At 56.3% G+C, this 55,575-nt stretch carries 58 protein-coding genes, 3 tRNA genes and 1 pseudogene (2 of these 62 running past the window's edge); 29 read left to right on the top strand and 33 right to left on the bottom strand.

What is annotated here, in order from left to right; genetic code table 11:
• Positions 1-69 carry the final stretch of a type I glyceraldehyde-3-phosphate dehydrogenase gene (gap, locus tag AC2FNC_RS01630; protein ID WP_480516901.1) on the top strand. 936 nt of this gene lie to the left of the window's left edge, so only the last 69 of its 1,005 coding nucleotides appear in the window; the start codon falls outside the window, past its left edge; the stop codon is at positions 67-69.
• On the opposite strand, the gene coaD is transcribed toward gap, so the two are convergent.
• The 3 genes from coaD to AC2FNC_RS01615 form a co-directional block, all read right to left on the bottom strand.
• Entirely contained in the window at positions 61-552 is a 492-nt protein-coding gene (gene coaD, locus AC2FNC_RS01625) for a pantetheine-phosphate adenylyltransferase (protein ID WP_209596116.1), read from the bottom strand. The genes gap and coaD overlap by 9 nt on opposite strands.
• 85 nt (positions 553-637) lie before the next feature.
• Positions 638-1,075 (bottom strand): CBS domain-containing protein, encoded by a 438-nt coding sequence (locus AC2FNC_RS01620; protein ID WP_480472559.1) that lies wholly within the window; start codon positions 1,073-1,075, stop codon positions 638-640.
• Between the two features lie 60 nt (positions 1,076-1,135).
• Positions 1,136-2,017 (bottom strand): LysR family transcriptional regulator, encoded by an 882-nt coding sequence (locus tag AC2FNC_RS01615; protein WP_496714516.1) that lies wholly within the window; start codon positions 2,015-2,017, stop codon positions 1,136-1,138.
• Between the two features lie 125 nt (positions 2,018-2,142).
• On the opposite strand from AC2FNC_RS01615, the gene AC2FNC_RS01610 reads away from it, so the two are divergent.
• Together AC2FNC_RS01610 and AC2FNC_RS01605 are read left to right on the top strand one after the other, a co-directional pair.
• Positions 2,143-3,642, top strand: coding sequence for a CoA-acylating methylmalonate-semialdehyde dehydrogenase (locus tag AC2FNC_RS01610; RefSeq protein WP_209596112.1), 1,500 nt, complete (start codon positions 2,143-2,145; stop codon positions 3,640-3,642).
• A gap of 239 nt (positions 3,643-3,881) precedes the next feature.
• Complete coding sequence (locus AC2FNC_RS01605) at positions 3,882-4,427, top strand: L,D-transpeptidase (protein ID WP_480517736.1); 546 nt, start codon at positions 3,882-3,884, stop codon at positions 4,425-4,427.
• Between the two features lie 68 nt (positions 4,428-4,495).
• On the opposite strand, the gene AC2FNC_RS01600 is transcribed toward AC2FNC_RS01605, so the two are convergent.
• Both AC2FNC_RS01600 and AC2FNC_RS01595 read right to left on the bottom strand, forming a co-directional pair.
• Positions 4,496-4,972, bottom strand: coding sequence for a fasciclin domain-containing protein (locus tag AC2FNC_RS01600; protein WP_480516897.1), 477 nt, complete (start codon positions 4,970-4,972; stop codon positions 4,496-4,498).
• Between the two features lie 71 nt (positions 4,973-5,043).
• The gene (locus tag AC2FNC_RS01595) at positions 5,044-5,895 is read right to left on the bottom strand and encodes a class I SAM-dependent methyltransferase (RefSeq protein ID WP_496714467.1); all 852 of its coding nucleotides are present in this window, start codon (positions 5,893-5,895) and stop codon (positions 5,044-5,046) included.
• Between the two features lie 137 nt (positions 5,896-6,032).
• On the opposite strand from AC2FNC_RS01595, the gene AC2FNC_RS01590 reads away from it, so the two are divergent.
• The 5 genes from AC2FNC_RS01590 (at position 6,033) to AC2FNC_RS01570 (ending at position 10,757) form a co-directional block, all read left to right on the top strand.
• Entirely contained in the window at positions 6,033-7,148 is a 1,116-nt protein-coding gene (locus AC2FNC_RS01590) for a carboxylate-amine ligase (RefSeq protein ID WP_496714465.1), read from the top strand.
• A gap of 110 nt (positions 7,149-7,258) precedes the next feature.
• Positions 7,259-8,401, top strand: a complete 1,143-nt coding sequence (locus tag AC2FNC_RS01585; RefSeq protein ID WP_480564935.1) for an acyl-CoA dehydrogenase family protein — start codon at positions 7,259-7,261, stop codon at positions 8,399-8,401.
• 7 nt (positions 8,402-8,408) lie between these two features.
• On the top strand, positions 8,409-9,449 hold the full coding sequence (locus AC2FNC_RS01580) for a 3-hydroxyisobutyryl-CoA hydrolase (protein WP_496714463.1): 1,041 nt from the start codon (positions 8,409-8,411) through the stop codon (positions 9,447-9,449).
• Positions 9,450-9,452: 3 nt separating this feature from the next.
• Complete coding sequence (mmsB, locus tag AC2FNC_RS01575) at positions 9,453-10,325, top strand: 3-hydroxyisobutyrate dehydrogenase (RefSeq protein ID WP_496714461.1); 873 nt, start codon at positions 9,453-9,455, stop codon at positions 10,323-10,325.
• 108 nt (positions 10,326-10,433) lie between these two features.
• Positions 10,434-10,757, top strand: coding sequence for a hypothetical protein (locus tag AC2FNC_RS01570; RefSeq protein WP_209504052.1), 324 nt, complete (start codon positions 10,434-10,436; stop codon positions 10,755-10,757).
• Positions 10,758-10,773: 16 nt separating this feature from the next.
• Here the strand turns inward: AC2FNC_RS01570 and uvrA are convergent, their stop codons facing one another.
• The 3 genes from uvrA to AC2FNC_RS01555 all read right to left on the bottom strand — a co-directional run bounded on the left by uvrA (position 10,774) and on the right by AC2FNC_RS01555 (position 14,008).
• Complete coding sequence (uvrA, locus tag AC2FNC_RS01565; protein ID WP_480516887.1) at positions 10,774-13,632, bottom strand: excinuclease ABC subunit UvrA; 2,859 nt, start codon at positions 13,630-13,632, stop codon at positions 10,774-10,776.
• 177 nt (positions 13,633-13,809) lie between these two features.
• Positions 13,810-13,886, bottom strand: a tRNA-Asp gene (locus AC2FNC_RS01560).
• Positions 13,887-13,931: 45 nt separating this feature from the next.
• A tRNA-Asp gene (locus AC2FNC_RS01555) sits at positions 13,932-14,008 on the bottom strand.
• Between the two features lie 181 nt (positions 14,009-14,189).
• Here AC2FNC_RS01555 and AC2FNC_RS01550 point away from each other — a divergent pair.
• Positions 14,190-14,264, top strand: a tRNA-Val gene (locus AC2FNC_RS01550).
• Positions 14,265-14,402: 138 nt separating this feature from the next.
• Here the strand turns inward: AC2FNC_RS01550 and lon are convergent.
• The 3 genes from lon to AC2FNC_RS01535 form a co-directional block, all read right to left on the bottom strand.
• Complete coding sequence (gene lon / locus AC2FNC_RS01545) at positions 14,403-16,811, bottom strand: endopeptidase La (RefSeq protein WP_480472539.1); 2,409 nt, start codon at positions 16,809-16,811, stop codon at positions 14,403-14,405.
• A 279-nt stretch (positions 16,812-17,090) separates the two neighbouring features.
• The gene (gene tgt / locus AC2FNC_RS01540; RefSeq protein WP_496714458.1) at positions 17,091-18,221 is read right to left on the bottom strand and encodes a tRNA guanosine(34) transglycosylase Tgt; all 1,131 of its coding nucleotides are present in this window, start codon (positions 18,219-18,221) and stop codon (positions 17,091-17,093) included.
• Between the two features lie 62 nt (positions 18,222-18,283).
• On the bottom strand, positions 18,284-19,195 hold the full coding sequence (locus AC2FNC_RS01535; protein ID WP_496714457.1) for a nucleoside hydrolase: 912 nt from the start codon (positions 19,193-19,195) through the stop codon (positions 18,284-18,286).
• A gap of 175 nt (positions 19,196-19,370) precedes the next feature.
• Between AC2FNC_RS01535 and AC2FNC_RS01530 the strand changes: the two genes are divergently transcribed.
• The 3 genes from AC2FNC_RS01530 (at position 19,371) to AC2FNC_RS01520 (ending at position 20,996) form a co-directional block, all read left to right on the top strand.
• Positions 19,371-20,261 (top strand): SPFH domain-containing protein, encoded by an 891-nt coding sequence (locus AC2FNC_RS01530; RefSeq protein ID WP_480472533.1) that lies wholly within the window; start codon positions 19,371-19,373, stop codon positions 20,259-20,261.
• Entirely contained in the window at positions 20,261-20,539 is a 279-nt protein-coding gene (locus AC2FNC_RS01525) for an NfeD family protein (protein WP_480516877.1), read from the top strand. Before AC2FNC_RS01530 ends, AC2FNC_RS01525 begins: the two co-directional genes overlap by 1 nt.
• Before the next feature lie 94 nt (positions 20,540-20,633).
• Positions 20,634-20,996 (top strand): SUF system Fe-S cluster assembly protein, encoded by a 363-nt coding sequence (locus tag AC2FNC_RS01520; protein WP_209504059.1) that lies wholly within the window; start codon positions 20,634-20,636, stop codon positions 20,994-20,996.
• A 230-nt stretch (positions 20,997-21,226) separates the two neighbouring features.
• Here the strand turns inward: AC2FNC_RS01520 and AC2FNC_RS01515 are convergent, their stop codons facing one another.
• A complete protein-coding gene (locus tag AC2FNC_RS01515; protein WP_480624963.1) occupies positions 21,227-21,643 on the bottom strand; it encodes a hypothetical protein in 417 nt (138 codons plus the stop codon).
• Positions 21,644-21,785: 142 nt separating this feature from the next.
• On the opposite strand from AC2FNC_RS01515, the gene AC2FNC_RS01510 reads away from it, so the two are divergent.
• Both AC2FNC_RS01510 and tpiA read left to right on the top strand, forming a co-directional pair.
• Positions 21,786-22,151 (top strand): HesB/IscA family protein, encoded by a 366-nt coding sequence (locus tag AC2FNC_RS01510; protein WP_480476725.1) that lies wholly within the window; start codon positions 21,786-21,788, stop codon positions 22,149-22,151.
• A 148-nt stretch (positions 22,152-22,299) separates the two neighbouring features.
• On the top strand, positions 22,300-23,049 hold the full coding sequence (tpiA, locus tag AC2FNC_RS01505) for a triose-phosphate isomerase (protein WP_480624964.1): 750 nt from the start codon (positions 22,300-22,302) through the stop codon (positions 23,047-23,049).
• A 9-nt stretch (positions 23,050-23,058) separates the two neighbouring features.
• On the opposite strand, the gene AC2FNC_RS01500 is transcribed toward tpiA, so the two are convergent.
• The 7 genes from AC2FNC_RS01500 to AC2FNC_RS01470 form a co-directional block, all read right to left on the bottom strand.
• A complete protein-coding gene (locus tag AC2FNC_RS01500; RefSeq protein WP_480623095.1) occupies positions 23,059-23,505 on the bottom strand; it encodes a nucleoside deaminase in 447 nt (148 codons plus the stop codon).
• A gap of 65 nt (positions 23,506-23,570) precedes the next feature.
• On the bottom strand, positions 23,571-23,882 hold the full coding sequence (locus AC2FNC_RS01495; protein WP_480516870.1) for a DMT family transporter: 312 nt from the start codon (positions 23,880-23,882) through the stop codon (positions 23,571-23,573).
• A 153-nt stretch (positions 23,883-24,035) separates the two neighbouring features.
• Positions 24,036-25,412, bottom strand: coding sequence for a TRAP transporter large permease (locus tag AC2FNC_RS01490; protein WP_480516868.1), 1,377 nt, complete (start codon positions 25,410-25,412; stop codon positions 24,036-24,038).
• A complete protein-coding gene (locus AC2FNC_RS01485; protein WP_209504065.1) occupies positions 25,412-26,089 on the bottom strand; it encodes a TRAP transporter small permease in 678 nt (225 codons plus the stop codon). Before AC2FNC_RS01485 ends, AC2FNC_RS01490 begins: the two co-directional genes overlap by 1 nt.
• 116 nt (positions 26,090-26,205) lie before the next feature.
• Positions 26,206-27,207 carry a DctP family TRAP transporter solute-binding subunit gene (locus tag AC2FNC_RS01480; protein ID WP_209504066.1) on the bottom strand — a complete coding sequence of 334 codons (1,002 nt, stop codon included), beginning with the start codon at positions 27,205-27,207 and terminating at the stop codon, positions 26,206-26,208.
• A 287-nt stretch (positions 27,208-27,494) separates the two neighbouring features.
• Positions 27,495-28,724: a sigma-54-dependent transcriptional regulator gene (locus AC2FNC_RS01475; protein ID WP_480553379.1), complete on the bottom strand. Its 1,230-nt coding sequence runs from the start codon at positions 28,722-28,724 to the stop codon at positions 27,495-27,497.
• Positions 28,721-30,454: a sensor histidine kinase gene (locus AC2FNC_RS01470; protein WP_496714451.1), complete on the bottom strand. Its 1,734-nt coding sequence runs from the start codon at positions 30,452-30,454 to the stop codon at positions 28,721-28,723. Before AC2FNC_RS01470 ends, AC2FNC_RS01475 begins: the two co-directional genes overlap by 4 nt.
• Before the next feature lie 46 nt (positions 30,455-30,500).
• Here AC2FNC_RS01470 and AC2FNC_RS01465 point away from each other — a divergent pair, with 46 nt between their 5' ends.
• A complete protein-coding gene (locus AC2FNC_RS01465; protein ID WP_496714449.1) occupies positions 30,501-31,682 on the top strand; it encodes a cytochrome P450 in 1,182 nt (393 codons plus the stop codon).
• A gap of 45 nt (positions 31,683-31,727) precedes the next feature.
• Here the strand turns inward: AC2FNC_RS01465 and AC2FNC_RS01460 are convergent, their stop codons facing one another.
• A complete protein-coding gene (locus AC2FNC_RS01460) occupies positions 31,728-32,210 on the bottom strand; it encodes an Lrp/AsnC family transcriptional regulator (RefSeq protein WP_480472511.1) in 483 nt (160 codons plus the stop codon).
• Between the two features lie 174 nt (positions 32,211-32,384).
• Here AC2FNC_RS01460 and cobA point away from each other — a divergent pair.
• The 7 genes and pseudogenes from cobA to infC all read left to right on the top strand — a co-directional run.
• A pseudogene (gene cobA / locus AC2FNC_RS01455) lies at positions 32,385-33,131 on the top strand (uroporphyrinogen-III C-methyltransferase); the annotation flags it as partial.
• The gene (locus AC2FNC_RS01450) at positions 33,131-33,445 is read left to right on the top strand and encodes a DUF2849 domain-containing protein (protein ID WP_480472509.1); all 315 of its coding nucleotides are present in this window, start codon (positions 33,131-33,133) and stop codon (positions 33,443-33,445) included. The pseudogene cobA and the gene AC2FNC_RS01450, both read left to right, overlap by 1 nt.
• A 65-nt stretch (positions 33,446-33,510) precedes the next feature.
• The gene (locus AC2FNC_RS01445) at positions 33,511-35,175 is read left to right on the top strand and encodes a nitrite/sulfite reductase (RefSeq protein ID WP_496714447.1); all 1,665 of its coding nucleotides are present in this window, start codon (positions 33,511-33,513) and stop codon (positions 35,173-35,175) included.
• On the top strand, positions 35,165-35,926 hold the full coding sequence (locus AC2FNC_RS01440; protein ID WP_480909271.1) for a phosphoadenylyl-sulfate reductase: 762 nt from the start codon (positions 35,165-35,167) through the stop codon (positions 35,924-35,926). The genes AC2FNC_RS01445 and AC2FNC_RS01440 overlap by 11 nt, the downstream gene beginning before the upstream one ends.
• The gene (locus AC2FNC_RS01435) at positions 35,923-36,330 is read left to right on the top strand and encodes a DUF934 domain-containing protein (protein WP_496714445.1); all 408 of its coding nucleotides are present in this window, start codon (positions 35,923-35,925) and stop codon (positions 36,328-36,330) included. Before AC2FNC_RS01440 ends, AC2FNC_RS01435 begins: the two co-directional genes overlap by 4 nt.
• Before the next feature lie 107 nt (positions 36,331-36,437).
• Positions 36,438-37,271, top strand: coding sequence for a ferredoxin--NADP reductase (locus AC2FNC_RS01430; RefSeq protein ID WP_209504075.1), 834 nt, complete (start codon positions 36,438-36,440; stop codon positions 37,269-37,271).
• A gap of 116 nt (positions 37,272-37,387) precedes the next feature.
• Entirely contained in the window at positions 37,388-37,978 is a 591-nt protein-coding gene (infC, locus tag AC2FNC_RS01425; RefSeq protein WP_480476723.1) for a translation initiation factor IF-3, read from the top strand.
• Positions 37,979-38,035: 57 nt separating this feature from the next.
• Here the strand turns inward: infC and AC2FNC_RS01420 are convergent, their stop codons facing one another.
• From AC2FNC_RS01420 to AC2FNC_RS01410, 3 genes are all read right to left on the bottom strand, one after another.
• Entirely contained in the window at positions 38,036-38,422 is a 387-nt protein-coding gene (locus tag AC2FNC_RS01420; RefSeq protein ID WP_496714443.1) for a hypothetical protein, read from the bottom strand.
• A 79-nt stretch (positions 38,423-38,501) separates the two neighbouring features.
• Complete coding sequence (locus AC2FNC_RS01415) at positions 38,502-39,818, bottom strand: aspartate aminotransferase family protein (protein ID WP_496714441.1); 1,317 nt, start codon at positions 39,816-39,818, stop codon at positions 38,502-38,504.
• The gene (locus AC2FNC_RS01410) at positions 39,815-40,588 is read right to left on the bottom strand and encodes a beta-keto acid cleavage family enzyme (protein WP_496714439.1); all 774 of its coding nucleotides are present in this window, start codon (positions 40,586-40,588) and stop codon (positions 39,815-39,817) included. Before AC2FNC_RS01410 ends, AC2FNC_RS01415 begins: the two co-directional genes overlap by 4 nt.
• Positions 40,589-40,659: 71 nt before the next feature.
• Here AC2FNC_RS01410 and AC2FNC_RS01405 point away from each other — a divergent pair, with 71 nt between their 5' ends.
• Entirely contained in the window at positions 40,660-41,574 is a 915-nt protein-coding gene (locus AC2FNC_RS01405) for a MurR/RpiR family transcriptional regulator (RefSeq protein ID WP_480624972.1), read from the top strand.
• 64 nt (positions 41,575-41,638) lie between these two features.
• Here AC2FNC_RS01405 and AC2FNC_RS01400 read toward each other — a convergent pair whose 3' ends face one another.
• Together AC2FNC_RS01400 and AC2FNC_RS01395 are read right to left on the bottom strand one after the other, a co-directional pair.
• Positions 41,639-42,640 (bottom strand): molybdopterin-binding protein, encoded by a 1,002-nt coding sequence (locus AC2FNC_RS01400; RefSeq protein WP_496714436.1) that lies wholly within the window; start codon positions 42,638-42,640, stop codon positions 41,639-41,641.
• Positions 42,637-43,605 (bottom strand): XdhC family protein, encoded by a 969-nt coding sequence (locus tag AC2FNC_RS01395; RefSeq protein ID WP_496714434.1) that lies wholly within the window; start codon positions 43,603-43,605, stop codon positions 42,637-42,639. The genes AC2FNC_RS01400 and AC2FNC_RS01395 overlap by 4 nt, the downstream gene beginning before the upstream one ends.
• Before the next feature lie 230 nt (positions 43,606-43,835).
• Between AC2FNC_RS01395 and AC2FNC_RS01390 the strand changes: the two genes are divergently transcribed.
• Positions 43,836-44,336, top strand: a complete 501-nt coding sequence (locus AC2FNC_RS01390) for a hypothetical protein (protein ID WP_496714433.1) — start codon at positions 43,836-43,838, stop codon at positions 44,334-44,336.
• Positions 44,337-44,340: 4 nt separating this feature from the next.
• Here the strand turns inward: AC2FNC_RS01390 and AC2FNC_RS01385 are convergent, their stop codons facing one another.
• Entirely contained in the window at positions 44,341-45,600 is a 1,260-nt protein-coding gene (locus AC2FNC_RS01385; protein ID WP_480553363.1) for a vWA domain-containing protein, read from the bottom strand.
• A 58-nt stretch (positions 45,601-45,658) separates the two neighbouring features.
• Positions 45,659-46,567, bottom strand: a complete 909-nt coding sequence (locus AC2FNC_RS01380; protein ID WP_480553362.1) for an AAA family ATPase — start codon at positions 46,565-46,567, stop codon at positions 45,659-45,661.
• Positions 46,568-46,730: 163 nt separating this feature from the next.
• Here AC2FNC_RS01380 and pyrC point away from each other — a divergent pair, with 163 nt between their 5' ends.
• On the top strand, positions 46,731-47,768 hold the full coding sequence (pyrC, locus tag AC2FNC_RS01375) for a dihydroorotase (protein ID WP_496714430.1): 1,038 nt from the start codon (positions 46,731-46,733) through the stop codon (positions 47,766-47,768).
• Here pyrC and AC2FNC_RS01370 read toward each other — a convergent pair.
• Together AC2FNC_RS01370 and AC2FNC_RS01365 are read right to left on the bottom strand one after the other, a co-directional pair.
• The gene (locus tag AC2FNC_RS01370; protein ID WP_480553361.1) at positions 47,765-49,057 is read right to left on the bottom strand and encodes an MmgE/PrpD family protein; all 1,293 of its coding nucleotides are present in this window, start codon (positions 49,055-49,057) and stop codon (positions 47,765-47,767) included. The genes pyrC and AC2FNC_RS01370 overlap by 4 nt on opposite strands.
• 37 nt (positions 49,058-49,094) lie before the next feature.
• Positions 49,095-49,541, bottom strand: a complete 447-nt coding sequence (locus AC2FNC_RS01365; protein ID WP_480553360.1) for a type II toxin-antitoxin system RatA family toxin — start codon at positions 49,539-49,541, stop codon at positions 49,095-49,097.
• Between the two features lie 72 nt (positions 49,542-49,613).
• Here AC2FNC_RS01365 and hpt point away from each other — a divergent pair, with 72 nt between their 5' ends.
• Positions 49,614-50,156, top strand: a complete 543-nt coding sequence (gene hpt, locus AC2FNC_RS01360; protein ID WP_480516838.1) for a hypoxanthine phosphoribosyltransferase — start codon at positions 49,614-49,616, stop codon at positions 50,154-50,156.
• Positions 50,157-50,276: 120 nt separating this feature from the next.
• Positions 50,277-50,633, top strand: a complete 357-nt coding sequence (locus AC2FNC_RS01355) for a hypothetical protein (protein ID WP_480553359.1) — start codon at positions 50,277-50,279, stop codon at positions 50,631-50,633.
• 11 nt (positions 50,634-50,644) lie between these two features.
• On the opposite strand, the gene AC2FNC_RS01350 is transcribed toward AC2FNC_RS01355, so the two are convergent.
• Both AC2FNC_RS01350 and lipA read right to left on the bottom strand, forming a co-directional pair.
• Positions 50,645-51,796: an amidohydrolase gene (locus AC2FNC_RS01350; RefSeq protein ID WP_496714427.1), complete on the bottom strand. Its 1,152-nt coding sequence runs from the start codon at positions 51,794-51,796 to the stop codon at positions 50,645-50,647.
• Positions 51,793-52,743, bottom strand: coding sequence for a lipoyl synthase (gene lipA, locus AC2FNC_RS01345; RefSeq protein ID WP_480472469.1), 951 nt, complete (start codon positions 52,741-52,743; stop codon positions 51,793-51,795). Before lipA ends, AC2FNC_RS01350 begins: the two co-directional genes overlap by 4 nt.
• Before the next feature lie 261 nt (positions 52,744-53,004).
• Here lipA and AC2FNC_RS01340 point away from each other — a divergent pair, with 261 nt between their 5' ends.
• Positions 53,005-53,553: a peroxiredoxin gene (locus tag AC2FNC_RS01340; protein WP_496714425.1), complete on the top strand. Its 549-nt coding sequence runs from the start codon at positions 53,005-53,007 to the stop codon at positions 53,551-53,553.
• A gap of 51 nt (positions 53,554-53,604) precedes the next feature.
• Here AC2FNC_RS01340 and AC2FNC_RS01335 read toward each other — a convergent pair whose 3' ends face one another.
• Positions 53,605-54,687, bottom strand: a complete 1,083-nt coding sequence (locus tag AC2FNC_RS01335) for a DUF6456 domain-containing protein (RefSeq protein ID WP_480472465.1) — start codon at positions 54,685-54,687, stop codon at positions 53,605-53,607.
• A gap of 241 nt (positions 54,688-54,928) precedes the next feature.
• On the opposite strand from AC2FNC_RS01335, the gene AC2FNC_RS01330 reads away from it, so the two are divergent.
• The gene (locus tag AC2FNC_RS01330) at positions 54,929-55,228 is read left to right on the top strand and encodes a DUF6477 family protein (RefSeq protein WP_496714423.1); all 300 of its coding nucleotides are present in this window, start codon (positions 54,929-54,931) and stop codon (positions 55,226-55,228) included.
• Here AC2FNC_RS01330 and AC2FNC_RS01325 read toward each other — a convergent pair whose 3' ends face one another.
• Positions 55,229-55,575, bottom strand: the final stretch of a protein-coding gene (locus AC2FNC_RS01325; RefSeq protein WP_480472461.1) for a trimethylamine methyltransferase family protein. It continues 1,198 nt past the right edge of the window; the window shows 347 of its 1,545 coding nt (coding positions 1,199-1,545); the start codon falls outside the window, past its right edge — the gene reads right to left on this strand; the stop codon is at positions 55,229-55,231.

Genomic DNA, 55,575 nt, shown 5'->3' with positions numbered 1-55,575 from the left:
TATGACAACGAATGGGGCTTTTCGAACCGGATGCTGGATACGGCCGCCGCGATGGGTGCCCTAGCCTAACCGCTCGCGCAGTGCGGCATTGACACGGGGCGTGACAAACTTTGACACGTCCCCGTTCAAGCGGGCAATTTCTTTCACCAGTTTTGAAGCAATCGCCTGATGGCGTGCTTCGGCCATCAAAAAAACAGTCTCGATCGAGTCGTCCAGTGCGCGGTTCATGCCAACCATCTGGAATTCATACTCGAAATCCGCGACAGCGCGCAAACCGCGTACAATGATCTGCGCACCGACATCCCTTGCGCAATCGATCAAGAGATTTTCGAAGGGATGAGCGATGATTTCCGTGCCGGTTTGTTCGGTCAGTTCGGCGCATTCGGCCTCGATCATGGCGACGCGCTCTTCCAGCGAGAACAACGGGCCTTTGTCCCGGTTGATGGCGACGCCAATGACCAGTTTATCCACCAATGCCGCCGCCCGGCGAATGATATCGATGTGCCCTATGGTGATAGGGTCAAAGGTTCCCGGATACAAACCAACCCGCATCGCGCCCTCCTGCGCAACAAAATTTCTGCGCAAGCAAACACAACTTTGCTGCAGGTGCAAGTGATTGCTTTGGCACCCCTTGCTGTCAGTGCCCCATTATCATGCCTTCCAGGGCGTCTTTTTCCATCGCCAGTTCGGCCAGTTGGGCCTTTACCACGTCACCAAGTGTGACGATGCCGATCAGTTTACCGTCTTCGACAACCGGCATATGGCGAAAGCGCCCTTCTGTCATGCGGGCCATGATATCCTGAACTGAGGCCTGACGCGTCGTCGTGATCAGATCCTGCGTCATGTAGGATTTTACAGGCTGGTCGAGACAGCCACTACCGCTGGCGGCAAGCTCGCGGACGATGTCGCGTTCAGACAGAATTCCAATAGCGGTTTCTCCGCCATCGTCCGAAATAACAACCGTCCCGATCCGCTTTTCCGCAAGAATTTTCGAGGCTTCTGAAACTGTCGCCGTTGGCGCCACCGTTACAACGCCGTTTGTCGCTTTGGACGTCAGGATAGCCTGTACCAACATGAAGAATTCCTCCGGAATAATAACACTTTTTCCAAAGAGTTGCGCGATTGTGGCGACCTGTCAAGCACCGGCATCTGCTTCCAATCGAAGCACTTCCTCGCGAATGCCGCGCGTTAGGGCATCGGCAAAGCGGTTCAGCCGTTCATTGCGCTGATCTCCTTCATGCCGGACCAGATAGAAACTTCGTGTCAGACTCACTTGATCCGTCAGGATTTTCCGTAGCCCCGGATGGAACGGCAACGTAAAGTCATGTGCCACGCAAACGCCTGTTCCCAAACTGACCTGCCGCAATTGCACCGAGACCGAGTTCGATGCAAGCGCGACACGGTCAACCCCAATATCGTTCAGGTAATCCAGTTCACGGTCAAAGATCATGTCAGGGATGTAACCGATCAACCGGTGCCCCTTGAGGTCAGCGACCGAGTGGATTGGTTCGTGACGTTTCAAATATTCATCGGTCGCGACCATGTGCAGTTTGTAGTCACTGACTTTCTTGACCAAAAGCTGCCCTGCGGTTGGCGCGCTGACGGTCACGGCCATATCGGCCTCGCGACGGGACAGGTTGATCACCCTCGGCAGAGCCAGAATCTGAATATCCAGTTCCGGGTTTGAATCACTGATCCTGGCGCAGACCTGGGGCAACAGGTAATTTGCGCTGCCATCTGGCGCGCCGATCCGGATTTGCCCGCTGAGTGATTTCGTGGATCCTGCCACGGCTCCGGCCGCTGCGCGCATCGCCTCTTCGGCATGCAACCCATGCTCCAACAGGCGCTGCCCTGCCGGTGTCAGGACATAGCCCTGCTGCGACTTGGTGAACAACGCAGAATCCAGCGTCGTTTCCAATCGCGCAACACGTCGCCCCACGGTGGCGGGGTCGATTTTCAGGATACGACCAGCGGAGGAAAGACTTTCCTCGCGCGCCACGGCCAGAAAGACCCGCATATCGTCCCAGTTTGGAGTCACACCGCTTCCTTTTGCATTTTTGCAAAACTCTTTTGAGACATTGCCTCTGTTCGCGGGATTTCTGCAAGCCTATTGTGCGCACAAATCTATCGGAGGAGTTATTGATGCAAGATCTGACCCATTTCCTGAACGGCGAAATGGTCGCCGGTACATCCGGTCGTTTCGACAACGTCTACAACCCGGCAACGGGCGAGGTTCAATACAAGTGCCCGATGGCCAGTGCAGCGGAAACCACGGCGGCGATTGAGGCCGCAGCCGCTGCCCAGCCCGAATGGGGCGCAACCAACCCTCAGAAACGTGCACGTGTCATGATGGCAATGGTCGGCCTGATGAACCGCGACATGGACAAACTGGCCGAGGCACTTAGCCGCGAGCACGGCAAGACCATCCCCGATGCCAAGGGCGACTTGCAGCGTGGTCTGGAGGTGATCGAATACTGCATCGGTGCACCGCAGATGCTGAAGGGTGAGTTTACAGACAGCGCAGGCCCCGGCATCGACATGTATTCCATGCGCCAACCGCTAGGTGTCGTGGGGTCGATCATGCCCTTCAACTTCCCTGCGATGATGCCCCTGTGGCATGTCGGTCCTGCACTGGCCTGCGGTAACGCCGTTGTTCTGAAACCTTCCGAGCGTGACCCCTCGGTTCCGCTGATGCTGGCCGAACTGTTTGTCGAAGCCGGTCTGCCCAAAGGCGTGTTCCAGGTCGTGAATGGCGACAAAGAGGCCGTTGATACGATCCTCGACAGCGAGATCATTCAGGGCGTCAGCTTTGTGGGGTCTACCCCGATCGCGCAGTATATCTATAGCCGCGCCACAGCAAACGGCAAACGCGCGCAGTGTTTTGGTGGTGCCAAGAACCACATGATCGTCATGCCGGACGCCGATCTGGATCAGGCCGCCGACGCGCTGGTCGGTGCCGGGTTTGGCGCAGCTGGCGAACGCTGCATGGCAATCTCTGTTGCGGTTCCCGTTGGTGAAGAAACCGCGGACAAGCTGATCGAAAAGCTGATCCCACGCGTCGAAAAGCTGAAAGTAGGCCCCTACACCGCTGGTGACGATGTCGACATGGGCCCTGTAGTAACAGCAGCCGCAAAAGAGCGTATCCTTGGCCTGATCAATTCGGGTGTCGAGCAAGGCGCAAAGCTGGTTGTCGATAACCGCGACTTCAGCCTGCAAGGTTATGAGGACGGTTTCTTTGTCGGCCCGCACCTGTTTGACCACGTCACTCCGGACATGGACATCTACAAACAAGAGATCTTTGGCCCGGTTCTGTCGACTGTCCGAGCAGGTTCCTACGAAGAGGCGATTGGCCTGGCGATGGACCACGAATACGGCAACGGCACAGCGATCTTTACCCGCGACGGTGACACAGCGCGCGACTTTGCGAGCCGGATCAATATCGGCATGGTGGGTATCAACGTTCCGATCCCCGTTCCGCTGGCTTATCACACTTTTGGTGGTTGGAAAAAATCCATGTTTGGTGATCTGAACCAGCATGGCCCGGACAGCTTCAAGTTCTACACCCGCACCAAAACAGTGACCGCACGTTGGCCGTCCGGCATCAAGGAAGGTGGCGAGTTCAACTTCAAAGCCATGGACTGATTTCTGCCTGCACGACCATGGAACCCGGCCCCATTCAGGGCCGGGTTTTTGCATCTTTCCGCCGACCAGCTTTCAAATTCCCCACGCTCACAAGAAATTCAGGTGCGTCGCTCTGGAAAATTGCGTCCAATGGAAATATCTTGCCGCCAAATACACAGCGAGCAGTGAACTTACCGGAGGCAACCTTGTCCCAATCCCGAATAACCCGTCGTTCCGCCCTGCTAGGCGTTGCATCCCTGATGGCGACCCCCGCCCTTGTTCGGGCACAAAGCACTGATGCTTTCCCGCAAACCGAAGACGCGATCAGCACACAGTTGCCGGTACGGCGCAATGTGTCGTCCTTCTCGCAGCAAAACTGGCAGGACCATTTTGATGAGCTGGGCGTAGGCTGCCTGTTGGCCGACATTACCAGCCGCGCGGTTCACTATTGGGCACCGGATGGCACCTATAAGCTGTACCCCAGCTCTGTTCCCATGAGCGAAGAGCTTACAAAACGCGGCTACACAAAAGTTGTGCGCAAGACCGAGTTTCCAAGCTGGACACCGACTGCCTCGATGCGCGAGCGTGACCCCAGCCTGCCTATTCGGATCGATGGCGGTGATCCCGGAAACCCGCTGGGCACCCGTGCAATGTATTTGGACTGGCCCGCTTACCTGGTTCATGGCACGCATGACACCCGCAAGATCGGCCGGCAGAGTTCGTCTGGCTGTATCGGCCTTTACAACCAGCATGTCGAAGAACTGTATCCGCTGGTTAAGGTCGGCACACAGGTTCGTTTGATCTAATCTACCAGCTCAGAAAAGCAAAAGCCCCGGTCATACGCCGGGGCTTTGATCTCTTTAGGAACAGAGCGTCATTCCGGCAGGATAACAGCGTCGACCACGTGGATCACGCCATTGCTGGCTTCAATGTCTGCCTGTATGACCTTGGCGTCATTCACTTTGACGCCGTTTTTGGCATTCACGCTAAGCCGATCACCCTGAACAGTCAGAACCTTGGCGCGCTTGCCAGCAATGTCGCCGGACATCACTTTGGCTGGTACTACATGGTATGTCAGGATCGATACGAGTTGATCCTTGTTCTCCGGCAACAACAACGTTTCCACCGTGCCTTCGGGTAGTGCGGCAAAGGCTTCGTCTGTTGGGGCAAAGACGGTGAATGGACCTTTTCCTTTCAAGGTATCTACCAAACCTGCGGCTTGAACTGCGGCCACCAACGTGTTGAACGATCCGGCTGCTACAGCGGTATCAACGATATCTGCAGCCTGCGCTTTGAGCGGCATGGCAAATGCAAATGCGGCGGCGGCACCCATAAAAGTACGACGAAACATGGCTGTCTTCTCCTCTCCAGCTTGTTATGGAAAGGGATACGGGGCTTTCGTCACGCCGGATCAGTCTGAGATCATTTTTCTTTTAGCTGCACCCACATGCTTTGCGCGCGACCTTCAGCCAAAAAGGGCAAATCGGCGACGGCATCGGGTCGATCCTGTTGCAAGTAATATCCCGGCCAAAGCATTGAATACGCGCCAGATTGCAGCAAAGCGTGCAGCATGTACTGCTCACCCCAACCCGGGCAATCATAGAAGAACCGCTTGGGGTATTCGTAGGGCAGAAAAACATCGTGCACATGGATCACCACTCCGGGCTTCAGTGTTGGAATGATGCGGCAAAAAAGATGAGCTACGTCGTTGCTCATCCGCACGACGTGGCTGGAATCAATAAACAGGATGTCGCCGGCTTCCAGCTCTGAAAACAGCGCCGGGTCGGCCTCCTCCAGCCGTTTTTGTTCGAACCGATCAACAACATGGGCAATGTCAGCGCGGGGATACGGATCGATTGCCGTAATTGTGGTGTTAAACCCGCCATCGATGACCGCCTGCCGGGTTACTCGGGTCGAGTTACCGCATCCAACCTCGATCACCCGCCGGGGCTGAAAGCGGCGGATCATCAGATACAAGGCATCCGCGTCCGGGCTGTCGTAATAGCCGTTTCCGGTACGATAGCCAGTCTGATTGCGCTCTGGATCCTTCAGCGCCTCTAGCGCATTCTTGTGCATGGCGTATTCACTGGCCAGCTGCGAAATATCAAACCCATCCATCCCCGGGGACAAAGCATAGACGGGGCGCGTCAGACCTCCGGCAGCCTCAAAAGCTTCCAACCGTGTGCGCTCATCCTGTTCGGTGACCTTGTCGACCAGTTTCACACCCAGCTCATCCAGGGCGGCGTTGATCTGCGGGAAATTTCTGGGTTTCAAGTCGCTGGCTCCGTAGTCTTTGCTGCGATGTTCCTTACCTTTGCTAGTCGTTCCTCTGCAAGGACAAGCCGGGCAAACCCTTGGCAAAAAGAAAATTTCCGTATTCACTGATCGAAATAACTACCGCGAGGGCCGCCATGCAGCAGGAATTCACGATCGGGATCGAAGAAGAATACCTTCTTGTAGACCGCGACAGCTTCCAATTGTCCGAAGCCCCCGAAGCGCTGATGGAAGCCTGTCAGAATGATTTCGAAGGTCAGGTCAGCCCCGAATTCCTGCAATGCCAGATTGAAGTCGGCACCCGCCCGCATGCAACCGTTGCTTCGGCGCGCGAGGACCTGAAACGCCTGCGGTCCTGTGTATCAGAACGGGCAGCGGATTATAATCTGTCGCCAATTGCCGTGTCGTGCCACCCTTTCGCAAACTGGAAGGATCAGCATCACACCCGCAAAGAACGCTATGATGCGCTGCAACATGCGCTGGGGGGCGTGGCCCGCCGGATGCTGATCTGCGGAATGCATGTTCATGTCGGGGTTGAAAGCCAAGCATTGCGTTCTGATCTGATGCCGCAATTGTCTTACTTCCTGCCGCATCTTCTGGCGTTGTCCACGTCCTCGCCTTTCTGGAATGGCGAGGATACGGGCCTGTCTTCGTACCGCCTGACTGTCTTTGACAATTTGCCGCGCACTGGTCTGCCGCCGGTCTTTGCAAGCTGGGGCGAATATGAACGCACGACAGGTATTTTGATTGAACTGGGGGTCATTGAAGATACCACTAAGATCTGGTGGGACCTGCGCCCCTCGCATCGCTTTCCAACGCTTGAAACGCGGATTATGGATGTCCAGCCAAGGTTGGAGCACACGCTTTCACTTGCCGCCCTTATTCAGGCGTTGACCAGAATGTTGTGCCGCTTGAAAGATCGCAACTTGCGCTGGCGGCAATATGATCGCTTTCTTATAGGTGAAAACCGCTGGCGCGCACAGCGATATGGTGTGGGCGAAGGATTGATCGACTTCGGCGATCGCTCGATCAAACCCATGTCCGATTTGATCGGTGATCTGATGGGATTGCTGGCCGAAGATGCCGAGGCACTGGGCACAATGTCGGAACTGGCCCGCCTGCGGCAGATTGCCGAAAACGGCACCTCGGCCACACGCCAGCGCCGCGTTCACGCCGAGGCTGCCGCACGAGGAGAAGATCCCGGCAAGGCCGTCGTACGCCACCTGATCGAAGAGTTCCATGCGGATCTTTAGGCACTAACGACAACAGCCCCGTGCCCAGAGCCATTGTTGAACCTGCAAAATTTCTGTAAGAATTCAGAAATAAACAACTGTTCAATTCATTGCCGATGGGAGGGAGCGCCATGGATTTCGCACTCAGCGAGGAACAAACAGCCATTTTCGACATGGCACATGCCTTTGGGCAGGAACATATCGCCCCTTTTGCCCGGCAATGGGAGGCTGATGGAACGATCCCCAAAACCTTATGGCCCCAAATCGGAGAGCTTGGCTTCGGTGCCCTTTACGTGTCCGAGGCCAGCGGTGGGTCAAACCTGACCCGTCTGGATGCAACTCTGGTTTTTGAGGCCCTATCGATGGCCTGCCCGTCGGTCGCGGCGTTCCTGTCGATCCATAATATGTGCGCCAAGATGCTCGACAACTTTGCCGACGATGACCTCAAGGCGCGCATCATGCCCGATGTTCTAAGCTTGAAAACTGTGTTGAGTTATTGCTTGACCGAGCCCGGTTCTGGATCGGATGCGGCAGCGCTGAAAACACGCGCCGAACGGACCAACGAAGGCTATACGCTGAACGGAACAAAGGCCTTCATTTCAGGCGGCGGATATTCCGACGCTTACGTCTGTATGGTGCGTACTGGCCAGGACGGGCCCAAAGGGATTTCGACCGTTTACGTTGAAGACGGCACGCCCGGCCTCAGCTTTGGCGCGCTCGAGCAGAAGATGGGCTGGAAAAGCCAACCCACCGCGCAAGTTCAGTTCGACGATTGCAAGATACCGGCCGGAAACCTTGTGGGCGCGGAAGGTGACGGATTCAAATACGCGATGATGGGGTTGGATGGCGGGCGGCTTAACATTTCTGCCTGCTCGCTTGGGGCCGCTCAGGCTGGGCTGGATATGACGCTGCAATACATGTCCGAACGAAAGGCTTTTGGCCAATCCATCGACCAGTTTCAGGCCCTTCAATTCCGTCTGGCGGATATGGAGATCGAATTGCAGGCCGCGCGTACGTTCCTTCGGCAGGCAGCCTGGAAGCTGGATCAGGGCGCGCCGGATGCCACGAAGTTCTGCGCCATGGCCAAGAAGTTCGTTACCGAGACCGGATCGAAAGTTGTGGACCAGTGCCTGCAATTGCATGGCGGTTATGGCTATCTTGCGGATTACGGCATCGAAAAGCTTGTGCGTGATCTTCGTGTGCACCAGATATTGGAAGGCACGAACGAGATCATGCGTGTGATTGTATCACGCCAATTGCTTGCCAATCGCTGAGGCACCCATGTCAGATATCGATATCCGCACCACAGGCCGTGCCGGGCGTATCACCCTGACCCGTCCTCATGCGCTGAACGCGATGACCTATGACATGTGCATGGCTATCGACACAGCGCTGCGCAACTGGCGCGAGGACGATGAGATTAACCTGATCATCCTGGACGCCGAAGGGGAAAAGGCCTTCTGCGCGGGCGGTGATATTGCTGAACTTTATGAAACCGGCACCAAGGGTGATTTTTCTTACGGTCAGAAATTCTGGCGTGACGAATACCGTCTGAATGCCCTGATCTTCGAATATCCTAAACCGGTCATCAGCTTTCTTCAGGGGTTCGCGATGGGCGGCGGTGTTGGCATCGGATGCCATGGCAGCCATCGCATTGTGGGAGAAAGCGCAAAGATTGCCATGCCAGAATGCTCCATCGGACTGGTGCCGGATGTCGGCGGCTCGTTGATGCTGGCCCTTGCACCTGGACGCGCGGGTGAGTTTCTGGGAACAACGGGCTATCGGATGGGGCCTGCGGATGCGATCTATGCAGGGTTTGCCGACCTTTTCATCCCGCAATCACAATGGTCCGATCTGATCGAGTTGCTCGAAGCCTCTGGAAACGCTGAGCTGTTGGCTGACCACGCCGATACACCGACTGATGGTGAATTGGTGAACTTGAAGGCCCAAATCGATCAGCATTTTTCCGGTGAAACCCTTGGCGACGTTCTGAACAGTCTGCGCAGCGACGACAGTGAGTTTTCGGCGAAAACTCTGGGCATGCTGAGGAAAAACGCGCCGCTTTCCGTGGCTTGCACAATCGAGGTTCTTCATCGCCTGCGCTCCCCATCTCTGAGCATACGCCGAGCTCTGGAGATGGAGTATCGTTTCACCCACCGCGCGATGGAGCATGGCGATTTTCTGGAAGGCATCCGCGCGCAGATCATCGACAAGGATCGCAATCCGAACTGGCAGTTTCCTGACATGAACGTCCCTCTGGTGGCCGTGTCGAAAATGCTGCAGCCACTGGGTGCGGACGCCCTGACTTTCGAAGAGGATTAAGAGATGCAAATCGGTTTCATCGGACTGGGAAACATGGGCGCGCCAATGGCGGCCAATCTTGCAAAAGCCGGTCATCAGGTTATTGGCTTTGACACAGCAGGCGTGACGGTTGAAGGGGTAACTCAGGCCGCAACCGCTTCGGAAGCTGTTGCAACGGCCGATGCTGTCATCACGATGCTGCCAAACGGTGCGATTCTGAGGGCTGTTGCCGATCAGATCATTCCCGCAATGGCACAAGGTACCGTGCTGATCGATTGCTCGACAGTTGATGTGGAAAGCGCGCGGGCGGTTGCCGATCAGGCCATCAACGCCGGACTGTTGTCCGTAGACGCGCCGGTTTCAGGCGGCATCGGTGGTGCTGCGGCTGGCACGCTGACCTTTATGGCTGGCGGATCAGAAGCCGCGTTTGCCAAGGCATCCCCTCTGTTCGACATCATGGGGCAGAAAGCTGTTCACTGTGGTGAGGCCGGTTCCGGTCAGGCTGCCAAGATCTGCAATAACATGATCCTTGGTGTCACCATGATTGCAACCTGTGAAGCCTTCGCATTGGCCGACAAGCTGGGTCTGGACCGGCAAAAGATGTTTGACGTGGTAAGTACGTCGTCCGGATACAGCTGGACGATGAACGCCTATTGCCCTGCCCCCGGTGTCGGCCCGCAAAGCCCTGCGGACAATGGGTACGCCCCCGGTTTCGCGGCCGAACTGATGCTGAAGGACCTGCGCCTCAGCCAGCAGGCGGCAGAGAGTGCAGATGCAGATACGCCAATGGGTCAGGTTGCCACCGCGCTTTATGAGCAATTTGTCGAGAACGAAGATGGCAAGGGACGCGATTTCAGTGCCATGCTGCCACGGTTCGAAAAGCGCGGGCGTGACTAAGACAACTGGCGGCATCTTGCCCAACGATTTGACAGATGCTGGGCAAGCGACCATCTAGGCAGTCATGAACAAAAGGCCCCGGCTGGCCAAATCGCAAAGGAAGGCGACATGACGAGATTTTTGGTGACGACGGCAACTCTGGCGGCTTTGGCCCTTTCCCCGGTTGCCGCGGTTGCAAAGAACAAGGCCGGGCATTGCCCTCCGGGTCTGGCCAAGAAATCCGTTCCCTGTGTACCGCCGGGACAGGCAAAGAAAATCTATCGCGATGGTGACTTCATTACCAACGATTACCGCTGGATCAATGACCCCTATCGCTATGGGTTGAACCGAAACTACTCATATGTCCGTGCAGGTGACTACGTGTACCGGGTCGACCCCGAGACACGCAAAGTATTGAACCTGATTGGTGCGATCGCAGATATCCTGAACTGAGGCCGCGTCTAGGCACTTATTCTGCCGCGACGCGCGCCCCTTTCAGCATCGGCTTCAGGTATCGCCCGGTGTGGCTGCGTTCAACATCGGCTATGTCTTCTGGTGTTCCGGTGGCGACGATTTCGCCACCGCCATCACCACCTTCAGGTCCAATGTCGATGATATGATCCGCAGTTTTGACCACATCCAGATTATGTTCAATCACCACCACAGTATTGCCCTGATCGACAAGTTCGTGCAGCACTTCCAACAGCTTGCGCACATCTTCGAAATGCAGACCTGTTGTCGGTTCGTCGAGAATATAGAGCGTTCGCCCGGTTGAACGCTTCGACAGTTCCTTAGACAGCTTTACCCGCTGCGCCTCGCCACCTGACAACGTTGTGGCTTGTTGACCCACCTTGATATAGCCAAGACCCACACGAGCAAGGGCGTCCATCCTGTCCCGGATTGACGGCACGGCCTTGAAGAACTCCTGCGCATCTTCCACTGTCATATCAAGCACATCCGCGATGGATTTGCCCTTGAACTTGATCTCAAGCGTCTCGCGGTTATACCGCGCGCCTTTGCAGGTTTCGCAAGTCACGTAGACATCCGGCAGAAAGTGCATCTCGATCTTGATGACACCGTCACCCTGACATGCCTCGCACCGCCCGCCTTTGACGTTAAAGCTGAAGCGACCCGGTTTGTATCCGCGTGCCTTAGCCTCGGGCAGACCGGCAAACCAATCTCGGATCGGGGTGAAGGCGCCAGTATAAGTCGCCGGGTTTGAACGCGGCGTTCGCCCAATGGGTCGCTGGTCGATGTCGATGACCTTATCGAGGTGTTCCAGCCCCTTGATGGTTTCACAGGGTGCTGGTGTCTGACGTGCTCCGTTCAGCCGCATTGACGCGGTTTTGAACAATGTCTCGATGGTGAGGGTGGATTTACCCCCGCCAGACACTCCGGTGACACAAACGAATTTGCCCAAGGGGAATTCGGCTGTGACATTCTTCAGGTTGTTGCCTGTGGCCTTGACCACCGTGACTTTCTGCTTCTTGCCTTTACGGCGCTGTACCGGAACTGCGATTTCACGCGTTCCTGCAAGGTACTGCCCGGTAATGGAGGCCGCATCCGCCGCGATTTGCGCAGGCGTTCCATGACTGACCACCTGCCCGCCATGTACACCTGCTCCCGGACCGATATCGAAAACATAGTCAGCTTCACGGATGGCTTCCTCGTCATGTTCTACAACGATCACCGTATTGCCCTGATCCCTCAGGTTCTTGAGCGTACCCAGAAGCCGGTCATTGTCTCGCTGATGCAGCCCGATCGAAGGCTCATCCAAAACATAGAGAACCCCGGTCAGCCCCGAGCCGATCTGACTGGCCAGACGAATACGCTGGCTCTCGCCACCTGACAGTGTTCCGCTTGAACGGGACAGCGTAAGATATTCCAAACCAACGTTATTCAGGAAACCGAGTCGCTCGCGAATCTCCTTGAGAATGGCGCGGGCAATTTCGTTTTTCTGGGCGCTCAGGTGGTTGGGCGCGTCTTCGATCCACGCCAAAGCCTCACGGATCGACATCTGCACCACCTGCCCCACATGCAGCCCGGCGATCTTTACCGCCAGCGCTTCGGCCCGAAGCCTGTAACCTTCGCAGGCGCCGCAGGGACGATTGTTTTGATATCGTTCAAATTCCTCACGAATCCATGCGCTGTCGGTTTCGCGGTACCGGCGTTCCATATTCGGGATCACGCCTTCAAAACTGCGGGTCACCTGATAGACGCGCCCACCTTCATCGTACCGGAACTGAATTTCATCATCCCCGGACCCACGCAGAAAGACCTCCTGCACATTATAAGGCAGGTCTTTCCAGGGCGTGTTCTTGTCAAACTCGTAATGGCGCGCAATGGCCTCGATTGTTTGTAGGAAATAAGGGGATTTACCCTTGCGCCACGGTGCCAAAGCACCATCGTAGAGTTTCAGCGTCTGGTCCGGCACCACCAGGCGTTCATCGAAAAACAACTCAACTCCAAGACCGTCACAATCCGGGCAGGCACCGAAGGGCGCGTTGAACGAAAACAGGCGTGGTTCGATTTCGGGAATGGTGAAACCGCTGACCGGGCAGGCAAAATTCTCGCTGAATGTGATGCGTTCCGGATCACCCACACGCGGGGCAGTTTCCAATATGGCAATCCCGTCCGCCAGATCCAGAGCGGTGCGCAGGCTGTCGGCCAGGCGCGTTTCCATACCTTCCCGCACAACCAGTCGATCAACAACCACATCGATATCGTGACGGAATTTCTTATCCAATACAGGCGGTTGATCCAGTTCGTAGAACTCTCCGTCCACCTTGACGCGCTGGAAACCCTGTTTGCGCAGCTCCAGGAATTCTTTTTTGTACTCACCCTTCCGATCGCGCACGATGGGGGCCAGAAGATAACCGCGCGTACCGTCTTCCATTGTCATGATCCGGTCGACCATGTCCTGCACCTGCTGCGCCTCAATCGGTTGCCCGGTGGCTGGGCTGTAGGGCGTTCCGGCGCGGGCAAACAGCAGACGCAGATAGTCATAGATCTCGGTCACCGTGCCCACAGTTGAACGCGGGTTCTTGGACGTCGTCTTTTGTTCAATCGAAATTGCCGGAGACAGGCCGCTGATATGATCGACATCCGGTTTTTCCATCATATCCAGGAACTGCCGGGCATAGGCCGAAAGGCTTTCGACATACCGGCGCTGGCCTTCTGCATAGATGGTGTCAAACGCCAATGAGGACTTCCCCGAACCCGACAATCCAGTTATGACCACCAACTGATCCCGAGGGATATCAACGTCTATACCTTTGAGGTTATGTTCGCGCGCGCCGCGCACCTCGATATTCTTCAGCTCAGCCATATGCGGCCCCCAACAAACAAGTGGTTAAGAGATAGGCGAGCCAGACCAAGACTCCAACAGAAAAGTTAGAACATTTAGTGAACAGTCGAATTTTCGCCGATCAAAACCTGCAATGAACACAGGATTGACTAAAGGTGCCTAAAAAGGCGCAACCCTTGATCTGTTAGAGGAGGAAAATGGCGCGGTTGACGGGGCTCGAACCCGCGACCCCCGGCGTGACAGGCCGGTACTCTAACCAACTGAGCTACAACCGCGCATCTATTTTCGTGGCCTTTAACCTGGACCAAGGATGGCAGCGATGGCGCGGTTGACGGGGCTCGAACCCGCGACCCCCGGCGTGACAGGCCGGTACTCTAACCAACTGAGCTACAACCGCCCGCTGCAAGTTCATTGCTGAACGTTTGGGTGTATTATGGCTACGCTCGGGCAGCGTCAAGCGGCGTTTTCAAGTTTTTTGTCAAATTCCAGGTTTTTGTATACGGCGCGATTTTTTGCGGATGCCGCGGGTTCTATTTCCCTTGCAGCCAACCTTCGGGAAAGATATCACCCCGTCCCATGGGTGATTAGCTCAGTGGTAGAGCGCTTCGTTCACATCGAAGATGTCAGCGGTTCAAATCCGTTATCACCCACCATTTTCAAAGCTCGCCGATGCCCAAAATGATACACTGGTTTCATCCAGCGTTTTGGCGCTGCATGTTGCAGTTTTCACTACATCCCTCGACAAATAAAGGCGAAGCTATTGCTTCGCCTTTATTTGATTTTCCAAAGACTTAATGCGCGGTTGCGGAAGGTCCGGTATTACCGGTTGACGCGGCCGCCGCTGCTGCGGCCTCTTCCGCGGCTTCATCCCACTCGATCGGTTCAGGTTTGCGCACCAATGCGTGTTCCAGAACTTCCGAGACATGTTTGACCGGGATGATCTTCAGCCCTTCTTTGACGTTGTCCGGGATATCCGCGAGATCCTTTTCATTCTCTTCCGGGATCAGAACGGTCTTTATCCCACCACGCAGCGCGGCCAGTAGTTTTTCTTTCAATCCACCAATCGGCATCGCATTCCCGCGCAGTGAGACTTCGCCGGTCATCGCGATGTCTTTCCGAACCGGAATACCGGTCAGAACCGAGACAATCGACGTGACCATGGCCAGACCTGCCGATGGGCCATCCTTGGGTGTCGCGCCATCCGGCACGTGAACGTGAATGTCGATCTTGTCAAACTGCGGCGGCTTTACCCCGATCTGAGGTGAAATCGAACGCACATAGGACGAAGCGGCGTCGATGGATTCCTTCATCACATCGCCCAGCTTACCGGTCGTCTTCATCCGCCCTTTGCCGGGCAGTTTCAACGCTTCGATATGCAGCAGGTCGCCACCCACTGACGTCCAGGCAAGACCGGTGACAACACCAACCTGATCGTCCTGCTCGGCCAGACCGTAACGGAATTTCGGCACGCCCAGGAAATCTTGCAGGTTTTCGGGTGTAACCTTAACGGTTTCTGCATCCTTCTTGATGATCTTGGTCAGCGACTTGCGCGCGACCTTGGCGATTTCACGTTCAAGGTTCCGTACACCCGCCTCGCGGGTATAGGTGCGGATGATCTTTTGCAGCGCCTCATCGGTCAGTTCGAATTCCTTGGCTTTCAAACCATGGTTCTTGACCTGTTTGCTGATCAGGTGCTGCTTGGCGATCTCACGCTTTTCGTCCTCTGTGTAACCGGCCAACGGGATGATCTCCATCCGGTCAAGCAAAGGCCCGGGCATGTTGTAGCTGTTCGATGTGGTCAGGAACATCACGTTGGACAGGTCATATTCAACCTCAAGATAATGGTCCATGAACGTGTTGTTCTGTTCCGGGTCCAGCACCTCAAGCATCGCGGATGCTGGGTCGCCCCGGAAATCCTGTCCCATCTTGTCGATTTCATCCAACAAAATCAGCGGGTTCGTGGTCTTCGCCTTTTTCAACGCCTGAATGATTTTGCCGGGCATGGAGCCGATATAGGTCCGACGATGGCCCCGGATCTCGGATTCGTCTCGAACACCACCCAGTGAGATGCGAATGAACTCACGCCCGGTAGCTTTGGCAACCGACTTACCCAGCGAGGTCTTGCCCACGCCCGGAGGGCCGACAAGGCAAAGAATCGGCCCTTTCAGCTTTTTCGAGCGCTGCTGAACCGCGAGGTATTCAACGATCCGTTCCTTGACCTTCTCAAGCCCATAGTGGTCCGCGTCCAGAATCTCCTGCGCGCGGCCCAGATCCTTTTTGACACGGGATTTAGTGCCCCAAGGCAGAGCAAGAATCCAATCCAGATAGTTGCGCACAACTGTGGCTTCGGCCGACATAGGTGACATGTTCTTGAGCTTCTTAAGCTCACCCTCGGCCTTTTCCCGCGCTTCTTTCGACAGCTTGGTTTCGGCGATTTTGGCTTCCAGTTCAGCAACTTCGTTGCTGCCGTCCTCGCCATCGCCAAGTTCCCTCTGAATGGCCTTCATCTGCTCATTCAGATAATACTCACGCTGCGTCTTCTCCATCTGGGATTTGACACGGGTCTTGATCTTCTTCTCGACCTGCAGAACAGACATCTCGCCCTGCATCAGGCCATAGACCTTCTCAAGCCGCTCGCTGACGCTGAGGGTTTCCAGAAGCTCCTGCTTTTGTTCGACTTCTATGCCCAGATGCCCGGACACAAGGTCGGCCAGCTTCGCAGGCTCGGTGGTATCGCCTACTGCGGTCAGTGCCTCTTCGGGGATGTTCTTGCGCACTTTGGCGTAACGCTCGAACTCGTCCGCGACAGTGCGCAACAGCGCTTCGGTCGTGGTGACGTCGCCGGGAATTTCGGTCAGGTATTCCGCGCGGGCTTCGAAGAACTCTTCGTTCTCCAGAAACTCGGTGATCTGAACGCGCGCCTGCCCCTCGACCAGCACTTTCACCGTGCCATCGGGCAGCTTCAGAAGTTGCAGCACATTGGCCAAAACGCCGGTGCGGTAGATGCCTTCTTCATCCGGATCGTCAACGCCGGGATCGATCTGGCTGGACAACAGAATTTGCTTGTCATCCTGCATCACCTCTTCCAGCGCGCGGACTGATTTGTCACGGCCTACGAAAAGCGGCACGATCATATGTGGGAACACCACAATATCGCGCAGCGGCAGGACGGGGTAGGAGGAATTCAGAGGCTCTTGCATGCTCTATCCTTATCGTTGGCAAGACGGAACTTGTCCCTCATCGAGGCAACATTTGTCCGTCTCCTGTCTTGGACGATAAAGGTGGGGCCTCATCGCCCATTTTCAACCTTACCGCCATGTATCACCAATCAGAATGAACCGAGGTTTGGCGGACTGCAAGGCGTGCCGGGAACATATCCACCAAAATAGTAGAATACGCCCCGGTCTTGCGCGATCAGTCGCCAGAAAACAGCCCGGCTGCGCAGAACTGCCAGTTTTAGCCTCGGAGGGGGCGAAACATCACAGCGGTTCGATATCCCCCTGCGCGCGTAGCGCGTGGAAATCAGCCTGCCAGGCTTCGAACGCACCATCCGCAATCGCGTCGCGCATTCCGGCCATGATCTCCTGAAAATAATGCAGATTATGCCATGTCAGCAACATGCCGGAAATCATCTCATTCGCGCGGAACACGTGGTGCAGGTAGGCGCGGGAATAATTCGAACAAGCCGGGCAAGTGCAGTGTTCGTCCAGCGGCCGCGGATCGTCTGCGTGACGGGCATTCTTGATGTTCACCACGCCGTAGCGGGTGAAAACCTGCCCTGTACGCCCAGACCGCGAGGGCAACACGCAGTCCATCATGTCGATCCCGCGGGCAACAGCACCGACGATATCGTCGGGCTTGCCGACGCCCATCAGATAGCGCGGCTTGTCCGATGGTAGGAAATCGGGGGCATAATCGAGGCAAGAAAACATGGCCTCCTGCCCTTCGCCTACCGCCAAACCCCCAACTGCATAGCCCTCGAAACCGATAGATTTCAACGCCTCGGCGCTTTCTTCGCGCAGGTCTTTTTCCAGCCCACCTTGCATGATGCCAAAAAGCGCATGCCCCGGACGATCGCCAAACGCATCGCGCGACCGTTCGGCCCATCGCATCGACAGGCGCATTGACTCGGCAATGCGGTCACGATCCGCTGGCAGCGCAGGGCATTCATCGAAACACATGACAATGTCCGAGCCCAACAGGCGCTGGATCTCCATCGACCGTTCCGGCGTCAATTCGTGCTTTGATCCGTCGATATGAGATTTGAAGGTCACGCCCTTTTCAGTCAGCTTGCGCAAACCGGCCAGCGACATGACCTGAAATCCGCCGGAATCTGTCAGAATGGGCCGATCCCAGTTCATGAACTTATGCAGTCCACCCAGTCGATCAATACGCTCAGCGGTCGGGCGCAGCATCAGGTGATAGGTGTTCCCCAGCAGGATGTCTGCCCCCGTCGCGCGAACGCTTTCCGGCATCATCGCCTTGACCGTTGCCGCAGTGCCAACCGGCATAAAGGCAGGCGTTCGCACGTCGCCGCGCGGTGTGCTGATCACTCCGGTCCTGGCTTTGCCGTCTGTTGCCTTCAGATCAAAAGAAAACTGTTGGGTCATGTCATCCCTCGGGTCGCCGAACCGGGCAGGCTTTGCCCGATCCGTTTGGTCTTTGCAACCCGTCAGGGTAGCAAGGCAACACGGTCTGTAAACAGTTGAACAACCCCTGCCCCGTCGACGTCGCGGCAGACCCGAACTGAGGGACGTTCCGGATCAGGTCGCGTCGCCCCCTTCTGGTCGCCTTCGGTGACAACCCGCAGACCCGTTTCGACCATGTCAAACATGGCACCATGAGAACAAGCGATCACAGCCGTCGAATCGTGCAGGCCGCAGCCTTCCAGACCCCCGACATCCTTGTAGAACTTCAGGTAAAAGCGAGAGATATCGCGCAGAAAGGACCCCATGTCAGGTGATCGCATTGCCAGGCTTTCGAAATCCGCAGTCTCGTAGAGCGTTTTCAGCGTGACATCCAAGCCGACAAGTACCGTATCCGGCGGTGTGGCAAAGACCTCTTCAGCCGCAATAGCATCATGGTAGATGTTTGCCTCGGCATGGTTGGTTATATTGCCCGGGCAGTACACAGCGCCGCCCATGATAACCAAACGCCCCAGATTGTCGGCGAATTCCGGATCCAGACGAATGGCGTTGGCGACGTTGGTTAGAGGGCCCACGGCGCAAACCACCAGTTCTTTCTTATGGGTTCGTGCCATGTCGACCAGAAATTCAGCAGCTGGCAGGGCGTGGTTACTTCCAATCTCGGGAATGTCAGTCAGGTCACCGAATCCTTCGGGACCATGCACATGTTCGGATGGCGAATGCGCATCGGCACCCAATGCAACGGCAGCCCCTTCAGCGACAGGCAGATCCAGACCCAGTTTATCAAGCAGGAACCGGGCATTGCGGCTGGATTGATGTACATGCGTGTTTCCAAACACCGTGGTCAGGCCGATCAGCTCGATCTCGGGTGCTGCAGCGGCATAGGCGATTGCCATGGCATCATCGATGCCAGGATCTGTATCGATTATCAGTTTCATCCCCGCCCGATACCGCAAACAATTAGGGATGCAAAGCGGTCACAGCACGATTTTTCGATACAGCGTTTCATTATCGAGGCATTTGCATGGGACTGCTTTCCCCTCATACCAGAGTTGAAATCGAGCGACTCAATCGCCACATGTATACTATAGTACACAAAAACAAGAGGACAGTATGACCGAAGACCAAATCATCGGATTGCTTTCGTCAAACATCATTTACCTGCTGGCCGCGGTGCTGGTAATTGTTATCATTTTCAAGGGCATCAAGATTGTGCCTCAGTCCGAAAAATATGTGGTTGAACGGTTTGGGCGCCTGCATTCCGTGCTTGGCCCCGGCATCAACTTTATCGTTCCGCTGCTGGACATTGCGCGCCACAAGATCTCGATCCTGGAACGCCAACTGCCAAACGCGACGCAGGACGCAATCACCAAGGACAACGTTTTGGTGCAGATCGATACATCGGTCTTCTACCGTATTCTCGAACCTGAAAAGACGGTCTACCGAATCCGCGACGTTGATGGCGCGATTGCTACCACTGTCGCCGGGATCGTTCGCGCCGAGATCGGTAAAATGGATTTGGATGAGGTCCAGTCGAACCGGTCCCAACTGATCACGCGTATTCAGGAAAGCGTTGAAACCGCTGTCGATGACTGGGGCATCGAAGTCACCCGCGCCGAGATTCTGGACGTAAATCTGGATCAGGCCACCCGTGACGCCATGCTGCAACAGCTGAACGCCGAACGCGCCCGTCGTGCGCAGGTGACAGAAGCCGAGGGCAAAAAGCGCGCAGTCGAGCTGCATGCCGACGCCGAGCTTTATGCGGCGGAACAAACCGCCAAGGCGCGGCGCATTCAGGCCGAAGCCGAAGCTTATGCCACAGGTGTGGTCGCCAAGGCCATTCAGGATAACGGCATTGAAGCGGCCCAGTATCAGGTTGCCTTGAAGCAGGTTGAAGCCCTGAATGCGCTTGGAAACGGTACTGGCAAGCAAACTATTGTTGTGCCTGCCAACGCACTGGAAGCCTTTGGTGACGCATTCAAGATGTTAAAAGGAGGAAAATGATGGCAGACCCCTTCTGGTTGACCTGGTGGATCTGGCTCGCCGCCGCATTGGCGCTGGGTATCCTTGAGATTGTCCTGCCAGGGTTCATTTTTCTGGGCTTTGCAATCGGGGCCGCAGTCACGGGCCTTATCCTTGCCGTATCCGGTATGGCTCTGTCTTTGAATGTGTTGGCGTTGATCTTCGCAGTGATGTCACTGATTGCGTGGCTTGTTTTGCGGAAACTGTTTGCATTGCCGCAAGGTCAGGTCAAAACCTTCAACCACGACATCAACGACTAAATTGCCGCGGCGCCCCAATCGGCGCCGCCGCCCTACTGGACGCTGTTGCGGCTATTCCCTATATAATCACTCAGGCAACTGACCCGAGGCAAAGATGACCCACCCGAGCGAACAGTTTGAAGGCACACCGCTGATTGCGCCGTCAACCATTGAGCACCCCCTGTACGAGCCCGTGGTCGAGGCGTGCCGCACGGTCTATGACCCGGAAATCCCCGTGAATATCTATGACCTCGGCCTGATCTACACGATCGACATTTCCACGGACAACGCGGTGAAGGTGATCATGACGCTGACAGCCCCCGGATGCCCGGTTGCCGGCGACATGCCCGGATGGATCATGGAAGCGATCGAGCCTGTTGCAGGCGTCAAAGAGGTCGACGTGGAACTGACCTGGGAGCCACCCTGGGGTATGGAGATGATGTCAGACGAAGCACGTCTGGAACTGGGATTTATGTAGGCACCGGCCACAGTTTCCCAGCTATTTGTCACAAAACATTGGTGTTTTTGTTACCTGTTCGTCCTGTCCCTGTCACAATGATACGGGAAAAGACCTGCGGACGGCACCAATCGGTATCGTACCTCGGGCCAGACATGATTTGACCGCCCCCCGAGTTCCGGCCCAGAAACACGGACCGTTCTTGCCCGAGAACGGTCCTTTTCATATCCAGATCACCTAACGACGGGTGATCAGTTCAAATTGCAGGTCTTTTTGATTTCCGCAGATCTGGCATCCAGTTGAATGATGTAGTCCCCCGATAGCATTTGCAGCCTTTTGTGTTCCGTTCCTGTGACCAGCCCCAAAAGTGCCCCGGCAGGAGTAATGGCGGCAACACTTTCCAACTGTTGGTCCTGCGCGTGCTTTTTCTCAGTCGCGATGGCGCGCAGATCGCCCTCGGCGGTCGCGCAGTTTACCGGATGCCTCTCTCCATCATTGGCGGCCACCGCATCATCCGGAACAAACAAAAGAACTGCAATGGTAAGTATCGCTCCCAACAAGACTGGATTAAAAATTGCCTTTAATCTCTTCACAATATTATCCTTTCCGATGTTTCCATAATGCGAACCGTTTTGGAGATTGACCAGCTTAAACCTATTCAGCTCCACGGTTTAACGGTCGGGTGTTTTCAGCGAACCCTTACTGTATGCCGGGTTGTTTCATCCTGATAAAACTCTTTATAACACACCGTCTTGAGCCTTGGCCCCCTGAGCCCTAGATTAAATGCAACGCGCGACAACGGAGACTTACATGTTCGGCATTCCCGGCAAACAGGCTGTGACCATGACGCCCAAAGCCGCAGAGCAAATTACCCGCCTGATGAACTCGGGTGGCCACGTCGGCTTGCGCATTGGCGTAAAGAAAGGCGGCTGTGCGGGCATGGAATATACCATGGAATATGTCGATCAGGCCGATCCACACGACGAAGTCGTTGAACAGGATGGTGCACGCGTCATGATCGCACCAATGGCGCAGATGTTTCTGTTCGGGACTGAAATCGATTACGAGGTGTCGTTGCTGGAATCAGGTTTCAAGTTCAGGAACCCGAATGTCGTCGACGCTTGCGGTTGCGGTGAATCCATCAAATTCGATGAGAGCATCGTGCAGAAATCCTAGTTTGCGCCGGGTAATCCTGTGACACGGTCCCGACCGAACGCCGTGTGTCGATCAAAGCGCACGAACCCATCCAATCCGTGGAATTGTAAGATCGTGCCGACAATGCTATCCGCATCCTAAATCATCGAATAATCTGGGAGATACGGGTATGCGGCGCAAGCTTGCGGCAGGAAACTGGAAAATGAACGGAACTGGTGCTGCGCTGAGCGAGCTTGAAGCACTGTGCAAGTCCCACCCAGATGCTTCTGTCGATATCCTGATCTGCCCTCCGGCAACATTGCTCAGCCGCGCGGCAGCCACCGTACGCGGGTCAGCAGTCACAGTTGGCGGGCAGGATTGCCACGCGGCAACCGCAGGCGCGTATACAGGCGACATCAGCGCTGAGATGCTGCTGGACGCGGGCGCGACAACAGTCATCCTGGGTCATTCCGAACGGCGCGTGGACCATGAAGAACATGACGAGGATATACGCGCCAAGGCCCGTGCTGCGATGGATGCGGGGTTAAAAGCGATCATTTGCGTTGGCGAAAGCCTGGAACAGCGCGAGGCGGCCAATACGCTCGACATAATCGGCGGTCAGATGTCGGGGTCGATCCCGGATCAGGCAACCGGCGAGAACCTGATTATTGCCTATGAACCGATCTGGGCCATAGGCACTGGCAAGGTTCCAACACTTGATGAGATCGGAGAGGTTCACGACTTCATCCGCGCCCGGCTAGAGCGTCGCTTTGGCGAAGGAGTGGGTCGCTCTGTCCGTTTGCTTTATGGCGGGTCGGTCAAACCCTCCAACGCGGCGGAGATCTTTGCGGTTTCAAATGTCGATGGTGCGCTTGTGGGCGGCGCCAGCCTGAAGGCCGGGGATTTCACGGGCATTATTCAGGCGCTGGAGAGCGTCTAGGTTTCGCCTTTACTCGGCAATATCTTCCGCCCAAAGCTCTGGCTTTTCTTCGATGAACCGCTGCATCAGTGCGATGCAGTCGGGATCGTTGGCTATCACCACCTCGACGCCGCGGTCGCGCAGGAAGTCTTCGTTGCCACCAAAGTTCTGGGTATCGCCGATCACCACTCGCGGGATACCAAACTGAACGATAGTGCCGGAACACATCATGCAAGGTGACAAAGACGTGTAAAGAACCGTGTCGCGATAGGTTTTCTGACGCCCGGCTTTGCGCAAAGCATCCATTTCCCCATGTGCGATCGGATCCCCGCCCTGTACACGTTGATTGCGCCCTTGTGAAACAATTTCGCCACCCCGCGCCAGAACTGATCCGATAGGGCATCCACCTTCATCAAACCCGGCTTTTGCCTCGTCATAAGCCACGCGCAGCAGGCGCTTGTCGGTCTCGGTCAGCATTCCAGTCTCCAATTCCCGTGTTTTCCGAACCCTGCCCAAGCAAAATGGCTTGGTCAATAAAACGCTCACGCCAGCTTCATCAGGATGAGACCTGACACGATCAGAAGAGCCGCCAGAATCCGCGCAGGGCTAAGGGCTTCGCCCAGAAACAGGATACCTACACAGAACGCCCCCACAGCCCCGATACCGGTCCAGATGGTATAAGCCGTGCCCAACGGCAGGTCGCGCATCGCCAGCGCCAGAAGACCGAAAGACCCGATCATCGAAAGCCCCATCAAGGCCGTAGGCAACAATCGGGTGAAACCAGCCGATTGCTTCATCGCTACGGCCCAGACGATTTCCAACAGGCCAGCAAATAGAAGGAATACCCAGGGCATAAGACAACCTCGTATCCGTTCGGGTCGTCCCGAATAATGTCCCGATATGGGGAGGTCGTCCTCTGGACCCGAGATATGAACCCGGTGCGCGGTTTCAAGATACGAAAAAGCCGGGCGGTCGAAACCGCCCGGCTACGTACATCGTCAAACAACCTAATTGGTTATGATTTCCGGCCCCATGAAGGTGTTGGGCAGGAAGGTCGAGATCCACGGAATATACGTCACCATAATCAGGAAGACGAACAGGACAGCAAGGAACGGCAGCGCCGCCCTCACAACGCTCATCATCGGCATACCCGCAACACCCGAGGTTACGAACAGGTTCAAACCGACCGGGGGCGTGATCATCCCGATCTCCATGTTCACCACCATGATGATGCCCAGATGGATCGGATCGATACCCAACTCGATGGCAATCGGGAACACCAGCGGTGCAACGATCACCAGCAGGCCCGACGGCTCCATAAACTGACCACCGATCAGCAGGATTACGTTGACCACGATCAGGAAGGTTACCGGTCCAAGACCCGCTGAAAGCATGGCGCTAGCAATGTGCTGCGGCACCTGTTCGTCCGTTAGAACATGTTTGAGGATCAGCGCGTTGGCGATCACGAACAACAGCGTCACCGTCAGCTTTCCTGCCTCGAACAGAGTATGCTTGGTGTCGGGGTGAAAGAACGCCGTGACCAAAGCGTAGGGCTTTTTCAGCAGTGGCAGGTTCTGTGCGTCCCCTTCCGTACTCAGCGGACCCATGTCCTTGTAGACGAAACTGGCGATGAAGAAGGCATAGACGGCAGCAACCGCGGCAGCCTCGGTCGGGGTAAAGATACCCCCATAAATGCCACCCAGAATGATAACGATCAGGAACAGGCCCCAACCGGCCTCGCGGGCCGAGGTAAAGACCTCACCCCACCCCTTCCATTCACCCTTGGGCAGGTTCTTGACCTTTGCCATGACATAGATGGTGATCATCAGCATGAAGCCAGCCATCAGACCGGGAATAACGCCAGCCAGGAACATGCGCCCAACTGAAACTTCGACGGCGGCGGCATACACAACCATCACGATGGACGGTGGGATCAGGATGCCCAGCGTACCCGCGTTACAGATCACACCGGCGGCAAACTCTTTGGAATACCCAACCTGGCGCATACCTGCGATGACGATCGAACCGATAGCTACAACCGTGGCCGGGGACGATCCTGAAAGCGCGGCAAACAGCATACAAGCAAACACACCCGCAATCGCCAGACCGCCGGGCAGATGCCCCACGCAAGCAATCGAGAATCGGATGATCCGACGCGCTACGCCGCCTGTCGTCATGAAGGACGAGGCGAGAATAAAGAACGGGATCGCCAAAAGGGTGAAATGCCCCTCGAACGCCTCGAACAGCGTGCCTGCGACAGAAGCCAGCGAACTGTCGGAATAGATCAGCAGGAACAGGGTCGAGCTGAGGCCAAGTGCAACCGCAATCGGAACCCCGATCAGCAGCAGGCCGATGACCATCGAGAAAAGAAGGATAACGTCCATCAGTCATGCACCCCTTGTTGTGCGCGGACTTCCTCAATCTCGTCCTCGACTTCGTGGCTGGCGACAAGGCGATCGGTCTCACCACGCCAGATTTGAACGGCGACCTGCGTAAACCGGATCACCAGCAGCAGCATGGATACAGGCAGAACCAGGTAAGGTACGACCTTGGGCAGTTTTTCATACCCCTCGCCATAGTTGATCAGGTCTTCCAGAAAGCGCAGCGGCGCAACCATGGGGATGTCGTCCACCTCGTAGAAACTCTGGCTGCGTGCGCCGAAATCAAACCCGGTCGGGAACCAGCGGCCCGATGTTGGCGGCAGATCTGCAAAGACGGCCCAATAATCATATGCCCCCTTGAGCATCAGCAGCGAAAACACCAGACAGCATCCGACCGAGACTAACGCCATTAGACGCCTCGGTGCTGGCGCTAGCATGTTTAGGATTGCATCCACGCCCAGATGAGCATGTTTCTTGACCGCGTAAGACGCGCCCAGCAGCACCAGCCAGCCAAACGTGAACACTGTCAACTCAAGCGCCCATAGGATATTGGAATTAAAGACAAACCGCGCGATCACGTTGGCAAATGTAACGACCGTCATAAGGCCCAAAAGCAACGCGATCAGGGTTTCTTCGATATGGTCGATCAGCCCGCCCTGGCCGGAGTTCGCACCAGACATCTTTCAGTCCCCGCATTTTATTGAAGAGAGAGTTGAGAATGGGGCGGGCCATTTCAGCCCGCCCGGCCTGCGCGTCGAATACTCCCCAGTCCCCGGACGCGCGGTCTTTGACCGGATCAGAAGCCGGCGTTGATGGCCTGTGCCGCGTCGATCTTGTCCTGACCCACGTCACCGGCGAATTTGTCCCAAACCGGTTTCATCGCGTCGACCCAGGCCTGACGCTGTTCAGGGGTCAGTTCACGGATGACGCCGCCCGCATCGATGATCGACGCTTTGGCCGCTTCGTTCACAGCAAAGGCTTCTTTGTTCCGGGTCTCGGTAACTTCGGCCAGAATGGTCAGGAACTGATCCCGCACCGCCGGATCAAGACTGTCCAGCCAATCCACCGATGTCACGACCAGATAGTCGATGATGCCGTGGTTGGTTTCGGTGATACCGTCCTGCACCTCAAAGAACTTCTTGCCGTAGATGTTCGACCAGGTGTTCTCCTGCCCGTCCACCACGCCCTGTTGCAGCGCGCCATACACTTCCGAGAACGCCATTTTTTGCGGGCTGCCACCAATGGCCTCCATCTGAGCCACCAGCACATCTGACGACTGCACGCGGAATTTCAAACCGTTTGCATCCGACGGATCAACCAAAGCCTTGTTGGCCGACATCTGCTTCATGCCGTTGTGCCAGAACGCCAGCCCTTGCAGGCCGCGGCGCTGCATGCTGTCTTTCATCGCCTGCCCCTCGGCCGAGGCCTGGAACGCGTCTACAGCGTCGACGTTCTTGAACATGAACGGCAGGTCAAACAGGCGGAACTGTTTGGTGAACTTCTCGAACTTCGACAGCGAGGGCGCTGCCAGTTGCACGTCGCCCTGCAACATCGCTTCGAGAACTTTGTCGTCGTTGTAGAGCGTCGAGTTCGGGTAGACCTCGACACACATCGTGCCGTTCATTTCGTCGTTGACCCGCTGCTCCAGCAGCGATGCCGCGATGCCCTTGGGGTGTTTGTCGGTGTTCGTCACATGCGCGAACTTAACGACGATTTCACCTTCGTCGCATGCAGCCATACCAGCCGTTGCGGTTACAGTCAGAGCAAGCGCAGTTGCTGCCGTTGTCAGAAGCTTCATCTGATATCCTCCCAGAGTTCCTTGAAACTTGCAGTCGACGCCGGGTAAGCGCCGTATGGCGTGCAGTGAAGCGACTCAGGGTAAAGCACACAACTTTTGACTGCGATTGCGGAAAGTGTCTGATTACATGTTTAATACCAAAGTGTTACAGCTTTGTTGGTTCGGGTTCTGCGCTTCACAGTCCCGAGCCGTGCGAAAACTCGCACATCCTCAGTGCGGCTTGTGCGGAATTCCGCACATATTCCGAATCACTTCATTCGAATCAGAAGTGCCAATCCAGTTCCCGCTCATCTGCGGTAATCCTCGGGACGAATCTGATAGCGCGCCAGCTTGTCGTAAAAGGTCTTGCGCGGCAGCTTCAGCGCCTTGGCCGCATCTGACGCTTTTCCATTGTGGCGGCCCAAAGCTGCAATCAACAAAGATCGTTCCACACGCGCCATCTGTTCGCTCAACCCCAGATCCGTTGCTTGTGTAACCTCCTCGGGCATTCCAAGAACAAACCGCATTGCTGCCGACATCAGCGAACGGGCGTTGCCCGGCCAGTCGCTGGCCATCAAGGCGGCCAGATGTTCGGACGAAATCTCGGGAATTGCGATGCCTGCCTGTTCGGCCGCTTGCGCCACATAGTGGCGAAAAATCACCGGAATGTCGTCGGGGCGTTCCGCCAATGATGGAACACGCACCCGCATCACATCCAAACGATAGAACAGATCTGCGTTAAACCGCCCTTCCGAACATAAAGCGGACAGATCAGCGGTTGTCCCTGCAATAATACGCCCCCCCGGACCGCGCTCGATGATCTCCAACGCCGCAAACTGCGTGGCTTGGGGCATGGCGGACACTTCGTCCAGAAACAGGGATCCACCCACTGCATCGCCGCAGCTTTGGGCAAGATCATCGGGGCTTAGGCTTGAAGCCGGACGTTTGACAAAAGGCCCCTGACCAGCGGGCGACATCAGGTGAACCACTTCGGCAACTTTGGATATGCCGCTGCCCGGCGGGCCGGTAACAAGAACTTCGGCCCCAGTCGGTGCAACAGTTCGCACACGATCCCGCAGTGCCTCGGCTTGCGGCGACAGACCAAACAGCAAACGTGCGGCCGGATCCCCCCTTTCAAGTTCAGATTTCAGGGCGCGCTGTTCCAAAACCTGAGTGCGGGCCGCGAATGCGCGTTCAAGAACGTCCATCAGGTCAGACGCAGCGCATGGTTTCTCCAGAAAATCGAACGCGCCTTTTCCCATGGCTTCCACGGCCATTGGGATATCGCCTTCTCCGGTCAAAAGGATCACCGGAAGCTCGGGGTCGATATCCCGAGCATAGGTCAGCAGATGGAAACCATCCCGCCCGGGCATTCGGATGTCCGAAATAATCACACCGGGGAAATCCCGCCGAATATGATCCTTGGCCGCCACAAAAGATCCGGCTGTTGTCGGTGCATAGTCCGCCAGTTCAATGGTTTGCGCCAGTGCCTCGCGAACAGCTGCGTCATCATCGACCAACAGAACCCTGCGCATCATGCTGCCTCTTCTTTTCCATAGGGTTCCAGTTCGACGGTAAACACTGCGCCATCAGTCGTGTTTGCCCCACGGATTTCACCCCCAAAGCTTTGAACCAGACCATATGATATTGAAAGGCCGAGCCCCAGACCTTCAGAGGATCCTACGCTTTTTGTCGAATAAAACGGCTCGAACACACGGTCGGGGTCTTCAATCCCCGGGCCGGTATCCCGCACAGAAACGCGCAACCGGTCTTCTTCGTGCATCACAATCGAAATGTGCCGTTTGGGTCGCCCCAGCATCGCATCCGCCGCGTTATTGATCAGATTAACAAAGACCTGCACCAATCGGACTTCACCCCCCCAAACATAAACCGCAGACTGTCCCGGCTCCCATTCCAGCGTCACATCATCGTCACGCAAACGGGTTTCGGTCAACTCGACGGCGGTTTTCAGAACCTGCACCAGATCGACCCGGCCCATTGGTTCGCTTTCGTTGCGGGCAAACGCGCGCAGATTCTTGATGATCCGGGCCATGCGGGCGGCCATTTCCGAAATACGCCCAAGGTTTTCGCTGGCCCTGTCGCCTTTGCCGCGTTCAAGAAAGGCCGTGCCATTGTCGGCGAATTGCTGGATTGCCATCAAGGGTTGGTTGAGTTCGTGGCTGATCCCCGCCGACATTTGCCCCAATGCGCTGAGTTTACCTGCCTGCACCAGTTCGGCCTGCGCTTTTTTCAGGGCTGCTTCGGCCTCCTGACGTTCTGCAACTTCGCGGCGTAACGCAGTGTTCGCTTGGGTCAATGCACGGGTACGCTGCGCCACCCGGCTTTCCAGAACCATGTTGGCATTAGCCAGCGTCCGTCGCCGCTCCATGGCAAGATACAGCATGGCACCAAACGCCAGACAGATCGCTGCGACCGCCGCCGCCTGCAACCCCGCAAGTCGCCGGGCCGGAGCCACGTCCACCAAAACCTCGGCGGTCATATCGATCACAGGCAGTTCAAGCGTTAGGTGCAACGCGTCGCGTGGCAAATACCGCCCCCAGTTCAGCCGCCACAATTCATGCTGGCCGACCCGCGTCGCTGCAAAATCCACCGACGCACCTTCTGGCGGTGTCAGCCCGGACTGGCCAGCCTCGCGGCTCCAGAACAGCAAGTCTGATCGGTTCGAGATGAAGACGACACCGTCAGAATCAACAAAGAACACGGCTTCGGTACTGCCCCGCCAGGTTTGTTCAATGTCCTGGACGTCGGCAACCACCATCACGGCACCTTCGACTTGCCCAGACGGAGCAAAAGTCGGAGCGGCATAGGAATATATCCGGTCGCCACTCTCTGGAACCACCTCATGCGCGGTACCCACCGCACCCTGCATGGCGCGCCTGAACGCTGGATGTGCGGACATGTCTCGCTGTGCCACTGGCTGTGCGGTGACCAGAACCCGACCGCTGCGATCCAGATACATCATGTTGACGGCCGCTGTCTTGTCGGCGACGTCCAGCAACATCGCTTGCGCGTCATGTACGTGTGTTGGTGTATCCAACGCGTGCAAAGCGGGATGTGTCGCCATCAGAACCGCCAGTTCCTGATAGACCTGCATCTGGGTGCTGAGCCGATCCGCCGCCAGTTCAAGGTCTGCTTCGGCCTTGTCGCTTAGCTGAGACAGCGCCTGACGATAACCATAAGACCAAACAAAACCTGACAGCAGCCCGACAGCGGACAAAAAACCGACAATGATCCAAACTCTCTGCATAGACAGGGTCTTGCATTCAACGCGGCTCGTGGCAAGTGTGCGTCGCATGAAGTCATTCTCGCAATCCCCGACAGACCCGTGTTTCGTTCAGAACCCCTACCCTTTCTATGATCATGCCCGCACTGCTGGAGATCTATTCTATTGGCGCGACTACAATATGGTTGCTGCAACGTCTTGTCAGGCGGTGCGGACACTTCTTCGCGACCGCCGGTTTGGGCGGGAAGTTCCGCCTGAATGCGCGACACAGGGCCCTGCCCATCTGGCCCCCTGGCTGGCTATCGAAGCCCACTCGCTGCTTGAAGCTGAACCCCCTCGACATACCCGCCTGAGAGCGCTTGTCATGCGCGCTTTCACGTCGCGGGAAATTTCTGCATTGCAGCCTTCCATTGAATCGCTATGCCACAGTCTTATCGAGACGTTTCCGAATACACCTTTCGACCTGTTGAGTGCCTATTGCACGCAGGTCCCGGTGATAACCATCTGCCGACTGCTGGGCGTTCCCGAAGACATGGCACCCAACCTGTTGCAGTGGTCGCATGACATGGTCGCCATGTATCAGGCCAACCGGACGCAGGCGACCGAGGATAAGGCGGCCAAGTCGTCTCAGGAGTTCACGGATTTCCTGTTGGGATACATTAACCAGCGACGCAATGATCCCCGTGACGATTTGATCACCCGGCTTATCAGCGCCGAGGAAGAAGGTGAAAAGCTGACCATCGACGAGTTGGTCGCAACATGCATCTTGCTGCTGAATGCAGGTCACGAAGCAACTGTGCATTCGCTGGCGAACGGTGTGAAAACTCTGTTGCAAACTTATACCAGCCCCGGCGTTCTGGCACCGGACCAGATCGACGCAACGATTGAAGAAATTCTGCGCTATGACCCGCCTTTGCACATGTTCACACGTTATGCATATGAAGACGTTGACATATTTGGGCATTCGTTCAGGCGCGGTGATCAGGTCGCACTATTGCTTGGCGCTGCAAACCGCGACCCTGCTGTCTGGGATGAACCCGAAAGGTTTGTTCCGACGCGCTCGATTGAGGTCAACACAAGTTTTGGCGGAGGCATCCACTTCTGCGTCGGCGCCCCTTTGGCAAGGTTGGAAATGCGCATAGCCCTGCCCATTCTGTTCAATAGCTGCCCGAACCTGCGGCTCGCTACAGAGCCAACCTATTCAGACAGCTATCACTTCCATGGTTTGGAACGGTTAATGGTTCAGGTCTGACCTGTATAAGGCGCGGCTCGATCCGGCGTTGGAAGCACCTGCCTTTTACGCCCCTTCAACCAATGCGTTGAGGGGAAGCATCGTTGTGGACTTGATTTCTTCCATCGACAAAAGCGCGGTTACGTTGTGCACCCGCACCTCCGATATCAGCGACTGGTAGAATTGGTCATAGGCGCGCGCGTTCTTGACCCGAACCTTGAGGATATAATCAATGTCTCCGGCCAGCCGGTGCGCCTCTTGCACTTCGGGATGATCGCGCAATGCTTTAAGGAACTTTCGCTGCCACTCGGCCTCGTGCTCCGATGTGCGGATCAAAACAAAGAAAGTCGCTTCAAACCCGAGCGCTTCGGCATCCAGCAAAACCGTTTGCTGACCTATTATTCCTGCACTCTTGAGCTTGCGTATACGATTCCAGACAGGCGTCTTTGAACTGCCGACCCGAGCCGCTATTTCATCCAGTGACTGCCCTGCATCGCGTTGCAGCTCGGCCAGAATTTTCCGATCCGTATCATCTATCCGCACCGACATTCCAATTTCCCTTCCACATCGAAGCTTTCGTTCCATATTTTCGCATAGATGGAACGTTTATCCTTATTTTAGCGCCCATATGGCGCTTTGGTGGGAATATTTCCTATATTGAGGGTCAAGTCAAACCACACCCGAGATGATCCGATGCAGGACGTTCGCACAACAGGCCCCAAAGGACATGTCGACTTTGTCGGCGCAGGTCCGGGCGACCCCGAGTTGCTGACGCTCAAGGCGCTGACCGCGTTTGAGCGGGCTGATGTTGTGCTGCATGACCGCCTTATCAGTGAACCCGTTCTGGACATAGCCGGTCAAAGCGCCGCCTTGGTTGATGTCGGCAAAGCCGGGTTCGGCCCATCCTGGAAGCAAAGTGATATTGACGCGCTTTTGGTCGAATATGCCCTGAATGGTAACCGCGTGGTCCGCCTGAAGTCCGGTGATCCCACTGTCTTTGGCCGTCTGGGTGAAGAGATCGAGGCCGTCGAGGCGGCTGGCATTTCGTGGCAGATCGTTCCTGGTATCACAGCGGCCTCTGCCGCAGTGGCTGGCATCGGCCAAAGCCTGACTCAACGCGGTCGAAATTCCTCGGTGCGGTTCCTGACCGGGCACGACATGAAAGGTTTTGCCGATCATGACTGGAATGCCCTGGCACGGGCTGGTTCGGTTGCTGCGATCTATATGGGCAAGAAATCTGCCCGCTTTATCCAGGGTCGCCTGATCATGCATGGCGCCGATCGCGCCACCCCTGTCACGCTGGTCGAAAACGCTTCGCGCCCGAACCAACGGATACTGTCCACCACACTGGATCAACTGCCCGCCGACCTGGCCGCCGCCGAATTGGACGGACCGGCCCTGACATTCTATGGCCTTGCCCCGCGCGAAGCGGCGCAGGCCGTAACCGAATTCAATAAGGAGCTTGCCTGATGGCCCGCGCTTTTACCCCCAAAGTCGTCACCGCAAATGATTTGCTGGTAGGTGACGTCATTTACCAGACCGAAGATGACAGTTGGACGCGTGATCTGTCCCAAGCGGAACTGATCACTGACGAAGCACATGCACAGGTGCGTCTGCTGGATGCGGCGCGTCAGGCAAATAAAGTCGTTGGCGCCTATCTGGCCGATGCCGTTGCTGGCAAGAACGGCCCCGAGCCCACCCATTTTCGGGAAGATTTCCGCCGGACTGGTCCGTCCAACTATGCCCACGGCAAACAGGAAACTTCCCCGCAGCCCCGGGCCTGACCTCTGGCCATATCTCTCCCCTTCAAGGCCCCTAGGTTCGGGGCTGCAAACAAGGACAGCTAGACATGTATCGCTACTCCGAGTTCGACACAGCATTTTTGGCAGAACGTAACGCGCAGTTCCGCGCCCAGGTCGAGCGTCGCATTGACGGCTCGTTGACCGAAGACGAATTCAAGCCGCTGCGCCTGATGAATGGGCTGTACCTGCAACTGCACGCCTACATGCTGCGTGTCGCCATTCCCTATGGCACGCTGAACAGTGCGCAGATGCGTCAACTGGCGCTGCTGGCCGAGAAGTGGGACAAAGGCTATGGCCATTTCACGACGCGTCAGAACATCCAGTACAACTGGCCAAAGCTGAGCGACGTGCCGGATATGCTGGACGCGCTGGCCGAGGTTGGCATGCACGCCATACAGACCTCGGGCAACACCATTCGCAACGTGACCGCCGACCACTTTGCTGGCGCCGCTGCGGATGAGGTCGCTGATCCCCGCCCTTACGCCGAATTGCTGCGCCAGTGGTCGACCGACCACCCGGAATTCCAGTTCATGCCGCGCAAATTCAAGATCGCCATCACTGGTAGTGAAAACGACCGCGCCGTGATCAAGGCGCATGACATCGGCCTGCAACTGGTTGAGCGTGACGGCGTTCTTGGCGCTCGCGTCATTGTTGGCGGTGGCCTTGGCCGTACGCCCATGATCGGCAAGGAATTGTCCGAATTCGTCGCCTTTGAGGACCTGCTGGCCTATCTGGAAGCCACCGTTTCCGTATGGAACCAGATTGGTCGCCGCGACAACAAGTACAAAGCACGTATTAAGATCACCGTGCACGAGCATGGCATCGACGCTATCCGCGCCAAGGTTAACGAACGCTTCCTGAAGGTCCGCCCGCAGTTCAAAGGCGCGGACATGAACCTGCTGGAAGAGATCAAGGGCCACTTTGCACCGCCTGCCTTCCGCCAAGCTTCGGTCGCGTCGTTTGAAAGCTCCTATACCAACGATCCGGTTTTCCGCTCGTGGGTCGATACCAACATCGCGCCGCACAAGGACGCGGACCATGCGATTGTCACGATCTCGATCAAGAAGCATGGGGCAACGCCGGGTGATGCAACTGCCGAGCAAATGCGCGTGATGGCCGATCTGGCCGAAGGGTTCGCCTATGACGAGCTGCGCATTAGCCACGAGCAGAACGTGATCCTGCCGCATGTCCACAAATCAGACCTGCCCGCGATCCACGCCAAGCTGAAGGAATACGAACTGGCAACCGCCAATATCGGTCTGATCAGCGATATCATCGCCTGCCCCGGCATGGATTATTGCGCGCTGGCGACGGCGCGTTCGATCCCGGTTGCTCAGGAAATTGCGACGCGGTTCGAGGACCTGAAGCTCGAGCATGACATCGGCCACCTGAAGATCAAGATCTCAGGCTGCATCAACGCCTGCGGTCACCACCATGTCGGCCACATCGGCATTCTGGGTCTGGACCGCGCAGGCGTGGAAAACTACCAGATCACTTTGGGTGGCGATGCGACCGAAACTGCGGCAATTGGTGATCGCACCGGTCCGGGCTTTGCCTATGACGAAATCGTTCCTGCCGTTGAGCGCATTGTCGACACCTATCTGAACCAGCGTGCAGGCGCAGAGGAGACATTCCTGGAAACATATCGCCGGGTGGGCATGGCGCCGTTCAAAGACGCCCTCTACCCCGAGGCCCGAGCAAATGCCGCTTGACCTGATCCAGACGGAACTGGGCCGGGACAGACGCGAACTGACTGAACGTGTCGAAGACCTGAATGCCCGGTTCCGGCACCACAGCGCTCATGATGTCATGCATGGGGCGATTGATGAGATTGATGAGCTTGCTCTGGTCTCGAGCTTTGGTGCGGAATCCGTCGTGCTGTTGCATATGGCGGCGGTGGTGAACAAGGCAACGCCCGTTCTTTTCGTGGACACGCAAATGCTGTTCACCGAAACGCTGGAGTACCAGCAGGAGGTGAGCGAGCGTCTGGGGCTTACCAACATTCGCATCATCCGGGCCGAGGATGCAGAAGTTGAGCGCGAAGACCCATACGGTGCGTTGCGCCTGCGCGACACGGATGCATGTTGTAACCTGCGCAAGACTTTCCCGCTGCAAAAAGCACTGGTGGGGTTCGATGGCTGGATAACCGGACGCAAGCGATTTCAGGCCGGCACGCGCGCCGCGCTGGAATTCTTCGAGGTCGAGGACGGAACAGGCCGGATCAAAGTCAACCCGCTGGCCCATTGGGCGCCCGAGGATGTGCGGGCCTATATGGAAGAAAACAACCTGCCCCGGCACCCGCTGGTGGCCAAAGGATACCCTTCGATCGGCTGTGCGCCCTGCACCTCGCCGGTCAAAGAGGGCGAAGACCCCCGCGCCGGACGCTGGCGCGACCAGAACAAGGAAGAATGCGGCATCCATTTTGTCGATGGCAAGATGATGCGCGTCGGAGAGAAAACATGAACGTAATCGTAACGGATGAGGGCTTTTCGCCCGATGACTGGACCGACGGCTTTGTCACTTTGGATGACGCCGCCAATGACGTGGTCGCGCTGGACGTCAGTTCCGAGACAGACCCGGACGAACTGTTTGACCGGCTGGGCGGCACCAGGCTGGTTCGGGTAGACTTCCCCTCCTTCGCAGATGGTCGCGGATTTACCATCGCCCGCACATTGCGCCTGAAGGGCTACAAAGGCCGGCTGCGCGCCAAAGGGCATGTGCTTGCCGATCAATACGCCATGGCGCGCCGCAGCGGCTTTGACGAGGTCGAGATCGACGGAGAACTGGCAGGCCGCCAACCCGAAGATCAGTGGCTGGCCCGCGCGAACTGGAAAGAGAATAACTATCAGGCCCGCCTGCGCGGCTAATCCCGCACTTGCCAGCTTGTGACGCAAAGGGGGCAATCTGTCCCCTTTTCCTGACTTGGATCAAAGATTAAACGGAGATGTCGGTTTAGCAGACCGGCAGGTAAACGATGACAGAGATGAAGCCCGTGAGCGAAGCAACCGCAGTAAAAGTCCCCGTCCTTCCGGACGCGCAAACCGTAACCGACGTCAAACACTGGACCGACAGCCTGTTTTCTTTCAAGGTGTCGCGCCCGGCCTCGTTGCGGTTCCGCTCGGGCGAATTTGTGATGATTGGTCTGCTGGGTGACAACGGCAAGCCGTTGCTGCGCGCCTATTCCATCGCCTCGCCCTCGTGGGATGAAGAGCTGGAGTTTTATTCGATCAAAGTTCAGAACGGCCCGCTGACGTCGAAATTGCAACATATCAAACCGGGTGATCAGATCATCTTGCGTCCCAAACCGGTTGGCACATTGGTGCATGACGCCCTGCTGCCCGGCAAACGCCTGTGGTTTTTTGCAACCGGCACCGGCTTTGCACCTTTTGCCTCGCTGCTGCGTGAACCACAGACCTATGAGGATTATGACGAGGTCATCATCACCCACACCTGCCGCGAAGTGGCAGAGCTGGAATATGGCCGTCAGCTGATCGACAGCATCCGTCAGGACGAACTGTTGGCCGAACTGATCGGTGAAGGATTTGCCGACAAGATCCGCTATTACCCGACCACCACACGGGAGGAGAGCCCCAAGATGGGCCGCATCACCACCCTTCTTCAGGATGGCACCGTATTTTCCGATCTGGGTATTGATGGCGGCATCAAGCCTGAAACCGACCGTGCAATGGTCTGCGGTTCGCTGGCTTTCAACCTGGATATCAAGGAAATTCTCGAGGGGTTTGGTTTGCGTGAAGGCGCTAACTCGGAACCCAAGGAGTTCGTGATCGAAAAAGCCTTTGTCGGCTAAAGCAACCCTGCGTTCAGGGCTTTGCCGCCTTGAACGCGAAAAACACCGGCAGAAAACAAGTTTTTTCGCATTACCCTGTATTTATGCCGCTTGAAGTGCGGTCTCGCCCGGTTTAAATTCCGGGCTCGAAATTCTGCAATCATCAAAGGAATGAACCCATAGCTCGCAGACCTCACAACGCGCCGCCTCAACGTGAAACCGGCCCGCGCGTAAATGAAAGAATCCGTGCCCCCGAAATTCGCCTGATTGGTGCCGAAGGTGAAAACGTCGGGGTGGTTCATCCCGCCAAAGCCATGCAGATGGCCGCAGATGCAGGTCTTGATCTGGTCGAAATCTCGCCCAATGCGAACCCACCGGTCTGCAAGATCATGGATTTCGGCAAGTACAAGTACGAAACGCAAAAACGCGAAAACGAAGCGCGCAAAAAACAAAAAGTCATCGAAGTGAAAGAGGTCAAGTTCCGACCGAACACCGATACGCATGACTATGACGTCAAAATGAAGAACGTCTTTAAGTTTCTGGAAAAGGGCGACAAGGTCAAAGTCACCCTGCGCTTTCGTGGCCGTGAAATGGCACACCAGAACCTGGGTCGCGAATTGCTGGAGCGTGTGGCCGAAGACATCAAAGAGGTTGGCAAGATCGAAAACATGCCGAAGATGGAAGGCCGTCAGATGGTCATGATGATCGGCCCGCTTCCGCATAAGTAATCTGCTTAAAAGACAGAAACGATCAAAGCCCCTTCGCTGCCGAAGGGGCTTTTTTGTTCAGGTCGCGCGTCTGCTTCGTAACCAGTTGACCGCATCTCTGAAGTCGAAAAGCAAGGAAATTATGTCAACGATCAGAAGCACCCAAAGAAACTTGATAAAGGCAATGCTCAGGGTCGCATCGGAAAACAACAAAAGCGTTACGATGACAACCAGTGGAACCCAGCACAGAATGTGCGGCAAAGCCATCGCACCGCTCATCCCGCGCGCAACCGCCATGATGGGTATGTTCAGCGCCATACCGGTAATCGCCAGAACAGCGATGAGCATCCCTTGAGGCTGATCCAGGAAAGCAAGCGGAACCAAATTAACCGGCACCAATATTACGGCCACCCAGATCTGCACCCAAAGGGGAAGCGCACGGAAACTGCGCCAAATATCCAGCACTATTGATTTCGCCTTTTCAGATACTTCTCCCGCGACACTAACAAATAACCTGCGGGCGAACAGTGCGCTCACGGTAATGTCAAAGCACGGCGGAAATGGCGCGTTCCAGTTTGCTGACGAGTTCGCCTATCTGTTCCTCTTCGATGATAAAAGGCGGCGCCAGCAGGACATGATCGCCGTTCCGGCCATCCCGCGTGCCTGCCATGGGATAGCAAATCAACCCTTCAGCCAGTGCTGCCTTTTTCACCTTACCTGCGATGCCGCGTGATGGATCAAAAGGTTCCTTGGTGTCACGGTCAACGACCAGTTCAACACCTCGGAACAACCCACGACCACGGATATCTCCCACGTTCGGGTGCTGTCCGAATGCTGCCTCAAGGGCAGATTGCAGCTTGTTGCCCATGACCCCGGCACGCGCAGGTAAATCCCGTTCGGTCAACTCACGGACCACCGCCAATGCGGCGGCTGTGGCGACCGGATGACCGACATAGGTGTGCCCATGCTGGAAAAACCCTGATCCATCGCGGATCGCGTCATAGATTTTACCGGTGCACAGCATGGCTCCGATAGGTTGATATCCGGCCCCCAACCCCTTGGCGATACACAAAATATCTGGCGCGATGCCGTCATGATCGCAGGCAAACAGGTGACCGGTTCGGCCCATACCGCACATCACCTCATCCAAAATCAGCAACACACCATAATGGTCGCAGATTTCGCGAATACGCTTGAAGTACCCTTCAACCGCCGGGACCGCGCCAAGGGTGGCCCCAACCACTGGTTCGGCCATAAATGCCATGACCGTATCGGGACCCAACCGCAGGATTTCAGATTCCAGTTCATTCGCCACACGCTGGCCATAGTCAAAGCTGTTCTCGTCTTCCGATTTTTCGGCATATTCGTAGCAGGCAGAGATATGCGTCATCTCGATCAGCATCGGGGCGAATTGCGCCCGTCTCCATGCGTTACCCCCAGCGGACAAAGCCCCCAAAGTGTTGCCATGATAGCTTTGCTTTCGCGCGATAACGTGACGGCGTTCAGGTTGTCCGATTTCTAGAAAGTATTGGCGCGCCAGTTTGATTGCCGCTTCGGTCGCCTCGGACCCGCCCGAAACAAAATACACCCGGTCCAGATCCCCCGGCGCGTGCCGGATCAACAATTCAGCCAAAGCCTCGGCCGGTTCCGATGTCATGAACCCGGTATGTGCAAAAGCGATCTGTTCCACCTGTTGCTGTACCGCTTGGATCACGGCCTGATTCGAATGGCCCAGACAAGACACCGCCGCATCACCGCAATCCAGGTAACGCTTGCCCTTTGCGTCGATCAGATAACAGCCATCACCGCCGACCGCGACAGGAAGGTCCGATTTCGTGTGACGTGGGAAAACATGACTCATTTCTGTGCCCTTCCAAGCAATTCGACTAATGCAGCGACCGAAGCCGCGTTATCTGCCCACGGCCTGCCATCCGGCCCCGTCAGACTGTTTTCAAACCCAACCCGCACGTCACCACCGCGTCGCGCAGCCTCAGCCAGACAGGCATGTTCTTGCGTTCCAAAGGCGCACACCATCCAACGGGCCGGGCATTCTGGAAAGGCGTCGAGATCGGCAGGCACAGATTGCTGGCCATCGCTGTATCGCCCCAGAACAAGCAAACGATCTGTCTGATCCGCCTGTACGATGCCCAAAGCGAGCCACTGTTCCAGTAAACGTGCGTCCTCAGTATCATACAAGATATGCTGAACCCGTGTGCCCTGATCCGCACATAGTGCATAGACCCTGGGCGCAAGGTTCAGATCGCGGGCGATTTCACGCACCGAGATTGATGCCCATTCAGGTCGCACCTTTTGCAAACAGTCCAGTTGCGATGCCACGTCGAACTGCCCGGCAGCTTCGGTCGTGATCTGTAGCTCCATTTTTGGAACCTCGCGCTGCAATTCCGCAAGCGTTTCCCGGTACAATCCGGCGTCCAGTGAATGCCGTCCGTCTGCATCCCTAATATGCAGATGCAACCCATCCGCACCTGCGGCATGGCAATCCCGCGCAGATATGACGATCTGATCAATCCTGAGTGGCAAGGCGGGATGATCCAACGCGTTCCGCCGGGCACCGTTTGGCGCAACTAGAATGTAGGGCCTGTCCGAGCTGTCAGTTGTTATTGATGTCATAGCACCACCCAAGTCTTTGCCCTCAGTTAGATTCGCTGGATGATGTTTTCAATTTACACAAAAGAAAACATATGTTTCTTTTCGACATGACACCCACCCTTACAGCCTTGACCAGCCAAATCCGACGCGAGATCGACGGAATGCCTGCGCAGATGCAAGTCGCAGCGAAATATATCATCGACCATCCAGGTGATTTCGGCCTGAACCCGGTCCGAGCGACAGCCGACCGGATCGGCATCAGCACCAGTGTTCTTGTTCGACTGGCGCAGCGTATGGGTTTCGACAGTTTTGACGCCTTTCGCCACCCATTTCGCCTTGCTCTCACAACCGACAGTGAAGACAGGATTGGTCAGGAATGGTTAACCACGTCACCCAGACAAGACCCTTTCAATGACGCACAGGCCAGATTTGCGCGCAATGAGATGAATGTTGTGTCCCGATCCCTGCGCCTGATGGAGCCGCAATTGGCCAAGCGTGCCGTTGAATACATGGTGTCTGCACGTCGTTGTTATGTGACCGCCACAAGGTCCAGTCATGCGCTGGCCTATTATTTTCACTACGCCGGCCGCATGGCCCATCCCGGATTACAGCTGATACCAAGACACATGGGCTCGGCTGTCGATGACCTGGTCGAGGCCACGTCCGAGGATTGTTTGTTTGCCATCACCGTCCATCCCTATTCCGCAGATACGATCCATTCGATGCGTTTTGCCCGCGACCGGGCCATGAAGATTGTGTTGCTGTCGGATAGCGAGGTGATTGCACCCGGCGTCAACCCAGATGTCGTTCTGCCCGTCAGCACCCGCACTTTACATCCGTTTTCTAGCTTTTCTGGCGCGATGGCGGTTCTGGAATGCCTGCTCGGACATCTCTTTGATGCAGGAGGAGACGCCGCACGGGATAGGGTCGAACAGTTTCAAAAAGCCCGGGAGGACACCGGCGCGTATTGGCGACCCGGCGTATTGCCAAGGATGAGAAAACCCTAGAATATCAATAATACATTGGCCGCAAGTACGGTGTGATACGCCATATCACGGACCTTGGCGGCGGTCAGTCGTTTCTTTTCGCCCGCGGCTGAGGTCTGGTCGGGATTTCCTTCAACAATCCGCCAACCCCCATTCCGGCAATATCTGCACCTGTTGTTTCAATCCCGCATGCGACACGCGACAGCACCCAATCCGCCCCATTCAACGCCGGAGAGCGCGCGCATCCCGGCAAGCCGATCACAGGTCGGCCCTGCAAGTCCCCAAGAAACAGCAGGTTTCCCGGATCAACCGGCATACCAAAGCGATCAATCGTCCCGCCAGCCAGCCGAACGGCCGACGGTGCGACATCGTTGGGATCCGAGGTGGCCGATCCCGTCAATATCATCAGAAGATCGCCTTTCCCCATAGAAATCGCGCTGGTCAAGGAATCTGTTCGATGCGGAACAATCTGCACCTCCGCAAGCTCCATTCCCAATGCCTCGACCCGTCCCTGAATGGCCGCAATCCCCTTTTCGTTCGGTGGGCCACCGGGAATTTCCGTGACAACAAGCCCGGCTGTCCGATGGGCAGGCCGCGCCAAACACACAGCCCCTTGTGCCAGACCGGCGGCACGCTGAACATCAGCCTCTGGCACGGCATATGAGATGACCTTGATGGTCGCCACCATGCCGTTCGCACCCATTTGCTGGTACTGCGGAACGGTCGCAACGGTAATCATTGGATTGACCAGATTGAACAATTCAAGTGCACGAACATCGAGCACGGCAACCCCTGGCCCCTCGGCCAAAAGGTTTACCCGCCCGGTAAATGCCTCGGTAACCCGCAAGTTGGCTGATGCCGGATCAGGTGCCAGCGCAGACGCCAGCTTACGTGCCGCCTGATCTTCATGGCAATCACCGGAATCCAGTCGGGCAACAATGACCTCGCTTAGACCAGCCTTTACGAGTTGCGCCACATGTTCCGAGCGCAATTCAAGCCCCTTGCGAAGCTTTCGCCCATCCGCTGTAACCGAATGCGCCAGAATGGCCCCCTCTGCCCGGGACACCGGTACAGGCCCAAATTTCATACTTTCCCTCGAAGAACTGCAGTGATTTGCGCCAGTATCGCAACCGCGATTTCCGAGGGACCGGCGGCCCCGATATCCAAGCCAATGGGCCCATGAATGCCAGAGATTTGCGCATCGGTGAAACCGGCCGCTTTCATACGCTCAATGCGCTTGGCATGGGTGCGTGTTGACCCTAATGCACCAATATAGAACACATCGGCGTCCAATGCGGCTTGTAGCGCCGGATCATCAAGTTTTGGGTCATGTGTCAGCAAGACAATCGCGGTCCGCGCGTCCAATCCCAGCTTCGCAACGGCTTCATCCGGCCAATCCGTCAGGATCGTTTCACCGGGAAAACGTGCACTAGACGCAAAGGCGTCACGCGGGTCGATAATGGTTGGATCATAGCCCGCAATCCGCGCCATCGGCACCAGAGCCTGCGCGATGTGAACCGCCCCAACAACCAATAACCTCAGCGGCGGGTTGTGCACTGCGACGAAGGTCTGGCCATCCTCTTCGAACCCTGACCGATCCATACGCAGCCTGTCGGCATAAGCATTGCGGCGCAACGCCCTGCGCCCGGTCTCGATGTTGACTTCGTAGGCAACTGGCTCACGAGCGGCCCGAGCGGCAACCAGTTCCGCCAACATAGATTCTGGCAGGACTTCTCCTATGGGTTCGACAAGAATGCGTATGGTCCCCCCACAGGCCAAACCAACCGCGAAAGCATCGTCGTCACTGACCCCGAATTCAAGTAAACGCGCTTCACCTTCATCAATGGCTTCAAGCGCCTCGACGATAACAGCACCTTCAACACATCCGCCAGAAACGGAACCTTCGATCCGACCATCGCCGCCAATCACCAATTGGGATCCCACCCGCCGCGGTGCACTGCCCCAGGTTTCGACAACTGTAGCGAGCGCCGCGCCGCGCCCGCTGCGGTGCCAGTCAAGCGCCGTTTCAGGACTGTTGTCGAATCGCTCCATCGGAACCTCCGGATGACCTATGACACCAACATAAGCGGGAATTGCGTGATGAAAAGCGCATCAGGCTTACCAAAAGGTCTATATTGAACCCCATAAGGCAACGCCATTGCCCGAGTCATATTCAACTAATCATAGCATTGATTATTTGTGACCCGAGTTCTAGCCTGTGCAGGCAACCGACATCAGGTCTGGCTTGCATACCATACAAATCATAGATCGGAGACATGCAGTTGAAACGATTTCTTGCACTGGGCGCGGCAGTTGGTCTTTTGACTTCAACCGCAGCGTGGGCTGACACATTCCAACGCTATGGAGAGGTTGAAGGCTGGAAAGTCTTCATCGACACTGAAAAGAAATCCTGCCTGATCGAGGCGGTGGATGATGCGGAAAACGTCGTTCAGATGGGCCTGACCGAAGATCGTGGCGTGGGATATGTCGGCATCTTCACCAAGGCTGAAACCGATATCAAACGTGGCGAGACGCAAGAAGTCGCCATCCTGCTGGGCGACAACATATATCTGGGTGAAGCGACCGGCATGAAAGGTAACATCACCAAAGGCTATTCCGGTGGTTATGTTCTGTCGGACAGCCCACAGTTCGCGGATGATCTGGCCAAGAAGAAGGTCATGATCGTGTTTCCCGAGACATCCTACGCCTTCACCGTCGATCTGACAGGCACTTACAAAGCCATGGAGATGGCCCGCAAGTGCAATGAAGAACAGCTGTCGTAAGCTGCTAGTCGGAAAGCGCGGCCATCAGCCGTGCTTTCTGCCCCTCATCGTCGGGTTGTGAAATCGCTGCGGCCAAGTCTTCGAGTGAGGCAATCGAATGCCCTGCGCGAAAACTGTCAACATGCGGTAGCATCGCGGCAACCCCTTGCGCCCTGGGCGCGAACCCGTCCCAACGCAACAAGGGATTCAACCAGATCAGGCGTTTTGAGGACAGGTGCAGACGCTCGATCTCTTTCCTGAGGAGCTCGGGATCACCCCGCTCGAGCCCGTCTGTGATCAACAGAACAACCGCCCCCTGCCCCATCACCCGGCGTGACCAGTCCCTATTGAATTGATGCAGGCACTCTCCGATACGCGTGCCGCCCTCCCAATCCTGCGCCTCGGCCCCTGCTGCGGCAAGTGCCGCGTCTACATCCCGTTGGTGCAGGTGGCGCGTTATGTTGGTGAGGCGTGTGCCGAATGTGAAGGCATGGACCTTGGCCCAACCCGCTCCCTTGGCGTTGGACACTGAATGCAGGAAATGCAGGATGATCCGACTGTACTGGCTCATCGAGCCGGAAATATCGCAAAGTGCGACAAGATTTGGCCAGCGTAGTTTGGGCTGTAGCCTGGCAATTTCGCGCAACTCACCCCCTTGCCGCATGGCCGCGCGCAATGTGCGGGCACGGTCGATGCGGTGCCCCAAATGACTTGTCTGCCCGCGGCGTGATTCAATTGGCTTTACCGGCAGTGTCATCCGCGCCAATACGCGCTTGGCCTGCGCGATTTCGGCCGTGCTCATCTGCTCGAAGTCCAGATTGCGCAGCCGTTCCTCGGATGAGGCGGTCTGGGTCGCGTCGATTTCGATCTCGGTTTCGCCTTCCTCTTGCCCGGCAGCGTCCGGCAAATCACGCTCAACCCCGTCCAGCAGTGCCTCAGCCGCGCGCTTTTCACCGGCGTCGGCCTTGCGCTCCTCCTGAACGCCCCGAATTGCAGGAAGCATCATCGCCATCATGTGTTCCATGTAACGCGGGTCTCGCCAGTACATTCGGAAGACTTGCGCAAAAATCACGCGGTGTTCCGGGCGGTTCACGAAACAGGCGTGTAAGGTCCAGTAGAAATCCTGTTTCTCGGAAAAACCTGCCGCCTGCACGGCACGAATAGCGTCGATCACGCGACCGGGTCCGATTGGCAGCCCAGCCTTTCTGAGTGCGCGGGCAAAATGGGTGATGTTGTGCGCCAGCTTTGGGTTGTCCGGGATATCCAGCGGAAGTTGTTCGGCCATCAGACGTTACGGGGGCTCTGCCCCCATATCCCCGGAGTATTTGAAAAAAGATGAAACATCAGACCGGTTCGAGCGTGGCCTTGGCCTCGTCGAGGATGCGTTTTGCCTCGGACCCCTGAAGTTTTTGAATGTCGTCCTGATATTTGAGGATCGCACCCAGCGTATCCCCGATCACCTCGGGGCTGAGGTTCATCACATCCAGCGCCAACAGGCATTTCGCCCAGTCGATGGTCTCGGCCACACCGGGTTTCTTGAACAAATCCTCGGTGCGCAAACGCTGAACAAAGGCTACAACCTCGCGACTGAGTGCTTCCGCAGCTTCAGGCGCACGGGCGTGCAGGATTTCGAGCTCACGCTCGAAGTTGGGGTAATCGACCCAATGATAGAGGCAACGGCGCTTGAGAGCATCGTGCACTTCCCGCGTCCGGTTCGAGGTGACGATCACGATGGGCGGTTCAGGTGCTTTTATAGTGCCAAGTTCGGGGATGGTGACCTGAAAGTCACTGAGCGCTTCGAGCAGAAACGCTTCAAACGGTTCGTCGGTCCGGTCCAATTCGTCGATCAGCAGAACTGGCGCTCCGTTTTCGTCCGGGCGCATCGCCTGCAACAAGGGGCGTTCGATCAGGTATTCGTCCGAGAACAGTTCAGTCTGCAACGCGCCCCGGTCGGCCCCACCCGCGGCCTCAGCCGTTCGGATCGCGACCATCTGCGCCGGAAAATTCCATTCGTAAACAGCTGACGACGCATCCAGCCCTTCGTAGCACTGCAACCGGATCAGGCGCCGGTTCAACCCGGATGCCAGAGCCTTGGCGATCTCGGTCTTTCCAACCCCTGCTTCGCCTTCCAGGAACAACGGGCGTCCAAGCTTCAGCGACAGGAACACAACCGTCGCAAGGGCACGACCGCAGACATAGCCCTGACGACCCAGCATCTGCTGCACGGCATCGATGGAATCTGGCTGTGTCATGGAACCCCTCTCTGCTTTAGGGATAAACAGGTCATGCAAGTGTCTGGGCGTCAAGGCCTCAACCTTGGACAGAGCTACGACGTTCAGGTCGGTTGACAAGATTTTTTTTGTGCCTTGCGCGGACGCAGTTGGTCTTTCGCAACAGCTATGCTAGCGGAAGGCCATGACCGACACCCTTACGCTCCGCCGCCCCGACGACTGGCATCTGCATCTGCGCGATGGCGCGATGCTACAGGCCGTCCTGCCCGAAACCGCGCGCCATTTCGCCCGTGCGATCATTATGCCGAACCTTGTACCGCCGGTTGTGCGCGGCGATCAGGCCGCCGCCTATCGAGACCGCATTATGGCGGCTCTGCCCGATGGTATGACGTTCGAGCCGTTGATGACCCTGTATCTGACCGAAGATACAGATGCCGCAGATGTCGCAGCGGCCCATGCCAACGGTCTGATCAAAGCCGTCAAGCTGTATCCTGCCGGGGCTACCACCAACTCCGCCTCGGGTGTGCGCGACTTCGACAAAGTGCGCCCGGTGCTTGAGAAGATGGCCGAAATCGGCCTGCCCATGTGTGTGCATGGCGAGGTGACGGATCCGGAGATCGACATATTTGACCGCGAAGCCGTATTCATCGACCGTGTTCTGGATCCGATCCGCAGATCGACTCCGGGCCTGCGTGTTGTGATGGAACATATCACCACGTCCAATGGTGTGGATTATGTCAAAGCCAACGCGGTTGATCTGGGTGCAACGATCACGGCGCATCACTTGATTATCAACCGCAACCATATCCTAGTTGGTGGCATCAAACCGCATTACTATTGCCTTCCTGTTGCCAAGCGCGAGGAACACCGTCTGGCCCTGCTATCCGCCGCAACATCGGGCGATGCGCGGTTTTTTCTGGGCACGGACAGTGCCCCGCACACGGATGCAAACAAGGAAATGGCTTGTGGCTGTGCGGGCTGTTTTACGGCGACCAACACCTTGTCTCTGGTGGCTGAAATGTTTGACCGGGAAGGTGCATTGGAAAAGCTGGAAGGCTTCGTGTCGCTCAACGGGCCGGGTTTCTATCGCTTACCGGTGAACCAGGATATGATTACCCTGACCAAGGGTGAGCCCGTTTCGTATCCCTCAAAGATTGAAACAGGCGATGGACCAGTGACTGTATTTGACCCGGGCTTTCCGTTGCACTGGTGCGTGGCTTAACCCGCCATACGTTCGGCCAGATCGCGGGCACGTCCCCCAGTGCGCAGCATCGACCAGATCGTGTCCGCCTCATCCGCACCGATCAGCTTGGTCGCTTTGTCGCGCACGCGATCCTCACGGTCCGACAACGACACTGTGTTCAGCAGATCATGCGTCGCTTCGCGGCGAATGCCATCGCGACGCAGCAGGGACAGATGCGCCTGCGTTTCTGACAGGCTGTCATCTGCCTCGACCGTGATGCGGTCGCGCAAAGACGTTATACGCGGGTCGACGCAGACCTTGTCGGTGAAACTACCTGGCAAAGCCGTATCATATCCCAGCGCCTGCATCGCGATCACTGTCCGATAGGAAAACTTGGCCCCCAGTCCGGTTGTCGGTGACAGTTGATTGCACACACTCATCCAGCGCGGATGAGTCTTAATCTGGATCTCGGCGACCTCTGGCTCCGCTATGTCCAACTCCCGCGCGGCTTCCAGCGCGGCGTGAAGACCGTGGCAACAGGCGTGAAACTTGTGGCTGACCGTTTCAAACAGCCATTCATCGCCCAACCCATCCAGAGCAGTTTGATCCGCTGCACCTTGATGCGTTGCCCCAAATCCATAAGGACCCTCCAGCGCGTCGGCGTTGGCCTGAAAACCGCGCTGTACCAGCAAGGCCGTCTCGACCCCTGCTGAAGCGGCAAGTCCGGCGTTATACGGCTTGCCCATGGTTCCGAACTGCGCCTTCAGCCCCGCCGCACGCGTCGCCGTCAGACCCAGAACCATTCGCATCTGGTTTGCGTCAAAACCCAGCAAACGGCCAACAGCGACTGCCGCCCCAAAGGCACCGGATGTCGCCGTCTGGTGAAACCCTGCCTGATAGTGACCGCGCCCCAGCCACAAGCCAATTCGGATTGAGGTTTCCATACCCACCAAAGCGGCTTCGAGAAAGTCGACAAGAATACGGTCATCCCATTCGGCCACCGCAAGGGCTGCAGGCAAAATGGCGACGGAAGGATGCCCGATATGGGCGAAATGCGTGTCATCGTAATCCAGCGCGTGAGACACCGTGCCATTCACCAACGCCGCACCACGTAGCGGCGCCGGGCCGCCGCCAAAGAGATGCGACTGAGGGTTCCCGCCCTCGGAAAGTATCATGTCGCGAACCGTGGTTGAGACGGGTTCGCGCGCGCCTGCCCGGCCCACAGCGACCCAGTCAAGAACAGATAGCGATGTGACGATTCGCGCCTGAGACGACGTAGAAATCGGCCCTGCCGCAAAAGCGGCCAATGATACTGTAAATTCCGTCATACGCGTAGTCTAGCGTGCGCCTGACAAGGGTAAAGACCTAGCTGTAGAGTTCTTGCGCGCGCGCCTCGAACGCGCGCACGATCCGATGCATGGCTTCGTTGAAAACCACACCGATAATCCCTTGCAGGATGGCGTTCTTGAATTCGAAATCCACATGGAACGAGACGTTGCAGCCCCCATCAGGCGCGTCCTCGAACTGCCAGTCGGATTTCATGTATTTGAAGGGGCCGTCCAGGTATTCGGTGTCGATTTTCTTTTGATCCGCAAACAGGGTTACCTTGCTGCCAAATCGTTCCCGGAAAACCTTGAACGAGATGATCAGATCGGCCTCCATCACCTCAGCCTCTTCCATCGCATAGGTCTTGCGAATGCGGGCAGCAGCGCACCACGGCAGAAATTGGGGGTACTTGGCCACATCGGCAACCAGGTCGTACATCTGCTGGGCTGTATACGGCAGGTGGCGGGTTTCCGAATGGATAGGCATGAGGTCCGGTATTTGCAGGTGACAATGGCGCGTCATGTCGTATGTTGCGCGCCAAAGATCAAGGGGGCTGCGATGACTGACCGCGCATATGTGATAGATGAGATGATCTCGGCAAAGGCCATCGCCGCTCGAATCGAGGAGCTGTGTCGCGACATTTCGGCAGAGTTCAAAGAAACAGACAAGCTGGTGGTCGTGGGTCTGCTGCGCGGCAGCTTTGTTTTCATCGCCGACCTTGTGCGCGAACTTGACCTTCCGATCGAGGTGGATTTCCTTGAAGCATCTTCTTACGGAGACGCGATGGAAAGCAGCAGGGAAGTTCGCATTCTCAAAGACTTACGCGGCGCAATTGAAGGGCGCGACGTGCTGGTTGTCGAGGATATCGTTGACACAGGCCATACGTTGAACCATGTCACCAAGTTGCTGCAAAGCCGTAACCCCGCGCGCCTGAAATCCATTGCCTTGCTGGACAAGCCGAGCCGCCGCGAAGTGGATTTTCGATCAGACTGGATCGGTTTTGAGATACCCGACGAATTTGTCGTGGGTTATGGAATTGACTATGCTCAACGCAATCGCAACCTGCCCTATATTGGCAAAGTCCGCTTTACGGACGAATAGCCCGAGCGGGCCTTTTCCGGCCTCGTACTCAGACCCGATTAAAAATTCATTATTTAGAATATCAATGGACAACCATCGCCTCGTTGCTTTACCTTTCGGGTAGTCACAGGAGGATTTTTGATGAAGCGTCTTATCTCGATAGCGGGCGTCTTTTTGGTGATCGTCTCCCTTGCAAGCGCGTCATATGCAAAAGACAACAAGGGCAAAGGACAAGGTGCCAACAAAACCAAAGTAGAGAAATCCATTAAGTCAAACGGCAAGGCTGTTCCGCCCGGTCAAATCAAACGATACACCCGAGGTCAGAAATTACCGGACGACCTGCGTTTTGACTATGTTGACGACCTCGACAACTGGAAGCTCAAACCGCTGAAGCCGGGGCAACGGTATATTCGGGTCGACGACGAAATAATCTCGATATCAGATGATACGAAGACTGTAATAGAAGCTGTTGGAATCGTTGGCGATCTGATGAATTGAAAGCCTCGGTCCTAGCAGTCGCGGCCTAACACAGCTTCGATGGCCCTCAGAAATATCCCGGTCCCAATCGGAATAAGCGCATCCGGGAAATCATAGTCCGGGTTGTGCAACTGGGGTTGGTCACTTCCCGACCCCAACCAGAACATGGCGGTTTTCGCGCTTTTTCCAAACTGGCCGAAATCTTCTGAAAACCGCTGTGGCTGATCGACCAATCTGCAAAAAACGCCCTGCTCCGTGCAGGCCTTGGACAGGATCGAAACTGCTTCCGGGTGATTGGCACAAGCCTCAAACACTTCGTCATAACTGATTTCGACCGCCAGCCCTTCGGCTTTGGCCGTTTCGTGGACCAACGATTCAGCGTCGCTGATCAGCTGCGCCATTCGCGCGTCCGTGACTGTGCGAAGCGTCACCCACAGCTCGGCCTGCCCCGGTGCTACTCCGACCGTGCGCTCACCCAACGTGGCATGTGTGACGGTGGTCAATGCGTAGTCGTCATTCAGATCCCCTCCGCCACCTAACGCGGTCAAAGCCGGCATCAGACTTGCCAGCGCACTGGCAGGTGACACCCCATCTTGCGGAGCAGCGGCATGCGACGTCTTTCCAGTCAAAACAATCTGCATCCCGCGTGAGGCACAGTTAGAAGGACCGTCACAAATTTCGACCGCGCCCAACTCCAATCCTGGTAAGTTGTGCAAAGACAGTACGAGGTCGGGCGCAACCCCGGCGAACTGGTGATCAGCCCGGAAAGCGATTGCACCATGGCCGGTCTCTTCTGCTGGCTGGAAGATCAATACGACGCGGCCCTTCTTGGGGCGGAGATGTTTCAACCCGTCTGCTACGCCCAGAACCATAGTCATATGCCCGTCGTGGCCGCATAAATGACCTTTGCCCGCGACCTGTGATACATAGGAATGGTCCGCCAACTCCTGGATCGGCAACCCATCCAGTTCGCAGCGAATGCCCAGGGTGGGACCAGGTTGGCCACTTTCGAAAACGGCGGCAATCCCGTGCCCACCTATTCCGGTCAGGACATGGTCAGCGCCTGCGTCGCGCAGAAGTTCAGCCAACCGTGCTGCGGTATTCTTTTCCTGTCCCGAAAGTTCAGGCTGTTGATGCAGCTCGTGGCGCAGACATGTCAGTCGCGCGATCTGATCCGGTGTCACGCGTGTTGCAGCTTTTCTAGACGCGCCGCGCGCAGCCGGGCAAAATCATCACCAGCGTGATAGGAAGACCGGGTCAACGGTGACGCAGATACCATCAGAAAGCCTTTGCCGTAAGCTGCCTTTTCGTATGACGCGAACTCGTCGGGTGTTACGAAACGATCAACACCGTGGTGTTTCGGTGTTGGTTGCAGATACTGGCCAATCGTCAGAAAATCGATATCCGCCGCGCGCATGTCATCCATGACCTGACGCACCTGCTGTTCGTTTTCGCCAAGCCCAACCATGATGCCAGACTTGGTAAAGATCGACGGATCAAGTTCTTTCACCCGCTGCAAAAGACGCAGTGAATGGAAGTACCGCGCGCCGGGGCGAACTTCGGGGTACAAACCCGGTACGGTTTCCAGATTATGATTGAAGACGTCCGGCTTTGCCTGAACCACAATTTCCAGAACGTCAGCATCGCATTTCAGAAAATCGGGCGTCAGAATCTCGATCGTGGTTTTGGGAGAGCGGTGCCGCACCGCGCGGATGGTCTGAGCAAAATGCTCGGCACCGCCATCACTCAGATCATCCCGATCAACGGAGGTGATAACCACATGGTTCAGGCCAAGTTTTTCGACCGCATGTGCCACCCGGCCGGGTTCAAAGGCGTCAAGGTCGTCTGGGCGGCCAGTAGCGATATTGCAGAATGTGCAGCCACGGGTACAGATCTCGCCCATGATCATCATGGTGGCGTGGCCCTGGCTCCAGCATTCGCCGACATTGGGGCATCCCGCCTCTTCGCAGACTGTGACCAGATTATTGTCGCGCATGATCCGGCGCGTATCTGCATAACCTTTGCCGCCGGGTGCCTTGACCCTGATCCAGTTCGGTTTCTTGGGCTGCGCATTATCCGGGCGGTGCGCTTTTTCCGGATGGCGCTGTTCGGGGATCTTCAGATCTCGCACGGGCAATATTCCTGACTTTAGGTCAATCTTGTCGCTCATAACATAAACAGATGTGCAGTGTTACACCAGCGGCGCATAGCCGCTATGCAACGCCGCCGCGCATGAGCGAAAACGAGATTGTAAAAATCCGTTTCACCGCATGTTTTCAATGAGTAATGAGAAGAGGTTATTAATTCAAAATGCGGCATATCGTCGATTGAAGGCAGTTTAGAACTGTTTTAAGTCACGGCAAAATCACAGGTGAATCACAGGAGCTTGAACATGAAATCCGGCGCAATACTGCCCAACGTGACCTTTCACACCCGTGTCCGCGATGACTCAATCGAAGGACCAAACCCATTCCTTTGGGAAGACAAGACCACCGCTGACTATTTTGCCGGAAAACGCGTGATCCTGTTCTCATTGCCCGGCGCGTTCACGCCCACCTGTTCGACATATCAACTGCCCGGCTTTGAAAACGGATATGGCGATTTCATTGCCCAGGGTGTCGATGAAATCTACTGCATGTCTGTCAACGACAGCTTTGTGATGAACAAATGGGCGCAAGATCAGGGCCTGACCAACGTCAAGGTCATTCCGGATGGATCGGGCGAGTTCACCCGTAAAATGGGTATGTTGGTTGACAAGGACAATCTGGGCTTTGGCATGCGGTCATGGCGCTATGCTGCCATCGTAAACGACGGTGTTGTCGAAGCCTGGTTCGAAGAACCTGGCCTGATGGATAACTGCCCCGAAGATCCCTATGGCGTGTCTTCGCCCGAAAACCTGATGAAACATCTTCAGGCGATGGCAGAACCCGAACTGGCTTGAGTAATAACAAGACGAAAAAAGGCCCGTTTTAACGGGCCTTTTTTTGTACCTTCAGCCAATCATGCGGTCGCGTTCAGCCTGATCCCGATAGTGACGTTTCAGCCGTTGTAACGCGATCCGCAGAACAATCTTTCCGGATCGTGCCGACCAACCCATGCGTTTTTCCGCCAGTTCCAACCCTTCGAGATAGCAACAACACCGCAGGGCAACATCACTTAGTCCGGGGCCAAGGTCAGACAGGGCCCGCGCCACGCGGTCCCGCGCATCCGATGATCCCTTTCCTCCGTGGCTTTCACTGTCATAACTGCTGCGGCCACCAGCCGTTAGAAACCGCTCCCAGTTCTGTGAAACCTGAGGACCAATCTGCGCCAACTCGAAATCTTCGCGCAACCGCTCTCCTGCGCTGACAAGCGATTCATCCAGAAAAGGCTTGCCATCGCGGTCGCGTCTGCGTGCAAGGGCAACCAACGGGCTTTCCGTGGCGCTATAGCGAATGCGCCTGATCCGGTCAGTCGCCCCACCCGATGTTTTTGCCTGAAACAACGACTGAGCTTCGGCAAATCCGACTTCGGTCCCCACCCGCGCCTTGTTTTCCGCTTTTGCGATCAGGTGGCTCAGTGCCGTTCGGCCAGCCGCAGAAATTCTGTACCGTGAAATGCGACCGGGGTTATCGCAGGAAATCCAGTCCTTTAAGGCCAGAGCCTGAGCGATCTCGCAATCGACGACCGCGGTTCTGGTCGCTCCGGCGTTGCCGGTGTCACGAACGACTACCGCTTTGTCCATTTCTTCAGCCACGGCAAGAACCGAACCTGTCTCGCTCAGGCGGCGCAGAATGCGCAATGCCTCTCTTTCGAACGCCTCTTCCTGGGCAGCTTCATCCGCGATCACGACCGAGTCGCCTGCGTCGTCGGGCATGGAAAAATGTGTTTCTGCCAGCGACTGCAACGCCGCATCCACCAAAGGATCGTCACGGCGCATCTCGATACGCCGGATTTGCCGGAGGATGGTTGACGCATGGCAACCTGCCGATCTCGCGATATCGCGGATCGAGCGTCCGGTTTCGGTATGAGCAAGGTATCTTTGCGCCCCCTCTGGAACCCATGCCGGAATGGTGAAAGCCATGTTGTTTTCCATGATTATTTGCCCTCGTCGACAAAACAAAATGTCACTTTTCGCCCTCGGATAGCGGGTTAACCAAATCTAACTAGAGGTCCATTCGTTACTCGTTCGTTAACCGCACAAGGCACGAACCAGATTTGATTCAAAAAGATAAACAGTCGTGAAACCATCGTTCGGAGAGGCTGTCACGCAGGCAACACCCGCTTAGGTTGTGCATTAAATAGTCCGGTAAACCTTCAGACACAGGACACGTAAGATGCAGGACCTGATGACAATGATCTCAACGCTTCACCGCCCACGCATGTTGGCAAGAGCCGCCAATTTCGGAGCGAGAGAGTACAACCGGGACAGGCATTTGCAACGTATTCTGGGATACGGGTCATTGCCGGGTTCAGGTCAGGCCCTACTGCGACTGATGGAGATGGAAAAAGAGGTGAATGAACTGCGCAAAGAAGATGATGCCGCATACTCTCTGGTCCGGCATCTCGACATTCTTATCGCGCTGTTGGGTGAGGCGCGGCTGTATGAAGCCAACCGCGCCCCGGTCCTTCAATAATTAGGAAAACGCATCCGGCATGGAGGCCTTTTTCTCGGCGATATAGGCTTCCAGCGCTGCGGCTGTATCCGGCTCCATATGCGGTTGCTGATAATTCGCCAGCAGGTGTTCAACCCGCACAGAGGCTAGAGCCCGCGTATCACGCGCACCTTCTTCCTGCCAGGTTTCATATGGCTTGTAGTCCAGCAGATCGGACTTCCAGAACGATTCCTTGAAGTTCGCCTGCGTGTGGGCGCATCCTAGATAGTGCCCGCCGGGGCCAACTTCCCGGATCGCATCCATGGCCTGCGCGTTGTCATCATAGGCCACGCCCTTGGCCAGCGAATGCAAAACGCCCAACTGGTCGG

Source organism: Ruegeria sp. BHSA123 (assembly GCF_059613425.1).
The sequence above is the reverse complement of the archived record's forward strand: the minus strand, read 5'-3'. Positions and strand labels throughout refer to the sequence as shown.

Excerpts from the sequence above, each read along its gene's own strand:
- coaD (WP_209596116.1), bottom strand. The coding sequence starts at position 552 with ATGCGGGTTGGTTTGTATCCGGGAACCTTTGACCCTATCACCATAGGG.
- AC2FNC_RS01620 (WP_480472559.1), bottom strand. The coding sequence starts at position 1,075 with ATGTTGGTACAGGCTATCCTGACGTCCAAAGCGACAAACGGCGTTGTA.
- AC2FNC_RS01615 (WP_496714516.1), bottom strand. The coding sequence starts at position 2,017 with ATGCGGGTCTTTCTGGCCGTGGCGCGCGAGGAAAGTCTTTCCTCCGCT.
- AC2FNC_RS01610 (WP_209596112.1), top strand. The coding sequence starts at position 2,143 with ATGCAAGATCTGACCCATTTCCTGAACGGCGAAATGGTCGCCGGTACA.
- AC2FNC_RS01605 (WP_480517736.1), top strand. The coding sequence starts at position 3,882 with ATGGCGACCCCCGCCCTTGTTCGGGCACAAAGCACTGATGCTTTCCCG.
- AC2FNC_RS01600 (WP_480516897.1), bottom strand. The coding sequence starts at position 4,972 with ATGTTTCGTCGTACTTTTATGGGTGCCGCCGCCGCATTTGCATTTGCC.
- AC2FNC_RS01590 (WP_496714465.1), top strand. The coding sequence starts at position 6,033 with ATGCAGCAGGAATTCACGATCGGGATCGAAGAAGAATACCTTCTTGTA.
- AC2FNC_RS01585 (WP_480564935.1), top strand. The coding sequence starts at position 7,259 with ATGGATTTCGCACTCAGCGAGGAACAAACAGCCATTTTCGACATGGCA.
- AC2FNC_RS01580 (WP_496714463.1), top strand. The coding sequence starts at position 8,409 with ATGTCAGATATCGATATCCGCACCACAGGCCGTGCCGGGCGTATCACC.
- mmsB (WP_496714461.1), top strand. The coding sequence starts at position 9,453 with ATGCAAATCGGTTTCATCGGACTGGGAAACATGGGCGCGCCAATGGCG.
- AC2FNC_RS01570 (WP_209504052.1), top strand. The coding sequence starts at position 10,434 with ATGACGAGATTTTTGGTGACGACGGCAACTCTGGCGGCTTTGGCCCTT.
- uvrA (WP_480516887.1), bottom strand. The coding sequence starts at position 13,632 with ATGGCTGAGCTGAAGAATATCGAGGTGCGCGGCGCGCGCGAACATAAC.
- lon (WP_480472539.1), bottom strand. The coding sequence starts at position 16,811 with ATGCAAGAGCCTCTGAATTCCTCCTACCCCGTCCTGCCGCTGCGCGAT.
- tgt (WP_496714458.1), bottom strand. The coding sequence starts at position 18,221 with ATGACCCAACAGTTTTCTTTTGATCTGAAGGCAACAGACGGCAAAGCC.
- AC2FNC_RS01535 (WP_496714457.1), bottom strand. The coding sequence starts at position 19,195 with ATGAAACTGATAATCGATACAGATCCTGGCATCGATGATGCCATGGCA.
- AC2FNC_RS01530 (WP_480472533.1), top strand. The coding sequence starts at position 19,371 with ATGACCGAAGACCAAATCATCGGATTGCTTTCGTCAAACATCATTTAC.
- AC2FNC_RS01525 (WP_480516877.1), top strand. The coding sequence starts at position 20,261 with ATGGCAGACCCCTTCTGGTTGACCTGGTGGATCTGGCTCGCCGCCGCA.
- AC2FNC_RS01520 (WP_209504059.1), top strand. The coding sequence starts at position 20,634 with ATGACCCACCCGAGCGAACAGTTTGAAGGCACACCGCTGATTGCGCCG.
- AC2FNC_RS01510 (WP_480476725.1), top strand. The coding sequence starts at position 21,786 with ATGTTCGGCATTCCCGGCAAACAGGCTGTGACCATGACGCCCAAAGCC.
- tpiA (WP_480624964.1), top strand. The coding sequence starts at position 22,300 with ATGCGGCGCAAGCTTGCGGCAGGAAACTGGAAAATGAACGGAACTGGT.
- AC2FNC_RS01500 (WP_480623095.1), bottom strand. The coding sequence starts at position 23,505 with ATGCTGACCGAGACCGACAAGCGCCTGCTGCGCGTGGCTTATGACGAG.
- AC2FNC_RS01495 (WP_480516870.1), bottom strand. The coding sequence starts at position 23,882 with ATGCCCTGGGTATTCCTTCTATTTGCTGGCCTGTTGGAAATCGTCTGG.
- AC2FNC_RS01490 (WP_480516868.1), bottom strand. The coding sequence starts at position 25,412 with ATGGACGTTATCCTTCTTTTCTCGATGGTCATCGGCCTGCTGCTGATC.
- AC2FNC_RS01485 (WP_209504065.1), bottom strand. The coding sequence starts at position 26,089 with ATGTCTGGTGCGAACTCCGGCCAGGGCGGGCTGATCGACCATATCGAA.
- AC2FNC_RS01480 (WP_209504066.1), bottom strand. The coding sequence starts at position 27,207 with ATGAAGCTTCTGACAACGGCAGCAACTGCGCTTGCTCTGACTGTAACC.
- AC2FNC_RS01475 (WP_480553379.1), bottom strand. The coding sequence starts at position 28,724 with ATGATGCGCAGGGTTCTGTTGGTCGATGATGACGCAGCTGTTCGCGAG.
- AC2FNC_RS01470 (WP_496714451.1), bottom strand. The coding sequence starts at position 30,454 with ATGCAGAGAGTTTGGATCATTGTCGGTTTTTTGTCCGCTGTCGGGCTG.
- AC2FNC_RS01465 (WP_496714449.1), top strand. The coding sequence starts at position 30,501 with ATGAAGTCATTCTCGCAATCCCCGACAGACCCGTGTTTCGTTCAGAAC.
- AC2FNC_RS01460 (WP_480472511.1), bottom strand. The coding sequence starts at position 32,210 with ATGTCGGTGCGGATAGATGATACGGATCGGAAAATTCTGGCCGAGCTG.
- AC2FNC_RS01450 (WP_480472509.1), top strand. The coding sequence starts at position 33,131 with ATGGCCCGCGCTTTTACCCCCAAAGTCGTCACCGCAAATGATTTGCTG.
- AC2FNC_RS01445 (WP_496714447.1), top strand. The coding sequence starts at position 33,511 with ATGTATCGCTACTCCGAGTTCGACACAGCATTTTTGGCAGAACGTAAC.
- AC2FNC_RS01440 (WP_480909271.1), top strand. The coding sequence starts at position 35,165 with ATGCCGCTTGACCTGATCCAGACGGAACTGGGCCGGGACAGACGCGAA.
- AC2FNC_RS01435 (WP_496714445.1), top strand. The coding sequence starts at position 35,923 with ATGAACGTAATCGTAACGGATGAGGGCTTTTCGCCCGATGACTGGACC.
- AC2FNC_RS01430 (WP_209504075.1), top strand. The coding sequence starts at position 36,438 with ATGACAGAGATGAAGCCCGTGAGCGAAGCAACCGCAGTAAAAGTCCCC.
- AC2FNC_RS01415 (WP_496714441.1), bottom strand. The coding sequence starts at position 39,818 with ATGAGTCATGTTTTCCCACGTCACACGAAATCGGACCTTCCTGTCGCG.
- AC2FNC_RS01410 (WP_496714439.1), bottom strand. The coding sequence starts at position 40,588 with ATGACATCAATAACAACTGACAGCTCGGACAGGCCCTACATTCTAGTT.
- AC2FNC_RS01405 (WP_480624972.1), top strand. The coding sequence starts at position 40,660 with ATGTTTCTTTTCGACATGACACCCACCCTTACAGCCTTGACCAGCCAA.
- AC2FNC_RS01400 (WP_496714436.1), bottom strand. The coding sequence starts at position 42,640 with ATGAAATTTGGGCCTGTACCGGTGTCCCGGGCAGAGGGGGCCATTCTG.
- AC2FNC_RS01395 (WP_496714434.1), bottom strand. The coding sequence starts at position 43,605 with ATGGAGCGATTCGACAACAGTCCTGAAACGGCGCTTGACTGGCACCGC.
- AC2FNC_RS01385 (WP_480553363.1), bottom strand. The coding sequence starts at position 45,600 with ATGGCCGAACAACTTCCGCTGGATATCCCGGACAACCCAAAGCTGGCG.
- AC2FNC_RS01380 (WP_480553362.1), bottom strand. The coding sequence starts at position 46,567 with ATGACACAGCCAGATTCCATCGATGCCGTGCAGCAGATGCTGGGTCGT.
- pyrC (WP_496714430.1), top strand. The coding sequence starts at position 46,731 with ATGACCGACACCCTTACGCTCCGCCGCCCCGACGACTGGCATCTGCAT.
- AC2FNC_RS01370 (WP_480553361.1), bottom strand. The coding sequence starts at position 49,057 with ATGACGGAATTTACAGTATCATTGGCCGCTTTTGCGGCAGGGCCGATT.
- AC2FNC_RS01365 (WP_480553360.1), bottom strand. The coding sequence starts at position 49,541 with ATGCCTATCCATTCGGAAACCCGCCACCTGCCGTATACAGCCCAGCAG.
- hpt (WP_480516838.1), top strand. The coding sequence starts at position 49,614 with ATGACTGACCGCGCATATGTGATAGATGAGATGATCTCGGCAAAGGCC.
- AC2FNC_RS01355 (WP_480553359.1), top strand. The coding sequence starts at position 50,277 with ATGAAGCGTCTTATCTCGATAGCGGGCGTCTTTTTGGTGATCGTCTCC.
- AC2FNC_RS01340 (WP_496714425.1), top strand. The coding sequence starts at position 53,005 with ATGAAATCCGGCGCAATACTGCCCAACGTGACCTTTCACACCCGTGTC.
- AC2FNC_RS01335 (WP_480472465.1), bottom strand. The coding sequence starts at position 54,687 with ATGGAAAACAACATGGCTTTCACCATTCCGGCATGGGTTCCAGAGGGG.
- AC2FNC_RS01330 (WP_496714423.1), top strand. The coding sequence starts at position 54,929 with ATGCAGGACCTGATGACAATGATCTCAACGCTTCACCGCCCACGCATG.